Genomic DNA, 43123 nt, shown 5'->3' on the forward strand with positions numbered 1-43123 from the left:
GCCGACGTTCTTGTCGGAAGAGGGCCAGAGAACAAAAAACCCGCCTCGGCGGCGGGTCGTTGGCGCAAATCAGCACCATGCCCAAATCAATAGCATAGCTGCCCTCACGAGGTCAATGGCGGAGCGGTCGATTCGAGGAAAAAATTCCTGCATCGAGCGGCTCCCGCGCGCAATCGTCCGCTAAGCGCCCGATCCACGCGCCGCCATTCCGGATCGGAACACACGTTCGCGCGTTTGGTGCTTGATGCATGTCGCCAAAGCGCGGAACGCCACGCGCCTTGGACCAATGGGAGCAACAGCCATGAACGTCGCCAATCTGCAGCTCGAGGGCCTCCTGATGGCCGTCGCATCGATCAACCAGGTGCTGGTCCGCAAGGGCGTACTGACGGTCGAGGAGATCGACATCGCCTTGCGCAGGGCCGAGGCCAGCGAGACCGGCGAGGAACGTTCCGGAGGCATGTCGGCGTCGAGCCGCGACGCCGTCAACTTCCCGATCCGGCTGCTGGAACTGGCCAACCAATGCCAGCCGGAAACGGACATGCCGTCCTTCTCCAAGCTGGCACGCATGGTCGGTCAGATGAAGGAACCTTATAACGACCAGATGTGAAGCGCTTTCCGATGCGGGATCCTCACGCCCTGCCAAGCTTCGAAGCCAGCACATTGCCCGGTCCATGCACGGCGGCAAACGGCGATTGAACGGTTTCCATGATGTCCCTCCGGGTTTGCTGCGGTTTCGCCCCAAGGACGGGCAAAGCGCGGCGGTTCCGACATCAGGTTGGAAATGGTTTTGGCCGGAGGAATAGAAAGCGCTGGGTATTGCAGGACTTTGGAGCAACGCAGCGATCCTTCGCGCCCCTCTCTGTCCTGCCGGACATCTCCCCCACTTGGGGGGAGATTGGCCGTTGCCTCCGCTTTCGCTAATCAGCAGCGAGGAGGAGAGCGCGGCCGGCGAAACTGCCAATCTCCCCGCTTGTGGGGGAGATGTCCGGCAGGACAGAGGGGGGCGCTGTCCCGCCAGCGTCACCTTCCTTTACCCACCTTCGCCTCCGGGTGGCTGATCGGGGCCCGCACCGTGCCATACTCCATGCCCCAGCGGTCGGTCATGGCGCAGCGTATGTCCCACAGCTCCGGGAAGAAGCGGTGGCGGGCGCCGGCCTCAAGCAGTTCGACCGGGCGGCCTTTCAGCGATTTCGAGCCGAGCCCGATCGAGCGGTGGATGAGCTGGAGATGGTTGGCGCGGAACTTCTGGAACAGCTCGTCGAATTCGATCAGCGCCTCGGCCACGACATAGCTGTCGCCGTGATCGTAGCTGCTATCGTAGATGTCCTCGACGGTCAGCCCGCGTCCGTCGAGATAGGAGGCCTTGAAGGCCTGCCACAGGTCGGGCGGCATGCGCAGCAGGAGCTTGAAGCCCGGCGATTCCTGGCCGCTGCCATTGCCGAGTTGCAGCCGGATCTGCTGATACTCCTTGGGCGACATGGTTTCGAGCAGGTCGAGCTGCGCCGTCATCATGCGCATCAGCCGGTGCACACGCCCCATCAGCGTGACGATGCGATGGGTGTTCTGCCGTTCGAGGAAATCGACGACATCGACCAGCGTGTAGGCGATGAGCTTCATCCACAGCTCCTCGACCTGGTGCACGATCTGGAATTGCAACTCATCCGCGTTGACCATCTCGGCCAGGGGCTTCTGGCAGGCCAGCAGCCTGTCGCATTTGAGATAGACGCCGTAGTCGCGCATCTCGGGGGTTTCGATGCGGGCGTAATAGTCCGGCTTGTGCATGGTTTTTCTCCCTGCCCGGCCTGAGGGCTCAAGCATCTGTTCGATCCGAGCCAACAGGATAGCCGCTTTCGGCTTGAACATTGTTCCTTTCTGTTATCCAAATAGCGGTAAATGGAGGACAAAAGTCCGCCCTTGTATCAGCTTTGGAGAACGATTGGTGCCGGATGTCCTCGACCTCAAGATTGTGGAAGCGCTCGAACGCGATGCGCGCATTTCCTTTGCCGCGCTCGCCGACGAGGTCGGCCTGAGCAAGACGCCGTGCTGGAAGCGGGTCAAGGCGCTGGAGGATGCCGGCATTATCAGGGGCTACTCGACGCGCATCGACCCGGCAAAACTCGGCTTCGGCATCGAGGCCTTCATCCAGGTATCGATCGATTTCGAGGTCTCCGACGCCTTCGAGGCCGCGGTCAGGAAACACCCGCTGATCCGGCGCTGCCATGCCACCACGGGCGAGGCCGACTATCTCCTGCAGATCGTCACCGTCGACATGATGGCGCTGGACCGGATGCTGCGCGTGGAACTCAGCCGCCTGCCCGGCGTGCGCCGGACCATCACCTCGATGGCGATGCGCGAGATCAAGGGCGACATCTCGTTTGCCAATGCCGTGGGGCATGCGCGGAAGCGATAGCGGGCCGACGCTTCGGGGCGACAGGCTTTCAACGCCGAAGAGGAACCTTCCTCCCTCTGGACACGTTTTGCAACGAGGGTCGTCCGAAAATGGAGCTTCGGGTTGGCGGCGCGCTTGTTGAACATTATCGGCGCCGCCACCAGCGCCGGCGCCTATTCGCCGGGACAGGAACAGGCCCCCGCGGCCTTTCGCCGGCATGGGCTCGCAGAGGCGCTCGCGAGCCGAGACGGAACCATCATGGATCATGGCGATGTCGCATCGTTCCGATGGCGGCCGGATCCCTCGCGGCCGCGGGCCATGAACCTGGAGGCCGTGCGCGACGCCTGTGACGTGGTCGCAAGCCACGTGGCGACGGCGATCGCGGCGCAGGAAGACGTCCTCGTTCTAGGCGGCGATTGTACCGTGGAGCTGGGAACGGTCGCCGGAGCGAACGCGGCCGGCGCGCGGATCGGACTCCTCTACATGGACTTCGACGCCGACCTCAACACACCTGACACGAGCGACGGCGCCCTGGACTGGACTGGTGTCGCTCATCTGCTCGATATTCCCGGATGCGAGCCTTCGCCCGCCAGGCTTGGCCCGACCCATCCGATGCTCGTGCCTCGACAACTCCTCTACTTCGGCGTCGAGAACATCACTCCGCCCGAAGCCATCACGATGAGGGACTATGCGATTGAGGTGATATCGCGTGAGGAAGCTCTGGGCGATATCGAGGCGGCTTCGGCGCGTGCGGCCGATTGGGCGACGCGTTTTGACTGCGTGCTTATTCATTTCGATGCCGATGTACTCTCCTTTGTCGATTTTCCGATCGCTGAGAATGTGCGCCGCTGCGACGGTCTCAAACTGGAGCAAGCCGCCTTCGTGCTGAAGCGGTTGACCGCCCTGCCGCAATGGCGCGGCTTGACCATCACGGAGGTTAATCCGGCCCATGCGCCAGACGAGTCCGCCGCGTTCGCACGCCTGAACGACGTGCTTGCGGACGCCCTTGGATAAATTCGGGACGCATCTCGGCAGAGAGACAGGAACACACTTCTAAACGTGTCTCCTTCTGCCGCTCGGCATCGGCTTTCCGCTTCGGGCAGTCCTCGTAATTATGGTCGCGCCCGCCGCAGTAGGAGCAGCATTTTGCCGGCGTGTCGGGCTGGAGCATCGAGGCCATCCCCAAGAATGCGCCAGGGGTCTTCTGGTTGCAGCAACGCCTGCAAGAGCGGTTTGGATCTTCTGAAGCGTCTTGCCGCTGTCACGGAATTTTGCTTGGGTCCGCTGCGTTGATTTCCTTGCACCCGATCTCTTGCGCTTGATTCTGGGGACAGCTTCATTCGCGGACGGGAAAGTGTTAGACAGCGTTTGCTTCGTCTGATCCCGCTTCGTCTAATGGTAGGACAGCGCCCTTTGAAGGCGTGAATCGTGGTTCGAGCCCATGAGCGGGAACCAGTGGCGCGCGCTGGCGCCACTGCGGGATAGCGCCGATCTTTCCGCCTGCCGTCGCGATCAACCAGATTCAACGTCAGGTTTCAAAAACGCAACCACTCATTTACTTCGACGCGGTACCAGTCCGGCAGCTGCCGTCGGAGGTCGAATGTCGGAACATGTATTGCGCTTTGAATGCATCATGGAGCCAAACGGCAGATGGATGGTGTGGGATAAAAAGCTCGATCTGCCGGCCCAGTTTTCAGCGCTGGCGCTGATCGGCCTGTGTCACCACGAGGCCATTTCGCTCTGCGATCTCTTGAATGAGACCGACACCGTCGATGTACGGCAAAACCGGGCGTCGTGATCGCCATATCAGGCGACGCCGGCCCTAATAGCTGGCGCTCCGTAGCCGGCGCGGCCGGGATTTTCCTTGACAAACAACAGTGGTACCTTAGCTGACTAAATGATTCACAGTCGGCGAACCGGCATGGCCAAGAGAAAATCAAAACCGGAACTGTCCGGTATTTCCGCGGTCTCTCCGGCGGAAGCCTACGAGGCGGCCTACTTCGCCCGAAAATGCGGACTGACCCGGGACGAAGCGTTGAAGATCATGCGCGAAGCCCAGCGCTCGGCGGAGACGACGGTGTTTTCCAGCGCCAAGCGACAGAAATTAGCCTAGGCGGCGATTGCGCCATTCACTTTGGCGGCCGCGGGGCGATAGGGATCTCGATAGGCGAGCAATCGCAGCGCGTTGAAGACGACGAGCAGGGTCGAGCCTTCGTGCATGGCCACTGCCGGCCCGATGCCCAGGCCGAGGATCGTCGAAGGGATCAGTATGGCGACGACGCCAAGGCTTACGAACACGTTCTGGCGAATGATCGAGCGTGCACGCCGGCTCAGCCCCACCGCGAAGGGCAGGTGCGACAGGTCGTCCGCCATCAGCGCGACGTCGGCGGTCTCGAGGGCCACGTCCGAGCCGGCCGCGCCCATGGCGATGCCGACGGTCGCGCTCGCCATCGCCGGCGCGTCGTTGACGCCGTCGCCGACCATCGCGACCTGGCCTTCCGACCGCAGCTTCTTGACCGCCTTCACCTTGTCCTCCGGCATGAGGTCGCCCCAGGCTTCGTCGAGGCCGACATCCTTCGCGATCGCGTCGGCGACCTTCTGGTTGTCGCCAGAGAGCATGATCATGCGCTTGATGCCGGTCTCGTGAAGCGACACCAGCGCGTCCCGCGCCGCGGCGCGCGGCGTGTCCATAAGCCCAATCACGCCAAGATCACGCTCGCCCTGCCGAACCACCATCGTCGTGCGTCCGCCTTCCCGAAGCCGCGCGACGGCCCGGGTCATCGCTTCGCCGAGAGCTGGAATGCCGTCGGTTCCAAACATCTCGGCCTTGCCGATCCAGACCGTCTGTCCCTCGAGCGTCGCCGTGACGCCCTTGCCCGTGAGGCTACTGACATCGGACGCCGTGGCGACCTCCTTCCCGTTCAGCTTCTCCTTGCCGTCGCGCACGATCGCCTCGGCCAGCGGATGGTCGCTCAGGCTCTCCACCGCGACCGCCACCGTCAACAGTTTGCCCTCGTCGACGCCGTCGGCGGTGACGATGTCGGTGACGCGGGGTTGGCCTTGCGTCAGCGTGCCGGTCTTGTCGAACGCGATCGCCGTCAGGGAGCCGAGGTTCTCAAGCGGTCCGCCGCCCTTCACCAGGACGCCGCCGCGCGCCGCCCGGGCGACGCCCGACAGGACGGCACTCGGCGTGGCGATGGCCAGCGCGCAGGGGCTCGCGGCCACCAGCACCGCCATCGCGCGGTAGAAGCTGTCGCGGAAGGGCTCGTCCACCACGACCCAGGCGAACAGAAGGATGAAGGCAAGAGCGAGGACGGCAGGCACGAAGATGCGCTCGAACTTGTCGGTGAAGCGCTGCGTGGGCGATTTCTGAGCCTCCGCTTCGCTCACCATCTTGACCACCTTGGCGAGCGCGCTCTCGGTGGAGCGTCGCGTCACCTCGACCTCGATCGCACCTGCGCCGTTGATCGTTCCGGCAAAGACGCGCGAGGCGGTGTCCACCGAATCGGGCCGGGCGCGGGCTGCGGCGGCGTCCGCGACCGGGCGCTTGTCGACCGGAATGCTCTCGCCCGTGACGGGCGCCTGGTTGACGCTGGACACTCCCTTCACCAGAAAACCATCGGCAGGCAGCCGCTCGTTCGGGCGCACGACCACGATGTCGCCGAGAACGAGTTCCTCCACCGGGATCTCGCTGGTCTGACCGTCACGCCGCACGGTCGCGACCGGCGGCGCAAGCTCAGCCAGCGCCTCGATCGCCCGTTTGGCGCGGCCCATGGCATAATGTTCGAGCGCGTGGCCGAGGCTGAACAGGAACAGCAGCAGCGCGCCTTCGGCGAAAGCCCCCAGTGCCGCCGCGCCGGCCGCCGCGACCAGCATCAGCGTGTCGATCTCGAACTTCTTGAGCCGGAGGTTGTCGACAGCCTCGCGCAGCGTGAAGAAGCCGCCGAAGAAATAGGCGGCGATGTAGCAGGCCGTCGGCAGCCAGCCGGGGGCGCCCGCCGCCAGTTTCTCGATCGCGAAGCCGACCCCGAGCAGCGCGCCGCTCAATAGGGCGAAGATCAGTTCCGTGTTCGGCCCGAGGAACTGGCCATGCGCATGATCGTGGCCGTCGCCCGCTTTATGTTCTTCGCCCGGCCCATGGTCGTGGCCGGCATGTGCGTCACCGTCGTCATCGGGAGCGGATGCCGGCTCTCCGTTCCGCTCGACGCCGAGGGCGCGAAGCGCCTCGGCTATCCTATCCTCTGAAGCGGCTTCGCGATCGAACTCGACATGCACCGTGCCGGCGGAGTTCGCTTCCGCTTCGACCACGCCTGCCAGCGAGCCGATTTTCTCGGCGACCGTGCGCGCGCGGCGCTCGTGACCTATGCCGGAGACATTCCAGGTGACATGTCCGAACCGGGCCGTGATCCGCGCGCCGGCCGCCTGGGCGATCTCGCGGATTCGCTTGAGCGGGACAATCTCCTGATCGAAGTGAACGCAAAGCTTGGCAGGCTCATCCCCGTCTGCCGCCACGATATGGACCTTCTCGATCCCGTCTCGCACTTCAAGATCGGAAGTCAACCGCGCGACACATGCGTCGGCCTCGTCCGCGATCTGCGGCAGCAGCAGCGGGAGGTCCAGGCGTAGCTTGCTCGTCATTGTGAAACACTCCCAGCGGGTCAGGCGCCCTTATTTGGACGCCGCAACTTCGGCCTTCACGAGATCTTCCAATTGCTTACGCCCGAATGAGGGCAGCAGCTTTCCATTGACAAAAAAGGTCGGGGTGCCCGTGATGCCCACCGCCTTCACGTCTGCGACATCCTGGGCCAGGACCGCGTCTACCTCCGGGGTCACAGCGTCCTGCTTTGCCTTCGCGATGTCCAGTCCCACCTCCTGCGCGACTGCCCATGCGCTTTCCGGATCGGGGCTGCCGTCGGCCCCCCATTGCATCTCCGTCCGGCAAGGCGGACACTAGGTCGCCCAGAGGTTCAGCAACACGGCTTTGCCTCGGAAACTCTCCAGTGCGAGGGGGTTGCCGTTTTCCAGTCTCGAATTGCAAGTCCGTCAACGCTGCGGACGTCGTTGGCGCCTTTTCGTTCTGCTTCGTTGAAGATAACGGCATAGCTAGAAACACCGCTCCGACCACAGCATCGGCCAATGCCGCGAAGCCGATTGCAACGAAAGCCGGCCACTGGACTGGAATGGCAATTCTCGCTCCCTTCAAGCTGACATCCTTCGCCCGCGTCCCGTGTTGTTGGCGCGGATAATCATTCCACATTCAATCTGTAAAGGTTGAAGCTACCATAGGGTCAAGGGGTTAGTGACTTGTGGCTGTTGCAGGTGGAATCTCCCAGGGCAACATAGCCGTAGGTCTCGCCCGTGGTCACCTTGATCAGCGAAACGTCCAGCACCTTGTCCCTGAGAGAGGCGCCGCGCCACCCGACAATAGGCGGAGTAACCAGCAGGGCGCAAGTGTCCACGGATTGATCCTGTTGCCGGCCCTTGGTGGTCTTAGTCTAGCCCCGCGCCACGGTGGGTGATCGGGTCCAACCTCTTCGAAGGGTGGGCCAGATTTGTGAAGTGCCGAAGAAATAAAGGCCTCGCGTCGCCACATCGATCAGCGATCATCAAATGTGGCACCGGACGCTCATCGATAGGGCTTTCCGACCAGTTTCTTCGCTTATCGGGCTCGCTCCGCCGCTCGGCCTCATGTTCAATATTGAATCCAGAACCGCAGACTACGGCCGCGCAGACGGACTCATAGCTACAGGCCCGGAGGTTATACTCGACCGTTAACCCGCCAAGTAGAGGAATGCGCATAGCCCGGCGGATGATTGCAGATCTCTCATTGTTCGTAGTCGCTCCAGCTCTTCAAGAATTGCAATTGCGAACTACCCCGCTCGAAGACTGCGAGCATGCCGCAACATCCAGCGGACCTGATGGTCAAGCGCCAGCTGTTGAGCCCGAGCCTGGGTCTGCCCCGACTATGGAAGCGGCTCCCCCAGAGATGTGAGGAGCCGCAACGGAATCCGACTTGGCGCAACGTTACTTCTTGGACGCTCGGCCCTTGTCACGGTGGCCGTGCTGATCCAAGTCGCCAGGCTTGTGGCCAGGATGATCATGGTGCTCGCCGGCCACCTCCTTCTGGCCGGCCTTATCGCGGTGGCCGTGCTGATCGAGATCGCCGGGCGTGTGGCCAGGGTGATCGTGATGTTTGCCGGGCACCTCCTTCTTGCCGACTTCGTCACGGTGGCCGTGCTGATCACGATCTCCGGGCGAATGTCCAGGATGGTCGTGATGCTGGCCGGGCTTTTCCTGTGGCATTGTATTCTCCCTTGCTCAAGTTGTTCGGGAGGAATGCGCCGGCCGGGCCTTTGTTCCCGAAGGCTGGCATCGGAGGACGGTGCGACAAGGCGTTCCTCGAATATCGCACCAAGGCGCGTCAAATGACATGGCGGCCCGCGGCGGCGGTGTGTACAAGCTTGGCTATGATGTTCTCGATGACCGCGTGGGAGGTGCTGTCCCATATTCTCAACCTTGCTGTCGCCTATGTGCTTGCGCTCCCCATCGGCTGGAATCGGGAACGCGAGGAACGCAGCGCGGGCATCCGAACCTTTCCCCTTGTCGCCATGGCCGCATGCGGCTTCGTGCTGGTCGCGATCGGGGTCCTTGGGGCGACTTCACCCGGCCAGGCGCGAATCCTGGAGGGGCTGATCACCGGCGTGGGGTTCATCGGTGGCGGCGCCATCTTGAAACACGGAACCCAGGCCCTAGGCACAGCGACGGCGGCAAGCCTGTGGGCGACCGGTGCGCTAGGCGCGGCGGTAGGCTATGGCCTTTACGATATAGCCGTGATCCTGAGTGCGGTCACCTATGTGACGTTGCGCTATCTCGCGCCGCTCAAGGAAGTCGCCCGTGACGCCGAGACCAAGCCGGATCAGCCGGACGCTTCCTGAGCGGCCAACGCAGTTAACAGAGTTCTTCGCGTTAGGGCGAGCAAGCTGTTGGTGGATCAGCGCCGGAGCCGGCTAAGCAGCCGGCCGATTCTCGGCAGGATCAAAGGCGCAGCGATGAGGACGAGGGCGCCGATTGCCCACAGGACGACAATCGCCGGCTTCACGACTATTCGCAGCAAAGCTTTGGCTTGTCCCAGAACGCCCCCGACGTTGAGGCTGTCGACGACGGCAACCACTCCTTGCCCACTCCCGGCGGTGCCCGCCAACCAGCTGAGGACGGGGTCCACCAGAGCGTAACCTACCCAAGCGAGCAGCGACCAGACCGCCAGGACGCCGATCACGACGATCCAGGAGATCGGCTTCGACAGTCGTGATACGCTGGTCCTGCCAGCCTGGTGGCCTCGCCAACCTTGGAATTCATTTCCGCCGCGATTGTCGTGGCTTCGGTAGCCGTGGCGCTAATGTCCGCCCATACCTGCCTCCTTCATCGGATTTGACCAATTCTACGCGGAACTGCTTCTCCATCTTTTAAGCAACATTGTCGCAGTCGCCGCGCGGCAACTGCGTGGCGGCAGCGTTTCGTCCGCCTGCCGCCGATCGTTGCCGCGTGGCGGAGGTTAAGGTCGAATTGAATGCGGCCTCGGGCCCGCAAATGCCCCGTTCCCATCGACCGACTCGTTTCGCCACTGGCGGCCGTCGAGCCCGACGGCATTGGCAATCACATGTCAGTCGAAAAGTCGTCCAAGAAACGATCCGTGCCGGCGTCCCTGTCCGTGGTCTCCGCCGTGACCCGAGCCGTGCCCGCCGTGCCCTAGCCAGGTCCGATAGCGGCGAGCATCCGCCTTGCGCTCGGCCGTCGGCAAATCGACATCGGCAGGCAGCGGCTACCCGCAAAACGCCACGGGGAACACGCGCCGCATTGGGTGACGGCAAGACATCGTCTTTGCCGGTTTGCCGAAGGCCCCCTCGCAATACTTGATGTCCACTCGCTTGGGATCCCGCCTGCAAGGTCGACCTGATCGGCCTTGGAGCACGTTCATCGGCATTGCGATTATATTAGCTTAGGCGCATATTCAGTCAGCCGGTGAACTACCCAAACCGGTTAGGCTCGGCGCCAGTCCCCCCTCGATCCCCTCGACGCCGAGCCGCTGTGGATCGGCTGCCCCAGGAGGCGAACCATGCCCATGTATCTCTCACGGTTCAGCTATACGCCCGAGACCTGGGCGCGCATGATCGAAAACCCCGAGGATCGACGCGAGGCAGCCCGTAGCTACATCGAAGCGGCGGGCGGAAAGCTGCACGGGTTCTGGTACGCTTTCGGAGAGCACGATGGCTGGAATCTGTGGGAGGCGCCAGACAATGTTTCGATGGCATCTGTCGTGCTTGCCATTGGCGCGGGAGGAGCGCTCAGCTCGTACGAGACCACCGTTCTCCTGAGCGTCGAAGAGACGATGCAAGCCCTTGGCAAGGCGAAGTCGATCCGATATCGCCCGCCGGGAAAGCCCTGACGAACTTCTCAAGACGAGGCGTTCGCCCACGCACCTATCTTAGGCCAAAAAAACTCAGTATCGCCAGTACGATCACCACGGCCCCGACCAACCAAATAATATTGTTCATGACACGCTCCTCCTGAGTCACGTCGTCGATGGACGAGGACTGCAAGAACAGAACATAAGCCACAACTAAAAGTTCCATGATGGTGCTCGCCATCGACACGGAGGCGAAGAAAGCCCGCCTGCCGGAGCCGCCGGAACTGCGCAAAATCGGCGCGTGGCGGCGCATCCGGCCAGCGAATGCTACGCTTGCCGTCCGACCGGCAACCCCGTTCGAACGGTCGCACGCGCCACGATCGCCTCCAGCGGCTCCGGCCGGTGCAGCAAATACCCCTGGCCAAAGGCGACGCCCATCTCCTGGAGGATTTCCAGCGCATCCTGCCGTTCGACCTTTTCCGCCACCACGGAGCAGCCGAGGCTTCTGGCGATTCCCGATATGGCCGAGACGATTTCGCGATCGAAGCGGCTTTGCGCGATGTGTTCGATGAAGGAGCCGTCGATCTTGATCTGGTCGACGGGAAAACGCCTGAGATATTCGAACGAGCTCATCCCCGCCCCGAAATCGTCGAGGCTGACGCGGCAGTGCCGCTCGCGCGCCTTGCGCACGAACTCTTCGGCGGCACCGAAATTGGTGACGGCCGCCGTCTCGGTGATCTCGAAGCCGATGCCGAAATGCGGCGCGCCGGCCTCGTCGATGGCGGCGTCGACGAAATCCCAAAGCTGCGGGTCGCTCAGCGTCTGCGCCGACAGGTTGAAGCCGAGCGTCAGCGCCCCCGACTTCAGCGCCGGACCATACAGCGAGAGCGCCGTCCTGATGATCCAGCGATCGAGCCTGGACGCGATGCCGAATCGCTCCGCCGCCGGGATGAACTCGCCCGGCGGGATCAGTTTTCCGCTGCGCCCGACGAGCCGCGCCAGGACTTCGACACGGCGGCTCTCCTGCCAGGGCTTTCCGAGCCGGTGGATTTCCTGGCCGAACAGTTTCAGCCTGCCGTCCTCCATGGCATCGACGGTGTCGGCTGCCAGCCGCGCCGCATTGAGGCCGCCGGAACCGGACGCGCCCTCGGTGGAAAACATCGCAAAGCGATCGCGCCCGGCGGCCTTGGCCGCATAGCAGGCGTCGTCGGCGCAGGCGAGCGCGTCGGCCACCGTAGTGCCCTGGTCATGAACAAAGGCAATGCCGATGCTGGCCGCGAGCTTGCGCGACGTCGCCGTCGAGCCGAGGTCGGCGTCGCGGACCGCCGCGAGAACGGCGCCGGCGAGCCTCTCGGCTTGCTGGGCATCGCAATCGGGCACCAGCAGCGCGAACTCGTCGCCGCCGAGACGTGCCGCATGCGCCGCCGACGGCAGGCAGCCGACGATGCCCTCGGCGACGCTCTTCAGCGCGAGATCGCCGGCGGCGTGACCGGCGAAGTCGTTAAGCGCCTTGAAGTAGTCGAGATCGACATAGAAGACCGCGAGCGGAAACTGCCGCGCCGTCGCGATGTCGTCGGCCAGCAGCCGATCGAAGGCGGCGCGGTTCAAGAGGCCGGTCAGGGCGTCGTGATGGGCCGCATGGGCCAGTTCCTGCTCGCGCCGCTTCGCCTCGGTGATGTCGCGCACCGTGCCCAGGATCTGGCCTGACGATTGCGCGTCGGCGATGAACCGCACCAGGGATTCGATATGCCGGATCTCGCCGTCGCGCCGGATGATGCGGTATTGCACGGCGACGACGTCGCGTGTCTGCAGCGGCGCCATGTGGGCCAACTCGGCATCGTCCTTGTCGTCGGGATGCAGATAGCTGTGCCAGAGGTCGCGCGGCACCTCGTCGGTATCGGAGACAAAGCCGAAGATTTCCCTGGTGCGGGCATCCCAGTAGCTTTTGCGCGCGGCGAGATCGTAGTGCCAGATGCCGGTGCCGCTGGCCGCCAAAGCCAGGCGAAAGCGCGCATTGACTTGTTCGAGCTGAGCTTCCGCTTCCTTCTGCTTGGTGATGTCGGTCTGGACGCCCATCATGCGCAGGGGACGGCCGGTCGCATCGCGCTCGACCACACCGCCGCGATCGAGAACCCATACCCAGTGACCGGATTTGTGCTTCAGCCGGAGTTCGGTCTCGATGGTATCGGTCTGGCCGGAGAGATGGCGCTCGCCGCTGGCCACCGCCTGCTCGCGATCGTCGGGATGTGTCAGCCGCAGCCAGAGATCGCTTGTCATGGCAAGCTCGCCTTCGCCATAGCCGAGCATTTGCGACCACATCGCCGAGTAGAAACAGTCGCCGCTCCGCAAATCCCAGTCCCAGACGCCAAGATGCGCGCGTTCGAGCGCCAGCTCCCAGAACGCTCCATTGCGTGTCTTGTCGTCGGCCATGCCCTGGTTTCGCCCTCCGATCGGGCCACTGTGCAGCAAAATCAGAGAAGAAACCGTTACTGCAAACAGCGCCGCGGCGGCCGTGGCGCTTCGATCGGACCGCGGGATCACCTGTTCGCCGCCAGGCGAGCGGTCAATATTATCAATAATCATGATTTAGATTTCTGCTAATAGCGACAAGGCTCGCTCTGCGGCTAGAGTGGCCGCAGCGAACGGCGCGAGGACGACATAATGCTCAACGCGGCAGACTATGGCGGCAAGGAAGCCGAAATCGTGCGGGCGCTGGAGGAAGACATCATCTTCGGCAGGCTGGAGCCCGGCGCCCGGCTGGTCGAGGACGTCCTGCTCGCCCGCTTCCCGGTGTCGCGCCACACCATCCGCCAGGCGCTTTACCAGCTGGAAAAACTCGGCGTCGTCACTCGCGAGCGCAACAAGGGCGCGATGGTGCGGCGGCTGTCGCCGGACGAGGTACGCCAGATCTACGAAGTGCGCGAACTCCTGCAGCGACAGGCGGCGCTGATGATCCCGCTGCCGGCGAGCGACGCGCTAATCGAGGAGCTGATGGAGATCCACCGGGTCTACAGCACCCATGTCGACGCCCACTATCTGCGCGGCATCCATGAGGCCAACGACCGGTTCCACCTGACCATGTTGTCGGCCTGTGGCAACGATTATCTGGTGTCGTCGATCGATCACTACATGCGGCTCAGCCTGCCGGTGCGGGCGAATTCGCTTGCCGACCGCGAGGAGCTCGAAGTGTCGCGCCAGCACCACTGGCTCATGATCGAGGCGATGAAGCGCAGGGACAATTGGGTGCTGGCGCAGCTCTGCGTCGACCATCTGCAGCCGAGCAAGATCTTTTATCTGCGGGAGATCGATAAGACGGGCGACGCGGCGTAGGGAGCGCGGCCTTCGCGCGAGCATTCTCCCCCTTGAGGGAGGCGATGCCCGGCAGGACAGAGGGGCGCGCCTGCCCCTCGGCCTCTCCCATCTATCTCCTTACCCTACTGCAAATGCGGCTTCTTCAAGAAGCTGTTGCGGTCGGCGGATTTCACGCGCAGCCAGGTTTCGCGGCCGTCGCGCACCACCCGTAGCGGGATCTCCGCGCCGGCCGGATTCTGCCACAGCTTGCGATAGAAATCGGCCAGACCGTCGACTTCGCCATCCCTAACATCCGAGATGATGTCGCCCTGGCGCAGGCCGGCCTGGGCCGCCGGGCCGCCTTCGGCGACGCTCATGACCACGACCTCGCCATTGCTCTCGGCCGAGAAGGCGCCGAGCCAGGGGCGCGGCGGCTTGGCGACCTGGCCGCGCGTCAGGAGATCGTCGAGAATCGGCGGCAGAAGGTTGATCGGCACGACCATGTTGATATCGGCGACCTCGCCATTGCGGCTCATCTGCAGCAGCAGCGAGCCGATGCCGAGCAGGCTGCCATCCTGTCCGATGAGGGCAGCACCTCCCCAGGACGGATGCGCCGGCGCGGTGAAGATCGCCTCGTCCAGCAGATATTCCCAATAGCCGGCGAATTCCTGCTTGGTGACGATATGCGCCCTGACCGAGCGGCCGACGCCGTCGGCGAGCAGGACCGGATCGCCGATACCGGCCTTGGCCGCGTCGCCGAGAGCCACCGCGGGCAGGCCGAGCGGAGCCAGCGCCTGCACCAGGCCGAAGCCGGTTTCCTGGTCGTAGGCGAGCGCATGCGCAGGCACCACGCGACCGTCATGGCTGGTCAGCCAGACCTCTTCCGCTTCGGTGATGAGATAGCCGATGGTGAGCACCAGCCCATCGTCGCGGATGACCACGCCGCTGCCTTCCCGGCTGGTGCCCAGCGCATTGGCGGTGAAGGCATCTTCCGGAATTGAGGCGCGCACCGCCACGACGGAGCGCAAGATGGTATCGATAGGCATGCTTTTGTCCCGGCAATGATCATGAGGGCCGGCAGGGCCCGGTATCCTCTATAGGTATGGCGCGCATGGTCAGGCGCAAGGGCAGACTTCCCTTCTCTCCCTTGCGGGAGAAGGAGGAACCTGCAACGGCATCGACAATAGTTCAACGCAAGTTGAACTTTCTGCGGCCCGCGCTATTTGTATGCAAGTGCAGACCGACCTCCTGCTCCCATCGCGCATGCTGACTGTCCAACCCCTCCTCGCCAAAAAAAGGCCTCCCGAGATGACCGAATACACACCGCCGAAAGTATGGACCTGGAACAAGCCGAATGGCGGCGCCTTCGCCAGCATCAACCGGCCGATATCAGGCCCGACGCATGACAAGGAACTGCCGGTCGGCAAGCATCCGCTGCAGCTCTATTCCCTGGCGACGCCGAACGGCGTCAAGGTGACGATCATGCTGGAGGAGCTGCTGGCGCTCGGCCACGGCGGCGCCGAATACGACGCCTGGCTGATCCGCATCAACGACGGCGACCAGTTCGGCAGCGGCTTCGTCGAGGTCAATCCCAACTCCAAGATCCCGGCGCTGATGGACCGCGGCGGCAAGAAGCCGATCCGCGTCTTCGAATCCGGCTCGATCCTGGTCTATCTCGCCGAGAAATTCGGCGAATTCCTGCCGACCGAGCAGCCGGCACGCGCCGAGACCTTGTCATGGCTGTTCTGGCAGATGGGCTCGGCCCCCTATCTCGGCGGCGGCTTCGGCCATTTCTACGCCTATGCCCCGGAAAAGATCGAATATGCCATCGACCGATTCGCCATGGAGGTGAAGCGCCAGATGGACGTGCTCGACCGGCGGCTGGCCGAAAGCGAATATCTCGGCGGTACCGACTACACCATCGCCGACATGGCGGTGTGGCCCTGGTATGGCGGTCTGGCCAAGGGCCGCATGTACAATGACTCTGGCGAGTTCCTGTCGGTCCAGGAGTACAAACATGTCCAGCGCTGGGCCGACGCCATCGACGCGCGGCCGGCTGTGCAGCGCGGACGCATGGTCAACCGCGCCTTCGGCGAACCCGCGATGCAGCTGCACGAGCGCCACGACGCCAGCGATTTCGACACCAGGACGCAGGACAAGCTGGCGGCGGAGTGAGCGGCGAAGCTGCCGATCTCCCCCCTCGTGGGGGAGATCGGCAACTTCGTCAGCCCTGTCTCGACAGCGGCCATCCACAACCGGTCGATGTCGGCCAGATACATCTCGTCGATCTCGTCGAGATGCTTCCAGTACATACCGTCCTCGTAGAAATAGCCCAGATCCTGTTCGATCTCTTCGGCCTTCTCGGCCTTGTCGAGCTCGATGCCGGCAAGGATCTCCGCTTTCATCTCGGCAATCCTCGAATGGGAAAGGCCGCTCAATTCATCGACTGTCAGTCTCGGGAAGATCAGCCGGCTGCGCGGCAGGTTGGACAGGTTGATGCACAGGCAGTCGCGCCTGAGCGCCTGGACGAGCAGCCGCGCCGACTTGGCCTCGAGATTGCGCAGCGTCGGGTCGTCACGCAGCGGATCGGCGCGGCCAATGCCGTAGAAATGCGTGTTGCCGGGCTGGTCGTAGATCATGTCGCAGCCGAGGAACGCCAGCACGTCGGGCTTCTGGCTGTGGATCGTCCAGTAGGCCGCCGTCATCGCCATCGTGCCGCCGGCATAGACGAAGCCGCCGAAGGCGTTCTGCGCCGGCACATAATGCGCGGCGCTGAAGATCTGCGCCTGCCGCAGGACGTCGCCCCGGGGCAGCCGGTCCGGCGGAAAATCGCCGGCATGGACCAGGAAATCCCAGTCGGGCCGCACGCGCCAGGCGTTGTTGATGGCGACGATCTTGCTGAAGGCCTGCCTTGGCCAGGCCGCGCAGCGCACCACATCGGGCGCGCTGCCAAGCAAAAGGATCACGCGAGGCGATCCGGAATCGTTGACTGCCATGATATCTCCTCACAAGCGCGCAAAGTCTCGTGCGGACGCGAGCCAAGCCCCTGCCCGGCAGATTTGTCAACCTGCCGGCAAGCCTGACGGGTCGGATGTGCTTGCTTTGCGTATGCCTTGGCAATCAGCGGAAACGCCCATCGCTTCGTCATCCTGGGGCGGAGCAAGGAGCGAAGCGACGCGGCGCAGACCCCAGGATCCATGCCGTGACTTTGGAGCGCTGCTGCGGTGCTGAATTCTGCTCCGCCGCACTCTTCGGTCAAGGTCACGGCATGGATCCCAGGGTCTCCGCGACGGAGCTTCGCTCCTGCTCCGCCCAGGGCTAAGAGATGCCTCGATTCCTCAGAGTTGATGACGAAGTTGGGGAGGCTTCGGCCAATCGCGAATGTCTGTGGTGCCGGCAGGGGGTTGAGAGGCGGCGCCGAGATCGACAATTGGTGTCGGTACCGGAAGTGCAAAAAACTTGCCGTTTGCGGGCCGACTGAATCTCAACACCCCTAGCCCATAAGTATCAGAGAGATATATATTGATTGGCTAAAGTAACGGAACGTCCAATGCACGTTCCAAGAACCGAACAAGTCCACGCCCAACTGCCAGGATCAGGTCTAGACCATCAGGTCTATTGGTTAATGGGCTTCAAGACATTTCGATAGTTTGGGGCAAATGGGGCGCCGCTGCGGCCCGGCCCATGGATCGAACTGGTCGAGGCGGGGCCGGCGCCCCGCCAAAAATCAGGCGTGCAAAAGCGCGGCTCAGGCCGACATGGCCAGCGGGGCGGCGCTCTTGTTGGGGATCTGGATGTCGATCTCCAGCGTCGACATCGTCTGGCCGCGATCCATCGAGACCTGCAAATAATCCTGGTCGATCTGCACGTGCTTGGCGATGACCGCCATGATCTCCTCGCGCAGGATGGAAACCAGATCGGGCTGGCTGCGGCTGCGGCGCTCATAGGCGAGCAGCACCTGCAGCCGCTCGCGCGCCACCGGCGCGCTGCCGCGCCGCTTGAAGAGTTCGAGCAGGTTCATGCCGCCCTCCTTCCCAACAGCCGGTCGAGGAAGCCCTTGCGCTCGAACGGCACGACGACCGGCAAGTCCTCGCCTTCGAGCCTTTTGGCCGCGTCGATATAGGCGCGGGCGGCGGAATTCAGCGGTTCGCTGAGCGTCACCGGCGAACCGAGGTTGGAGGCCCTGAGCACGTCCTGGCTCTCGGGGATGATGCCCAAGAGAGGCGTCGACAGGATCTCCAGCACATCGTCGATGTTGAGCATTTCGCCGCGCGCCGCGCGCGCCGCGTCGTAGCGGGTGACCAGCACGTGCTTGATAATCTGCTCGCCCTGCTCGGCCTTCAAGGTGCGGGCGTCGAGCAGGCCGATGATGCGGTCGGAATCGCGCACCGAGCTGACTTCCGGGTTGGTGACGATGACCGCCTCGTCGGCAAAGCGCATGGCCAGCTGCGCGCCGCGCTCGATGCCGGCCGGGCTGTCGCAGAAGACATAGTCGAACACCGAGCGCAGCCGCTCGATCACCTCGCCGACGCCCTCCTCGGTCAGCGCATCCTTGTCGCGCGTCTGCGAGGCCGGCAGCAGGAACAGCGTCTCGACCCGCTTGTCGCGGATCAGCGCCTGCGAGAGTTTTGCCGAGCCCTGGATGACGTTGACCAGGTCGAACACCACGCGCCGCTCGGCGCCCATGATCAGGTCGAGATTCCTCAAGCCGACGTCGAAGTCGACAAGGGCCACCTTCTTGCCGGTCTTGGCGACCGCAGCACCCAGTGCCGCCGTCGAGGTCGTCTTGCCGACGCCCCCCTTGCCCGACGTGACCACCACTACCTTGCCCATGAAAAATGCCTCCTTTGTTGTTGTCTTGTCAGCCGAGCGTCGCGATGCGCAGCGTGTCGTTGTCGAGAAATGCCTGGACCGCCTTGCCGCGCACGGACGGTTCCATCTCCTCGGCGGTGCAGTACCAGCCGTCCACCGACAGCAATTCGGCTTCGTTCTTGCGGCAGAAGATGCGCGCCGCTGAATTGCCAAGCACGCCGGCCGAAGCGCGCCCGCGCAGCGTGCCGTAGACATGGATGGAACCGGAGGCGACGATCTCGGAGCCGGAGGCGACGGAGCCCAGCACGATGACATCGCCATGCGCGTGGAACACCGACTGGCCCGAGCGGATCGGCGTCTTGACCATCAGTGTGTCGCCGCCGAGCCTCGTCTCCTTGCCTTCGTCCGCCTTCGCCTCATCCGGCTTGCCCGCCGCAGCCTTGGCGCCGGCCAGCAGTCCGTCCGATGTCGCCTCCTTGGCGCCGATCAGCGCCGGCGGCAGGTGGTGTCCAAGCGCCGGACCGCCGTCGAACTCGATGGCGTAGATGCGGATGCCGCGATGGCCGAGCTCGACGACCAGCGTCTCGATCTGGCTCACTTCGGGCTTCAGCGTGTTGAGATCGAGCACCACCGGGCGGCCGGTGAAATAGCCCGGCGAGTTGCCGATCCAGCGGTCGAGGCTCTCCAGCCACTCCGAAAGCGGCGCCTCCGGCGTCAGCGTGAAGGCGACGAAGGAGCGGGCGCGAAAGCGGATGGATTTGGCCTCGAGGGGGGCGGCAAAGGTCACTGGCGGCGAATCCTTACTGAGTGGTTAAACGCTAGGCCAGGCATGGTTAACGAAAGGTTAACGGAGGGTGTTTTGTGGCCTCGCGAAATGGCGCGTTGCGACAAGAGCAAGCAGGCGCTCAGCACAAGAAGCGGTCGTTGCCGCGCAGATAGTCTGACGTCGACTTTCGGCCGTTGAACGAACCCATCTCAGACGTAAACTCGCTCCCTGCCCTCAACCAAAAGCCGACGATTTGTACCCAGCGTGATGCGGACCGCTTTGCGCTATCAGCAGCATTCGGCGCGGGTAGTCCGAATGGCTGGTTTCACGCTAGGCGTCATTGAACCATTTGGCCGATGGCCAGCAGCGCATCCCTTGCGGTTCGCCGCCTGGACGCCAGATGCCGCACCGCACCGCGGCTCCGTTCTGAGGTACGGTAGGGAGGCTGAGGGCTGGCCGCTACTTGATGTCCACCACCGTTTCTATTGCTGGCCGTCGTTGAAGCTGCGAAGATTGAAGCAGTCACCTGTTAGCTATACGCAGGAAGGCATCTTATGCCAATTGTTCGGGCGGAGCGGCGGCTCGCCGCGATCATGGCCGCCGATATCGTTGCCTATTCACGCCTGATCGAAACGCATGAGGCGCGTACGCTCAGCGCGATCAAGGCGCTTCGCTCGCAGGTCATAGACCCGCTGATCGCAGACCATAGGGGCCGTATTGTTAAACTGATGGGCGATGGCGCAATCGTGGAGTTTGGCTCCGTTGTCGAGGCCGTGGCCTGTGCTGTCGCCATGCAGGAAGGGACGGCCGCGCATCAGCGGGAGGTCCCGCCCGAGAGCCGCATCGCGTTCCGCATCGGCATCAACGTCGGTGACGTTGTCGTAGAGGACGGTGACCTGCTCGGCGATGGCGTGAACATCGCGGCACGGCTTGAGGCACTGGCGGAACCTGGGAGCATTTGCATCTCCGACGCTGCGCAGAAGCAGTTGGCCGGCAAGACTGATCTTGCTTTCGAGGATGCCGGCGAGCGCACGCTGAAGAACATCGCGCAGCCGGTTCGCGTCTGGCGATGGTCCGAGGCCCCGACGAACCCCGCAGCCTCGGGTGCGCTACTGCCCATGCCGGACAGACCGTCGATTGCAGTGCTTCCCTTCGACAATCTGAGCGGCCAGCCCGAGGAGACCTACTTCAGCGACGGCGTCACCGAAGACATCATCACCGGCCTTTCCCGCTTCCGTTCGCTCTTTGTCGTGGCGCGCAACTCGTCATTCGCCTTTCGCGGCAAGCCGACCAGCCTCGCCGAGATCGGACGACAGCTCGGGGTGGCGTACCTCCTTGAGGGGAGCATACGCAGGGCTGGCGAGCGCGTTCGTGTCACGGCCCAACTGCTGGAGGCTGATACCGGTATGCACATCTGGGCCGACCGTTACGATCGCGGTCTCGAAGACATATTCGCAGTGCAGGAGGAGGTTGCTCGGACAATCGTCTCCACTCTGGTCGGACGTATTCAAGATGCGAGCCTTCAGAAGTCGCTTCGGAGACCGCCTGCAAGCCTCGCAGCCTATGACTGTCTTCTACGCGGCTTGGCCCACTTCAGGGGCTTCGGCGAGGATGACAATCGGAAGGCATACGAAATGTTCGAGCGGGCCGTGGCGCTCGATCCGCAATATGCCTTGGCGCACGCCAATCTGGTTAACGCCTCTCTCGCACTGCATGGATCAGCCGCCACCCCGCCCGAAGTTCTTGATGCGGCATTCGCGACAGCTTCGCACGCGCTTGAATTGGACCCGCAGGAGAGTAGTTGTCATCGCGTGCTGGCGCTCATATGGCTATATCGTCGAGACTACGATGCCGCCGAATACCATTACCGCCGGGCCCTCGAACTCAACCCGAACGACGCCGACAGACTAATGGGATTGGGCTACCTGCTGGCCCTGCGTGGGAAACTCGAGGAAGCGCTGGGCTGGATGCAGGAGGCAATGCGCCTCAACCCATTCCAACCAATCTGGTATGGCGTTCGACTTGGGATCGCGCTGTACTCCCTCAAGCGCTACGCAGAGGCCGCGCAGGCACTCAAGCGAATACCAACCCCGGGCTATTGGTCGCGAGCGCGGCTCGCGGCCTGTTACGGCCAATTGGGACGCACTGCGGAGGCCGAAGCCCAGAAAGCAGCGATCCTGCTGCAGAAGCCAGACTTCACAATCGCTGAGTTCTTTCGCCGCGACGTTCTGCTTGAACGTGCAGAAGACCGGGAGCTTCTCCGCGAAGGGCTCATCAAAGCCGGATTGCCGGCGTGACTTGGTTCACGTTCCCGCAGCAGGTCTTGTCGAACTCTCTGGCGTCGTTCTGCCGACCGGCTTGAAGTACTCCCGCGAGCCTCGTTTCGCCGTCGGCAGCCAACCGATGCCGAATGCCTGCTTCACGAGGGTTTCGAGACGTTTCCGCGATTTGGCGGCAATACCGGATCGGGCCAGACCGGGACATCACACCACTCGAGCCGAATATCTGTTTGCGCGATTTGCTCCCCAAAAGTTGCCGTTCCGCATTCCACCCCATACCGGTCGCACTTACTTAGCAAGCCGACTGGCAGCTTTCAGGAAATCGGAAGTGGTGAGCGAACGGCCTGAATGCGGCGCGAAGCAGTCATGCGCGCTTTACCTGTGAGGGGTCTGCTGAGGGTTGATAAGCAGATTTTGCGGACCGCGAAATGGCGCGCCCTGCGAGAGGTGCGGGGGTTCGAAAGTCCGTGCCCCCGCAAGTGCCGCCACAACTCCGTGCCACAACGCTCCCGGCCTGTCCGCATTGGACCGGCATGTCGACGGGGCTGCCATCTGGTCATGCCGTTTGCCCTGGGATATCCGGCTGCAATCCGTCACATGAGTTACGCCGTGAAAACTTCGAGCCTGACAGGCGCCGTTTCCCCGACGATCCCGGTGCTCATATGCGCGCTCGCGATCTTCCTGTTGTCCGCGATGGATGTGGCGATGAAGGTCCTGGTTATCGCCGTAGGCGTCTACAACACTGTGCTGTGGCGCAGCATGCTGGCGACTTTGGTCGCGGGCGCGGGTTGGTCGGCGGGGCCGCGCTCGCTGCCGACCATTCCGGTGCTGGGGCTGCATGCGCTGCGCGCCGTGATCGTCGGCATCGTCATACTGTGTTTCTTCTGGGGTCTTGCGAGGCTGCCGCTGGCGGAGGCGATCGGGCTCAGCTTCATCGCGCCCTTGTTCGCCCTCTTCCTCGCCGCGCTGTTGCTGGGCGAACGCATCCGGCGGCAGGCGATCTGGGCGTCGATGGCCGGCATCGCCGGCGTTGCGATAATAATGGCCGGTCAGTTTGGACGGGCAAGCTATTCGCAAGACGCCGTGCTTGGCACGGCAGCCGTGCTCGTATCGACGGTGTTCTACGCCTACAATCTGGTGCTCGCCCGGCAACAGGCGCTGTTGGCCAAGCCAATCGAGATCATGTTCTTCCAGAACCTCGCCATTGCAATCATCCTCGGCCTCGCCGCGCCATGGCTCGCCGTGGCGCTGCCGACCAATCTCTGGCTTCCCCTGGCCGGGGTGACGGCGCTGTCGCTTATCGGCCAATTCCTGATGAGTTGGTCCTACGCCCGCGCCGAAGCGCAATATCTGATCCCGACGGAATATTCGGCCTTCATCTGGGCGGTAGCGCTGGGCTGGCTCATCTTCGACGAGGCGGTTACCTGGACCACGCTGACAGGGGCATGCCTGATCATCGCCGGCTGCCTGATCGCCATGCGTGCAAACCCGAAACTGGCCGAGCCAATCGAGGCGACAATCTGAGGAACGTCTCGCTGCGCCGGGCTGAGGCAGGTCCCGCAAAGGCGCCCTGCGGCTTGCGCGTAGGGTAATCGCATATGGAAGCACGAAGCCCCCTCTCCGTCTCGGCGAAGCCGAGACGGAGAGGGGGAAATCGTAAAACGCGACGGCCTCCCCACAAGGGACCTTTTTTGGGGAGGGTCAGGGGTGGATACATCATAGAGCGAAAGCCTTAGCGGCGGGCCTTCTCCTCATGCGCCAGATACTGGTGGACGAAGGCGATCGCCATGCTGCCCTCGCCGACGGCCGAGGCAACCCGCTTGACCGGGCTCAGCCGCACGTCGCCGCAGGCAAAGATTCCGGGCGCGCTGGTTTCGAGCAGATAGGGGTCGCGCTCCCGCGACCAGCCGCCGGCCTTCTTCACATCGTCGCCGGTCAGCACGTAGCCGCGTTGATCGCGCACGACATCGGCCGGCAGCCATTCGGTCTCCGCATTGGCGCCGATGAAGACGAACAGCCCTCCGCATTCGTGCCGGCTCGCCTCGCTGGTTGTCTTGTCGAGAATATCGATCGCCGTCAGGTGGGTGTCGCCATGCACCGCCTGGACTTCCGCGCGCAGCCGAACCTTGACGTTCGATTTCGCCCGAAGCTGCTCGATCAGATAGTGCGACATGCTGTCGGCAAGCGACGGGCCGCGCACCAGCAGCGTCACGTTGCGCGCATGGCCGGAAAAATGCAGCGCCGCCTGGCCGGCCGAATTGCCGGCGCCGATCAGATAGACGTCCTGCCCGTGGGTGGCGTTGGCCTCGCTGCGCGCCGCGCCGTAATAGACGCCCTTGCCGATCAGCCGGTCGAACCCGTCTATGCCGAGCCGGCGCCACGTCACGCCGGTCGCCAGGATGAGGCTGCGCGCCCGCACCACATCGGTGCCGTCGAGATGGAGATCATGCGTGGCCGTATCGATGCCGGCGACCGCGCGGGTGACCAGGATCTCGGCGCCCAGCCGCCGCGCCTGCTGCAGCGCGCGGCTGGCCAGCTCATCGCCGGAAATGCCGCCGGGAAAACCGAGATAGTTCTCGATGCGCGACGAAGTGCCGGCCTGTCCGCCCGGCGCCTCGCGCTCGACGACGATGGTGCGCAGCCCCTCCGACGCGCCATACACCGCAGCCGCCAGGCCGGCCGGCCCGCCGCCGACGATGGCGACATCATATTCGGTGCCGCGCGGGCGCGTCTGCAGGCCGAGGCGAATGGCAAGCTCGCGCACCGCCGGATTTTCCATGATCTCGCCATCCGCCAGCCGGGCGACGGGCCCATCGAACGCCGGCCGGCCTGAAGCGGACCAGAACGCCTCGGCATCCGCCGTATCGGGCAGCAGCCAGTTGAACGAGATCTGGTTGCGGGCCAGGAACCGGCGCAGCTCCCCGCACGCCGTGTCCCAGCGATGGCCGACCAGTGTGACGCGCGGCTTCTGCGGCTCGGCGGTGATGCTCTGCAGCCCGCCCATCCGCTCGCGCGCCAGCGCGCTGACCTTCTGCGCCACGTCCTTCGAGACCGCGGCGAGAGAATAATATTGCTGGAGTTCGAGGCGCATGACGCGCGACGGCTCGGCGGCGCGGTAGCCGCCCGGAAAACCCGAGCCCAGCGCGATCGGCACCTCGCCGAAGATCGTTCCCGGCAACCGCCAGCCCAGCGTCCGCTCGATGCCGTCGAAAGTCTTCACGACTTCGATCTTGCCGGCCAGAACCGCAAACAGCGCGGCCTCGCCGCCCTCGTGCACCGCGAACTCGCCGGCGCTGAGATGCAGGTCCGCCGCCGTCCGCGCCAGCCGCTCCAGCTCGCCCGCCGGCAACCCCGAAAACAACGGGATCGCTCCCACTTCATCAACTGTCAGCATGGCACCCCTCGCGGCAGGCAGTTAGCGGATTTTTGGGGTGCGGATCAATGGGAAATGGGAAGGGTTTTGTTTTGGTGGATGGAGGTAGGCCCTGACATGGCCGCGCGGCGAAAGGCAGGCTCTGCCTGCGAGTCGCTGCTCGAACGCTGATGGATTGGCAGGCCTCTTGACCCGGGCCGGCGAGAAGGCTCGGCAGCCTCAGCCGCCTGTATGAGGATCGCTGCTGTTCAGGCTGCACATGCGAATCAACCAGTTTCCGCCGGCCTGTCGCTCGAAGACGGTAAGTGATGTGCCCTCACCCGCTGCCTCGCCTTCCGAATAGACGGCCAAGCTCCACGCCAGGTCGCCGGAGCCGCTGGCCTTTACGATGGTGAGCTGCTTGTCAGCGCCGCCGCCATCCTGGGTCCAGACGCGATGCAGCGCCTCAATCGCGGCGCGGCCACGAGCCGGCGGCGCATAGGGCGAATGCAATTCCGCATCCTCGGCAAACAATGCCGCGCAACCAGCGGCATCGCCAGTCCGATAGGCGGCGACGTAGATGTTCCAGAGACCCTGCAAGTCATCGCGGATCGACATGGCGGTTCCTTTGGGGCGTCTGGATGACCCCTGTGCAATCGAAGTTACTGGCGAGCGTGGCCAGTTGAGCGAGCAACATATGTTCTGCGCGGTATAAAGTGAATGTGCGTCCGCTAGAGCAGCCCGGAACCCGGCCGAGCCGTTCCGAACCTGAACGACCACGAAAGCATCAGGAAGATCATCCGCGATATGCTGGGGGTGTCGGTGGCGGGGTTGCTATGGCTGGCTAAGTTGTGGTGATGGCTAGAGGTAGAGCGGTAAGCGGGCCGCGAGGATCGGCGCTAGCAGGCAGGCTGGTACTCCTAGGAGGGCACGGTCGGCATGCAGGCACCATTGACTCTTTCGACAATGTGACCTCAAACCTTCGATCTGGAATGAAGGGAGAACGGTGCTGACCATGGTCGTCGCGCAGTTCCAAGAGGCGTAAGAGCGCGAATGCACGGACCGGAAATTCTCGTTCGAACGCTGTCGTCGAGCACACGCCGTGACAAGTCTGGCAATCTCTGGCAATACCATTCGCGTAGTGATCACCATTCCAAGGTCGCCTGCTGGGGCGTGATCTTCGATCTTCTTTCATCGACGCCTTTGTTGCGTAGGCATGTCGAGGCCGGCGTCGTATGTTTCGGCATCAATCATGAGATGCGGGACTTCGTGCACGATCGAACGAAGAACCTCGATCTCGTCCTCTGCACGCCGAGCGGTGTTGCCACGGGCGACACGCTGGCGAGCATCGCCGCTGGATACGATATCGCATTGACCGATGCCGAACGTGCGGTCCTCGATGGACTGCCGACACTCGGGAGGGCGCCGGTCGGATCGGTGGTCATGGCCCTCGAAGCCAAGGCATGCATGACGGCCCATCAGCGCGCCCTCCCCCGGTTATACGACGAATTGAATTCCTCGCACCTCACGGTTCACGGCTCGAGCGACCAAGCGATCGCGGTCGGTTTCACTATGGTGAATATCGCCGATCATTATCTCAGTCCCGATCTCAACAAGAAGAACCGAGTGACTGACCCAGACTGGAGCCAGCACAAACAGCCACGTGACGCCCAGCTCGCAATCGACAAGATCAAGCAACTACCACGTCGATCAAAGGCCGGCGATGTCGGCTATGACGCGCTATCCATCGTAGTCGTCGATATGCCCAACGACGGATCGTTGGTTAAACTGATCAAAAGCCCTCCGGCGCCGCAGCATGGCGACATCTACTACTACGACACGATGATAGCGCGCCTATCTGGGATTTACGCGACCCGCTTCAAGGATTTGGCCTAACTTCTCCCGGATGCACTCGATCTGACACTCCCAGACGACGACGACTTTGAAGCCTTCTCGTCGGAGCTCAACTATTGCATAGGCGTCCCGCTGCCGGTTGGCGCGAAACTTGGACGTCCAGAACTTAGTGTTCGATTTTGGCACCGTTGCCCTATGGCAGCCGGTGTGATGGTGCCAGAAGCAGCCATTGACGAAAACGGCCCAGTGTCGGGAACCGTTCGCGAAGTCCGGGCTTCCAGGCAGGCGTTTGACGTTCTTGCGATAGTGCAGGCCCAGCTCGCGAAGGACGGTCGCGACTTGGGTCTCGATCTTCGTGCCCTTCTGCCTGATCCCAGCCATCCGTGCCGAGGTCGTCAAATCAAGCGACGGTACCTTCATTCTGCAGCGACGGCGAGTTCCATATCGTTCACGCTCTCGGGCGTTTCCATTCTGCAAAGATGACCGCGTAAGCGATCCTGGAAGCCATCCGCGAAACGCAAGACTGCGCGCTCGGTCCGAGAGAGAAACCCGCGCGTTGCACGGGCCGACAAGGGCTTGCCGTCATGACGAAGGAATTCGGTCAGGGCGGATCGTGTCTTCCACTGCGGGTAGGCGTTGATGGTGACCGCATATCTACGCACGCCGTCGAAGCGGGCCGCCTTTGGCCAGCGGCCATTGCTCGGAAGATCGTTGTCCCGGCCAGCGTCGTACACCCCCGGCTTGGCCAGACGGCTTCCCAGCCATTTGGCGACCGGCACCGAGACCGCGTTCCCGACCAGCGACCAGCGCAGCGAAGCTCGACCGACACCTTCTGCAGCCTTCGTCCAATTTTCGGGAAATCCCTGGAACCTCTCGGCATCGCGAATGTCGGGCGTGATCACATCGCCCGAGGGCAATAAGATTGCCGGTGGAGAGGCGATGCCAATGGTCGAACCATTCTTGAGCGTCGGGATCGCGTCGGGTGCCCAACCGAGGCCACGGACACCCTCGGTCCAATAAAAACCATGAGCCCGAGCATCTAGATCTGTTGCAGCCAATCTGGGCTCGGCTTCATCGGCGAGAATCACCGAAGCGGGGTCGACGTCTGTCGTCGTCGCAACGAACAGCACCCGCTCACGACGCTGCGGCAGAAAGGCGAGGCTGTTCACGACCCGATAAGCCCACCTATAGCCCCGCTCTTCGAACGCATCGATGAGGATACGCATGGCGCGGCCCTTATCAAGCTGGAGCATAAACGACACGTTTTCTAGGACGACCCAAGGCACGCGCCTCCCGTCCAGCAAACGAAATACCTCGCCGACGAGACCCGACCGTGCGCCACCGATGCCCTTTGTCAGGCCAGCCTGACTGAGATCCTGACAGGGGAAACCGCCCACCAAGAGATCGGCCTCGCAGGGCAGTGCTTTCAAATTACAGATGTCTCGCTCGCAGGGTACCTGGGGCATCTTGGCCGCCAGAACTGCACGCGCAGGCTCCCAGATTTCGCATAGCAAGCTGGTTTCGTGTCCCGACGCCGCGAGCCCGCGCTCCAACCCTCCGATGCCCGCGAACAATCCCACAACCTTCACGCTTTACCCTCCGATGCTGTCCGCATTCGCCATCGTAGCGCCGAATCGGCAACCTGCAAAGTTCCTATTTTGTTCTTTACAATAAATCTAGCCTGAATGCGAAGAACATACCGACCGCCCGTTCTTTTTGCGGAACGACGAGAATTACGCCTCGGCGATCATGGCGATTGATATCTTGAGCCTAGGGATGCGGACGGGGAGCTTGGCTCCTTGCCGTGCTGGCGGATCGGTCGGAAACCACTTCAGCCATTCTTCGTTCATGCCTGCGAAGTCATCCTCGTCGGCGAGGATGACGGTGGCACTGACAGCCTTGTCGAGCGTCGTTCCGGCGGCTTTCAGAATTGCCGCGATATTGCGCAGGGCCTGCGCTGTCTGCTCTTGTATCGTCTCGCCCACAATCATGCCCGTTGCCGCGTCGTAGGCGGCGGTCCCGGAGACAAACACCAGCCCCGCACATTTTACCGCGTGACTGTAAGCGGGTGGGGCTTTGGGGAGATCATCACCAGATACAATGGTCCGTGGCATGGCGATGCTCCTCCTTCTGGTGATTGTCTGCTTGCGCCTGATGTCGACAACAATCAAGTCGACCGGAGGGCGAACACCCTTGGCCGAATTGGCGACAGGCTCGAAAGCGACGGGCTCCCGCCTCAGCTGCGCCGGTGCGCCACGGTCTCTGCTACTCCCCCACAACCTCCGCATACACCCTCACCGCCCCGTCCTGCCCGCGTATCCGCCAGCTCTCCCCATCCCGTCCCTCGACATGGCACGGCCCGATCGGCACCTTGCCGCCGCCGTCGGGCAGGTCCAGCACGTAGACGGGGTTGCAGATGCCGGACAGGCGCTGGCGCAGCGCGGCGACCAGCGCCTGGCCTTCGGCAATGGTGGTGCGCCGGTGCGCCATGCCGCGCGCGAGGTCGCCATGGTGCAGGTAATAGGGTTTGACGCCCAGCCGATACATCAGCTCGCGGCACAGCTCCTCCAGCGCCTCGACCGTGTCGTTGACGCCTTTGAGCAGAACGCTCTGGTTGAGCAGCACGAAGCCGCCTTGCCGCAAGGTGCGGCAGGCCTGCTCGGTGGCGTCAGTGATCTCGCGCGGATGGTTGAAATGGGTGACGACGCTGACCATCAGCCTGCCTTGCAGGGAGCGGACCAGTCCGGCCGTGATGCGCGAGGGCAGCGCCACCGGCACGCGCGTGTGGATGCGCAGCAGCCGCACATGCGCGATAGCCTCGATGCGGGTGCGGATTTCGGCCAGCGCCTTGTCCGGCAGGGAGAGCGGATCGCCGCCGGTCAGGATCACCTCGCGAATTTCGGGATGCGCTGCGATATAGGCGAAGGCCGGCTCCAGCGCGCCCTGCGAATAACCCCGGCCGATCGAGGTCAGCGTCTCCTTGCGGAAGCAGAACCGGCAATAGACCGCGCATTGATAGGTCGGGAACAAAAGCACCCGGTCGGCATGGCGATGCGTCAGGCGCGGCACCGGGCTGAATTCATCGTCGGCGATCGGATCGTCGAGCTCGCCCTCCGCTTCCACCAGCTCCCGCGGCGACGGGATGACCTGCGCCCGGATCGGATCGGCCGGGTCGTTCCAGTCGATCAGGTCGAGATAGGTTTTTGGGATACGCACCTTGTGGCGCGCCGCCGCGGCTTGCGCCGCCGCGCGCTCGGCTGGTGAGAGCGGCAGCGCAGCGAGATCGCGAACATGCCGCACGCCCTGGCGGACATCGTCCTGCCACTGACGGATATCGTTCTGCCAAGCGGCGTCACGTTCGTGGTCGACCGCGTCAGGGGTGTTGAGTTCAGAAGTCATCGAAAGCTCCTTTGGGCTGCTCGATACAACATCGGAGCCGGGCCTTGAAGGCAATAAGCGTTGCTGGATGACGGGAAGGCGCGCGCGCAGCGCTGAAGCTGCCGATCTCCCCCCTCGTGGGGGAGATGTCCGGCAGGACAGAGGGGGGCGCGAAGGAACGCCAACCTGGTTCCATCCGCGACCGGGCTGGAGCGCTGCGCATCTTCTGAACGCGCAAGGGACGCTCTGAACCAATGCGGCAGAATAACCCCGAGGAAGCATAGCGATAAATTGAGAGAGGTCAGAGGGACAGCGCCCCCCTCTGCCCTGCCGGGCATCTCCCCCACAAGGGGGGAGATTGGCAGCTTCAGCGCCGTCCCTGCTATCGCCTATCTCCCAAACGCCAGCAGTATGTGCGATCGCCTACTTCAACAGCTTACAGCATGTTATTTATGCTGATAAAACAGGTTGCAACATGTAGTCTTGGAAATTCGGCCGGACCAGAAACCGCTTCCGTCGCTTGCCGGATTACCTCCGACCTTGCACACCCCACGAACCCATAGGCGCTTGAACGCAATGGTATTAATCTGCCATTAGGGAAGAGCTCCAGGGGACTTGGCAAGACATGGATTTCAACGCGGGCCATGGCTACCTGCTCATCGGCGGCCTCATCCTGATTGGCGCCGGGCTGCTGGTCCTGTCCTTGATCGTCAATCTTTGGGTGGCGCACAGCGTGCGCGACGATGTGCGCCATCGTGAAAAGCTGCTGGAATATTATCGCAACATCTTTTCCCAGCTCGGCGTCATCCTGATCGGCATCGGCATTTCCCTGTTCATCTTCTTTTTCCAGCAGAACTATCAGGACCAGCGCAGACGTGAGACGGAGCTACAGCAGGTTCTGGCCAAACTGGCGGCGCGCATTGCCCGCGGCAGCGCCGTCGCCGGATCGCTTGGCGAATTCGACGAACTGCTGGATCAAGGCGGCCCCTATGTCGGCCCGGAACTCGGCGGCAACAACGCCGCGGTCGGCGCCCAAGGCGCCGCGCTCGCCAAACAGGTCTCCCAGATCCTGCTGGTCGAGCGCGATGTCGATGTTCAGGGCTTCGATATTCTCAATCTGTCGCGCGATTTCGAATCGTCGTTCGTCGTCAATGAGCTCAACCCGACGCTGTGGTTCAACCTCGTGCGCGACGAGAGCGACATCAAATACGCCACAACGCAGATCGCGCTGGACTACAAGGACCTGCAGGACGCGATCGGCGGCGAGCCGGTCGAGGTCGCGGTCACCAATCCCGAAAAGCAGCGCAGGATCAAGCAGGAGGCGCTCGACATCTTCTATGACGCCGACTTGCTGCGCTGGCGCAGCAGGCGGTTTCTCGCCCGCGCCTGCTGGCTGTTCAGCCAGAGGCGCGGCTTCGTCAAGCTGGCGCCGGTCGAGGCGATCGAAGCCGACGCCAGATCGCATCAGGAATGGATCGATCGGGCAAAACCCGTCCTGACGCAGATGACGTCAGGCAGCGGCGATTGCTTCAAATTGCTCCAGTTCGGCCCGGCATCCTGAACCGGCCGCCCAGAGCATTTTGCAGCCAAGTGGATCACTTGGCGTCGCACAAATGCGGCCAAGACAAACAGATAGAGCGGGATGCACCGTTCAATCCAATATGCACCCCGCTCTATCTGTGGTTAATCGCCGACGCGCGCGAGCGTGCCGAGATGGTTGCCGTCGAGAAATTCCACCGTCATGGCCGACGCCTTGCCGTCTGGGCCGAGAACGAAGCTCACGCCGGACGGCGCGTCCGGCGTCTCGGCGTCCGGATAGGTCAGGAACATGTCGCGGTCGAAATGCTCCAGCGAATAGGACCGTGCGCCGCCCGGCCCGACCTTGAGCACAAGGCCGTCTCCTTCACCCGACACAACCGCATCACCGATGAAGTCATTGAAATAACGGCCCGTATAGACGCTGGCCGGCCTGGCAGCGCTTGCGGGAGACGGCGGCGCGGCATAGGTGGCCTTGGCCGCCGCGACCGCCGGGCCGAACAGGCTCGCATAGGCATCGTCCCATGCCTTGACCCAGTCCTTCTCGACCTTTCCGTCGAAGACCATATCGGCGAAGCTCTCGGACAGCCCTTCCGGCACGCCCGTCGGAAAGGCGTTGGCGACAATCACGATGCCAAGCTTCTCCTCGGGAAAGAGCGTCACCAGCGTGCGGGCGCCGACGCTGAAGGCGCCGGCATGGCCCCAGCTCAGGCCGTGCCGGCCGAATTCGACATTCCAGCCAAGGCCGTAGAAGGACTCGCTGCCTGAGACCGGGTTCCTGCCCCGCGTCATCAAGGGCACATGCGTCTCAGCCAGCGCGTCGGCGGCTATCAGCGGCTTGCCGTCATAGAGGCCGTTGCCGAGCACCAGGCGCACCCATTGCGAGAGATCGCGTGCCGTGGAGCTGACACCGCCCGCCGGCGCCTGCGCATCCGCATCGCGCTTGATCTTCGCGGCCCAGACGCCATCGGCCTTGACGTGCAGTTCGGCGCGGTTGGCGTGCTTGAGGAAGTCCGCGTAACGCGAGCTGGTCGAGGCCATTCCCAGCGGACGGTAAAGCTTCTCCTCGGCGATTTCCTCCCAGGGCTTGCCTGTCGGCTTCGCCGCCGCCGTCGCGCCTTCGGTCAGGCCGAAATTGCTGTAGGAATAGCCGGCGCGAAAGCTCGACAATGGCGGCACGAAGCGAAGCCGGCGCAGGATCTCCGAGCGGTCGTAGCCAATGCTCTCGAGGTCGTCGCCGGCGGTGCCGGGAAGTCCGCTGCGGTGCGAGAACAGGTCGCGGACCGTCAGTTCGCTGGTCGGATAGGGACCGGCGAGCCGAAAGGCCGGATCAAGATCGGCGATCTTCGCGTCCCACGAAACGATGCCCTCGCTGACCAGCGCCGCCACGATCGTGGCCGAGACCGGCTTGGACAGCGAGGCTATCTGGAACACAGTGTCGGCGTCGACCGTCTCCGGCTTGCCGGCCTCGCGATGCCCGAACCCCTTGAGGAAGACCACCTTGTCGTCATGGACGACGCCGATGGCGAGACCAGGCACCCCGCCATCCGCGACGACGCCTTCGGCGAGCGCTTCGAGCTTCGAAAGCGCGGCGGCCATGCGATCGGGCGCGATGTCGTCGGCCGACGCCGCATAAGGCCAAAGCCCCACGACGGCGGTGAAGGCCCAAATCCGCCAAGGGCGGAGAGTCCGGTTCAGTCGCATGATCGAGCCCCTCGGATCGCCTGCATGCACACGGCCATGCCCGGGCCTGACGCAGGGGAACCTAGCCTGACAACCGGCTTGCGATCCGTCAATGGATGCCATGGCCAACGCGTTGTGGCCGATGCATCAACTCACCCCGAACACATGCGTCAGCATGGCCATGGTGACAGCCGCCTGGAGCGTAATCGAGGCCGTGCGCGGCCAGTTGTAGCGGATCAGCTCGTCGATCGTCTCGTCGTTCTTGCCGGTCTTTTCGAGGACGCCATGCCGCGGGATTTCGAGCAGAACCGTCACCAGCAGCCCGGCAATGCCGAGCGCGATGTTGGCGGCCGTCATCCACGCCGGCACCACCGGTCCGTAAAAGGCCAGCGCGATCGGCAGCAGGAAGCTGGCGAAGCCGGGCAGGATGATCGGCAGCGGGATGCGGCTCGAATAGAAGCGGTGGTAGCGCACATAGTCCGGCGCGCCGACCTTGGCGAAGAGCGGATAGACGACGATCTGGATGAGCCAGATCTGGCCCAGCCCCCAGAACGAGATCACCGCCCAGGTCAGGAGATAGAGTTCAGCTTGCATGGCAAAATTCCATTCGAAGAAATTGTCAGAGCGTGCGTTTGTATGCGGTGACCAGGATGTCCTCGCTGGCGGAATCGATATTGAGGATGTCCGAGGCCCACAAATCATATTGCGGGCAGCGCCCGAAGCTGAGCGCCCGATAGAGGGCGACGGCATGCTTCATGAACTCCGCGGTGTGCAGGCCGATGGTCCCATGACCCTCCCGGCGCGCGCGCTCGATGCAATATTCGATCAGGCTGCGGCCAAAGCCACGCCCGCGTGCTGACGGATGCACGGCGAGCGTGCGGATGCCTGCCCAGCCCGCCGGCAGTCCGAGCCCTTCGTCACCAGCCTTCGGATAGTAGACGACGCTGCCGACGACCTTGCCGGCGCTTTCAAGCACCATGATGTCGCCGCGGCCCTTGTGCTGGTCGAGATCGGCGGAGAGGGCGATATATCTAGAGAGCGCCCGGTCCGGGATCGCGCCCCGATAGGTCTCGAACGCTGTCGCGATGATGACCGAAAGGTCCGGAAGTTCCTTGCCGGTTGCCGGCCTGATGACGGTGGTGTTCTTCTCAAGCATGCGTAGGTCAAGCATGTCTAGGTTCCTCGTCTGTGTTTTCAGTTCTGGGTAAGCCTCGGCTTGATGAGCTCGAAGAGCCGCCAGGCGTTGATCGGCAGCAGCGTCAGCTCCATCAGGATGAGCGGCAGGCTGCCGATCAGCGTGCCATAGGCCAAGAAGGCCAGGCAGCTCATGAGCGCCGCAACGCGCAGCCAGAGCATTTCCTTCATCGAATAGGTGAGCACGGTGAACAGGCTTCCGAGGAAGCCGATCGCTTCGATCCACATGTCGCATCTCTTGTGTTGTTCGGGGTCGCACGCCGCCGGGCCAAGCGGTCCTGCATCGGACGTTGGCGCTCCTATCGGCGTTTGTTGTTCCTGAATCCAGTGACATGATTTCAGCGATATGCTGAACTAAATTGATCTATCCGCCATGGGCGCTCGGCCGAGCGGCGAACCCCAAGGCGTCGCCCTGGCCGGCCGCGACATTCAAGTCGCGGCCAGCGGCACAGGCTCGGACGCGTTCGTCCGTTAATGATCCATCGATCGGTTGGAGCGTTTCCGGGCCAGCGCGGTCCGTCTCAGCCTGGCTGGCCGAACGCCTCCGCCAGCACTTGCGGCGGCAGCTTTTGCGCCAGCGCGCCGGCGAGTTTGGTCTCGAGATCGCGCAGCAGCAGGAGCGCCTCGCCCTACCCCCGCAACCCTGGCGCTTCCTGCCCGGTGCGCTCGACATACTCCGTATAGCCGCCGCCATAGGTGTGGATGCCTTGGGGCGTCAGCTCCAGCACGCGGTTCGACAGCGCCGCCAGAAAATGCCGGTCGTGCGAGACGAACAGCATGGTGCCTTCGTACTGCGACAGCGCCGTGATCAGCATCTCCTTGGTGGCGATGTCGAGATGGTTGGTCGGCTCATCCAGCACCAGGAGGTTGGGCGGATCGAACAGCATCAGCGCCATCACCAGCCTGGCCTTCTCGCCGCCTGACAGCACCCGGCATTTCTTCTCGATCTCGTCGCCGGAAAAGCCGAAGCAGCCGGCGAGCGCCCGAAGCGGCGCCTGGCCTGCCTGCGGAAAGGCATCCTCCAGCGTCTGGAACACGGTGCGCTCGCCCTCCAGCACTTCCATGGCATGCTGGGCGAAATAGCCCATCTTGACGCTCGGGCCGCGCGCCACCGTGCCATTGTCGGGTTCGGAAGCGCCGGCCACCAGCTTCAACAGCGTCGACTTGCCGGCGCCGTTGACGCCCATGATGCACCAGCGCTCGCGCCGGCGCACCTGGAAGTCCAGCCCGGCATAGATGGTGCGGCTGCCATAGCCCTTGTGCACATTCTTCAGCGTCACCACGTCCTCGCCGCAACGCGGCGCCGGCTGGAACTCGAAATTCACGATCTGGCGGCGCTTCGGCGGCTCGACGCGGTCGATCTTGTCCAGCTTCTTCACCCGGCTCTGCACCTGGGCGGCATGCGAGGCCCGCGCCTTGAAACGCTCGATGAAGGCGATCTCCTTGGCCAGCATCGCCTGCTGGCGCTCGAACTGTGCCTGCAGCTGCTTGTCGGCGATCGCCCGCTGCTGCTGGTAGAACTCGTAGTTGCCGGAATAGGCAGTCAGCGAACCGGCGTCGATCTCCACCACCTTGTTGACGATGCGGTTCATGAACTCGCGGTCGTGCGAGGTCATCAGCAGCGCGCCCTCATAGCCTTTCAGGAACTGCTCCAGCCAGATCAGACTTTCGAGATCGAGATGGTTGCTCGGCTCGTCGAGCAGCATGACGTCGGGCCGCATCAACAGGATGCGCGCCAGTGCCACCCGCATCTTCCAGCCGCCGGAGAGTTTTCCCACGTCTCCGTCCATCATCTCCTGCGAAAAACCGAGGCCGTCGAGCACTTCGCGGGCACGGCCGTCCAGAGCATAGCCGTCGAGCTCCTCGAAGCGGTGCTGCGCCTCGCCATATCTGGCGATGATGTCGTCCATCTCATCGGCCTGGTCGGGGTCGCCCATGGCGTGCTCGAGCTCACGCATCTCGGCCGCCACCGCGCTCACCGGCCCGGCGCCGTTCATCACTTCGGCCACCGCGCTCAGGCCCGCCATGTCGCCGACATCCTGGCTGAAATAACCGATGGTGACGCCGCGATCGACCGACACCTGGCCCTCGTCGGGCTGCTCCTGCCCATTGATCATGCGAAACAGCGTCGTCTTGCCGGCGCCGTTGGGGCCGACCAGCCCGACCTTCTCGCCCTTCTGCAAGGCGGCGGTGGCCTCGATGAAGACGATCTGCCTGCCGTTCTGCTTGCTGATGCTTTCCAGTCGAATCATGCTTTTCCAGGAATGTTGAGGGATTTTCCCGGAGCCCATACGCGATCGGCCGCGCCAGAGGAAGCGCGCGGATCATGAGCGTCTGCGCCAAATCGCCCGAACCTGAAAGGTCAGCCGCCAGTCAGCGCCTTCGTCGTCACCAGATTGACGCCGGCATCGGCGAAGGCGGCATTGTGCCGGGCGATGATCCGCGGCGCGGTCTCGCTGGCGCTGTCCATTGTGCTATGAGCATCGGAAACCACGGTAACGCCCAAGCCCACCGCGAAGGCGCCCTTGACCGTCGCGGCCACGCAAAAATCGCTCTGCGCGCCGATGAGAACGACCTCGCCGGCGCCCTGCCCGGCCACCCATTCGCCAAGTGCCGCATTGCTGAAGGCGTCGCCCACGCTCTTGGCAAAGGTCGGCTCGTCGCCGGCCTGGCCAAGCGCCGGCCACACCGGCCAACCCGGCTCGCCCGGCGCCAGCGGATCGCCCGCCGGCCCGTCATGCCTGACGAACGCAACCTTGCGCCCGCCGCGCCGTGCCCAGTCGATCAACGCGCGGGCCCGCGCGGCAATGCCTGGCGCATCATGGATCGGCGGCTCGGCGACGCCGTCGAACATGCCGGTCTGCAGGTCGATGACGATGAGCGGCGCGGTGGCTGCAGGGCTGGTCTCTGACATGGTCGCGAACATAGCGTGGGTGGAAAGCGGGTCAAGGATACGCGGCGCCGTCGACGCTGCCGATCTCCCTCCTTGTGGGGGAGATGTCCGGCAGGACAGAGGGGGGCGTGAAGGATCGCCGACCTATCGGTTCGCTTGTGACTAACGGAACAATCTGCGCAAGAGCAAAATCTTTGCCGCGGGACAGCGCCCCCCTCTGCCCTGCCGGGCATCTCCCCCACGAGGAGGGAGATTGCGCGCTCAGTCGGCAGCAACACCTCATTCAATCCCACCCGTCACGGCATAGGCTCCAGCGGCGCGCCCGTCATCCAGCCGCACGACAGCCGTGAGGATCGAGCCGTATGACCCGCGCCAGACACTGTGGATTCTCCGATGCTCGGCGGCTGGAACAAGCGCCCGACCGCTGAAACGCGCGCCGGTTCGCCGCAGGTCGATGGTCTCGCCATTGACATGGACTTTGACGCTCGCGACTCTGGCCTCAGCCGGATCGCCGTGCAGGTCGAGCGTGATGGCAGGCTTTCGGCGGTCACGGCCGTCAATGGCGCTTCCGGCCCAATCGGCCCCGCAGGCTGATCTCGGGCGGCCAGAACCGGATCATCGCTTTCCTGGGCAACAGGCATGTGGCGTCCGCCCGCCCATGGTTGACATTAGGCGGAAGCCAGACATTATCCGGTCGGGATATTTTGGAGAGTTTGAGCATGAAAAAGATTTATGAGAAGCCGACACTTGTCAAAAAGGGCAGGCTCTCGGCGGTCACGGCCGACAACAGCGCTTCGGGTCCCGTCAACGGCGCCGGAGCCTGATCTGGCCCCGCCAGGATCATCCGGCATTTTGGAGGGTTCGGCATGAGAAAAAGCTATGAGAAGCCGACGCTTGTCAAGAAGGACAGGCTTTCGGCGATCACCGCCAATGGCTCGCTTTCAAGCCCCATAGACGGCTGATCAGAGGATCAGGATCAGATCGTCCAGCACGAGCTGCCAGTGATGCTTCGTCGAGAGGCGAACGCGCGTTACTGATTTGAGCATCGGCGCATAATGCACCGGCGTGAGCGCCGACAGCACGATTTCGTCGCCGGCAATTTGTTGTTTGCCAAGCCAGCTTTCGATCACCGCCGTCTCTCCTTCGGACATCAACCATGCCGCGGTCAGCATCGCCGAGTGAAACCCGAAAGGGCGTTCGCGGCCGAATTCGGCCGGATGGCCGCTGCTGGTGTAGGCGATATGGGCTCCCGATATATTGCCGTTGACGTAGCCCTCGCTGTCCTTGACGTGGTCGCGCGACATGGCGTTGAGATTGCGCCAGTCGAGCCCTGAATGGCCAGAGGCTACCTTGCGCAGGCCGAGCGTGGTCACGTCGTCGAAGCCGATCGTGTGCAGCGCCGCATCGGGCGCGATGGAGCCGGGTGAGAGCAGGCCGAGATCGGTGGGGTAGGATGACAATACAAGGCGCCGGTCGAGCCCGCCACCGGATATCACCACTTCGTCGGCCCGATCCGCGAGATCGAAGCGGAAGGGAACGCCTGGCGCCAGCATCCGGCTTTCGAGAATCTGGCCACTGCCCGTCACCGACAGTGTAGTCTCAATCCCCGCCGACATTCTGCCTGTCAACCTGCGCCCGGGCACGAGACCGACCGGCTTCGGCAGGCTCTCGCCAACCAGGCCGACCAGCGATGCCGGCGCATCCGAAAGCCGCAACGACTGGTCCTGATTGGCGCTGCTGGCGCGCCAGCCCGGCGGGACCGAGACCGAAAACCGGTAGGTGCCGGGCGAGCGGATCGCGGCCCGGCGCCGGGTCGCCGACATCTTGAAGTTGGCGAAGCCGCCACCGTTGCTTCGCGCCGCCGCCATGAAGGCGCCCTGCCCGTCGAACAGCCGCACCACGATGCCGGCCATCGGCCGGTCGGCGAGCCCATATTTTCCGTCGCCATCGACATCCATGTAGACGAAGGACGAGTAGTTGAGCGTCGTGGTGGTACTCGGTCGCCAATCGGCGCGCACTGCATAGTCGTTCGCCGGATTGGCCCAGCGCCGCGCCTTTCGCCGAAGACGGGCTTGCCGCATCAGCCAGTAAAGAAACGCCAAGGCGGCGGCGAGGACGACCGCGGACGCGATCGTGATTTCGACCAGGCCGAAATCACCCATGGCGGCCAGACCCCGACAGCAATGCAGTGAATTCATTCGAGGGCGAGATGTCGATCATTGGAAACCTTTGGCTGGCGCTTTGCCGCAGCCTAGCTTGCGCGCTGGCCGCTGGACAGATGGCGCTGGATGAAGGCGCCGACACGGCGTGGTCGATGTTGCCCATCCTCCTCGGCTTGCTCGGGAGATCTCTGGGGCAATCCTTGCCAATTGGCAAACATGTGCTATATATTTGCCAGAAAGTGAGGTGCGTTATGCAGCTTCAGCCTATTGTCGTCACGCCTGCCGCGGTTGGCGCAACTGCCATTACCGAGGAGGAGGCCGGCGCCCTGGCGCGCACCACGGTCAATTTGTTCAAGGCCTGGTCTCTCACCGATGGCGAGGCCTGCATCCTTCTTGGCGGCATGTCGCCCCGCACCTGGGCACGCTGGAAGGAAGGGCTCATCGGCAGGATCGACCGCGATCTCAGGATGAGGATGGCGCACCTGATGGGCATCCACAAAGGCCTGCGCTATTTGTTCAGCGAGCCGTCGCGCGGCTATGCCTGGATCCGCAAGCCCAACGCCGCCTTGGGCGGCCAATCGGCGCTTGATCTCATGCTGCGCGGGGAAATGTCCGATCTTTCGGCAATGCGTGAATGGATCGATGCGGAACGCGGTGCATGGTGAGTGGACTTGCGATTCGTCGCCACGTTCTCTGGCAGCAGACCTTTCGCATCATCCGCTCCATCTACCCGCCGATCGATCTCTTCGAGGACATCGCCGATCCGCGCGACTGGGAGGCGCTTGCCGCGGTCGAGGAAAAGACCAATCCGCGCATCCGGCTTGAGATCGGCGACCTCGGCAAGGTTCCTGCCGCCAGACGGGTTTCCGGCCCGGGCGCCAGCCTGGTGATGGCGCCCTTCGTGCATTGCTCGACCCTGCGGCCGGGCCGCTTCTCGGACGGCAGCTACGGGATCTACTATGCCGGCGACAGCGAAGACGTCGCGCTGGCCGAAACCATCCATCACCACCAGAAATTCATGCTCGCGACGAAGGAGGAGCCGGGCTGGACCGCCGACTTCCGCGTGGTGATCGGCAGCGTCGACCGCGACCTCGACGATGTCGACGCGGTGCCCGGCGTGCTGGACCCGGACGACTACAGCGCCTCGCAAACGGAAGGACGCGGCCTGCGGGCGGCTGGAAGCGACGGTCTTAGCTGGGCCAGCGTGCGCCTGACTGGCGGACGCTGCATCGGCATCTTCTGGCCGGACGTCATCACCATCCCCATCCAGGGCCGCCACTACAGCTACCACTGGAACGGCGCCGGCGTGGATTTCGTGCGCCAGCTCGATACGGGGCGGGTGCTGGCGGTGAGTTAGTGAATGGTGAATGGTGAATGGTAGGTAGTGAGTAGTGAGTAGTGACATCCAGTGCCGCAACGACCACAGCCTATTCACTATTCACTATTCACTATTCACTATTCACTATTCACTATTCACTATTCACTATTCACTATTCACTATTCACTATTCACTATTCACCTCTTCAACTCCACCCACACCGGCGCATGGTCGCTGGCGCCGTCCTGTCCGCGCACGTCGCGGTCGATGCCGGCAGCAGTGAGGCGGCGCGCCAGCTTCTTCGACAGCAATATGTGATCCAGCCGCATGCCGGCGTCGCGTGGCCAGCGATTGCGGCGGTAATCCCAGAATGTGTAGAGCGTTTCCTTCGGGTATTTCTTGCGCAGCGCATCAAGCCAGCCCTGGTTGAGCAGACGCTGGAACGAAGCCCGGCTTTCCGGCTGCACCAGCGCGTTGTCATCGTAGGAGCGGGTCGGGTAGATGTCGCGCGGCTCGGGCACGATGTTATAGTCGCCGACCAGTGCCACCGGCAGGCCGGTGTCGAACAGCTCCGCGGCATGCGCTTCCAGCCTGTCGTGCCAGGCCAGCTTGTACTGGAATTTCGGTCCAGGCTGCGGATTGCCGTTCGGCGCATAGAGGCAGGCGATGACAATGCCGTTGACCGCAGCTTCGATGTAACGGCTTTGCTTGTCGGTGTCGTCGCCGGGCAGCGCATCGCGGGTCAGAATGGGTTCCGAACCGCGCGCGAGAATGGCGACGCCGTTCCAGGTCGGCTCGCCCTTCCACACCGCGCCATAGCCGGCATCCGCGAGTGCCGTACGCGGAAACTGCATGTCCCTCGCCTTGAGCTCCTGCAGGCAGACGACATCAGGTTTGGCCACAGTCAGCCACGCCAGCAGGTTTTGCAGCCTCACGTTGATGTTATTGATGTTGAAGGTGGCGATCTTCATCAGGCGCTTCAGCCGACGATCCTTCCCGTCCACGCCTTCACCGCCTCAGTGAGCGACTTCAGGTGATCGGCGGTGGAGAAGCCCGAAATGCTCTTGCGCGGCTTGAGGTCGTGGTCGCCGTCCTCCAGCCAGAGGATCTCGATGCTCTCCGAAAGATCGTAGGTCGCGACCTCGTCCGGCGTCCCGAACTCGTCGCGTGTGCCCTGGCAGATCAACGTTGGCGTCTTCAGCCCTGCCAGATGCTTGGTGCGCAACTGCGTCGGCTTGGCCGGCGGGTGGAAGGGATAGCCCAGACAGAGCAAGCCTGAGATTTCGCCCTTGGAAAACATCTCGTCGGCGATCATCGAGGCGACACGCCCGCCCATCGACTTGCCGCCGATGACGAGCGGTCCCGTCACGCCCTTCGCCCTGAGATCGGCGATCGCCTTGACATATTCCGGGTTCACCGTTTCGGCGCGCGGCGGCGGCTTGCGGTGACCGTAGCGGCGAGCGGCCATGTAGTGGAATTCGAAGCGCGCGACGCGAAAGCCTGCGTCAGCAAGTGCCTTCGCCGTCGCGGCCATCGAAGCCGAGTCCATCGGCGCGCCGGCGCCGTGGGCGAGCAGGATGGTGATGGCGGCGGTGTGGGGGCCGTCGAAGAGGAAGGTCGTCATGAGGCGCCCCACTTATGGAGGCTGCGTTCCGTCCCACCCCCCTCTGGCCTGCCGGCCATCTCCCCCGCAAGGGGGGAGATCGGCAGCTTCTGCGCGCCGCCCGGCTTCCAACATTGGCGATTGGCGAAAGCGATGGCGGCATCCGATCTCCCCCTTGCGGGGGAGATGGCCGGCAGGCCAGAGGGGGG

45 protein-coding genes, 1 tRNA gene and 2 pseudogenes are annotated in these 43123 nt (G+C 63.4%); 20 read left to right on the forward strand and 28 right to left on the reverse strand.

Annotation, left to right across the window (positions count from 1 at the left end; genetic code table 11):
* Positions 1-301: 301 nt before the first annotated feature.
* Positions 302-607, forward strand: a complete 306-nt coding sequence (locus tag MESS4_RS24005; RefSeq protein ID WP_006336640.1) for a hypothetical protein — start codon at positions 302-304, stop codon at positions 605-607.
* A 174-nt stretch (positions 608-781) separates the two neighbouring features.
* A pseudogene (locus tag MESS4_RS34740) lies at positions 782-1005 on the forward strand (hypothetical protein); the annotation flags it as partial.
* A 15-nt stretch (positions 1006-1020) separates the two neighbouring features.
* Here MESS4_RS34740 and MESS4_RS24010 read toward each other — a convergent pair.
* Positions 1021-1782, reverse strand: a complete 762-nt coding sequence (locus MESS4_RS24010) for a tryptophan 2,3-dioxygenase family protein (protein WP_006336641.1) — start codon at positions 1780-1782, stop codon at positions 1021-1023.
* Positions 1783-1939: 157 nt separating this feature from the next.
* Between MESS4_RS24010 and MESS4_RS24015 the strand changes: the two genes are divergently transcribed.
* From MESS4_RS24015 to MESS4_RS24035, 5 genes are all read left to right on the forward strand, one after another.
* Positions 1940-2410, forward strand: coding sequence for an Lrp/AsnC family transcriptional regulator (locus MESS4_RS24015; protein WP_036241994.1), 471 nt, complete (start codon positions 1940-1942; stop codon positions 2408-2410).
* A 114-nt stretch (positions 2411-2524) separates the two neighbouring features.
* On the forward strand, positions 2525-3403 hold the full coding sequence (locus MESS4_RS24020) for an arginase family protein (RefSeq protein ID WP_157385655.1): 879 nt from the start codon (positions 2525-2527) through the stop codon (positions 3401-3403).
* 367 nt (positions 3404-3770) lie between these two features.
* Positions 3771-3844 (forward strand) — tRNA-Gln (locus MESS4_RS24025).
* Complete coding sequence (locus MESS4_RS34745; RefSeq protein ID WP_244441200.1) at positions 3831-4187, forward strand: hypothetical protein; 357 nt, start codon at positions 3831-3833, stop codon at positions 4185-4187. The genes MESS4_RS24025 and MESS4_RS34745 overlap by 14 nt, the downstream gene beginning before the upstream one ends.
* A gap of 123 nt (positions 4188-4310) precedes the next feature.
* On the forward strand, positions 4311-4502 hold the full coding sequence (locus tag MESS4_RS24035) for a hypothetical protein (protein WP_006336646.1): 192 nt from the start codon (positions 4311-4313) through the stop codon (positions 4500-4502).
* On the opposite strand, the gene MESS4_RS24040 is transcribed toward MESS4_RS24035, so the two are convergent.
* From MESS4_RS24040 to MESS4_RS33700, 5 genes and pseudogenes are all read right to left on the reverse strand, one after another.
* Positions 4499-7027: a heavy metal translocating P-type ATPase gene (locus MESS4_RS24040; protein ID WP_006336647.1), complete on the reverse strand. Its 2529-nt coding sequence runs from the start codon at positions 7025-7027 to the stop codon at positions 4499-4501. The two genes, MESS4_RS24035 and MESS4_RS24040, sit on opposite strands and share 4 nt — an antisense overlap.
* Positions 7028-7057: 30 nt before the next feature.
* Positions 7058-7318, reverse strand: coding sequence for a DsbA family protein (locus MESS4_RS24045; RefSeq protein ID WP_006336648.1), 261 nt, complete (start codon positions 7316-7318; stop codon positions 7058-7060).
* Positions 7319-7342: 24 nt separating this feature from the next.
* Positions 7343-7408 (reverse strand): annotated as a pseudogene (locus MESS4_RS34760) (TlpA family protein disulfide reductase); the annotation flags it as partial.
* A 269-nt stretch (positions 7409-7677) separates the two neighbouring features.
* Positions 7678-7848, reverse strand: a complete 171-nt coding sequence (locus MESS4_RS33695) for a hypothetical protein (protein ID WP_006336657.1) — start codon at positions 7846-7848, stop codon at positions 7678-7680.
* A gap of 565 nt (positions 7849-8413) precedes the next feature.
* Complete coding sequence (locus MESS4_RS33700) at positions 8414-8692, reverse strand: hypothetical protein (protein ID WP_157385656.1); 279 nt, start codon at positions 8690-8692, stop codon at positions 8414-8416.
* Positions 8693-8859: 167 nt separating this feature from the next.
* On the opposite strand from MESS4_RS33700, the gene MESS4_RS24055 reads away from it, so the two are divergent.
* Positions 8860-9324: an MgtC/SapB family protein gene (locus MESS4_RS24055; protein WP_051070912.1), complete on the forward strand. Its 465-nt coding sequence runs from the start codon at positions 8860-8862 to the stop codon at positions 9322-9324.
* A gap of 56 nt (positions 9325-9380) precedes the next feature.
* On the opposite strand, the gene MESS4_RS24060 is transcribed toward MESS4_RS24055, so the two are convergent.
* Positions 9381-9665, reverse strand: a complete 285-nt coding sequence (locus tag MESS4_RS24060) for a hypothetical protein (RefSeq protein ID WP_006336664.1) — start codon at positions 9663-9665, stop codon at positions 9381-9383.
* Positions 9666-10502: 837 nt separating this feature from the next.
* On the opposite strand from MESS4_RS24060, the gene MESS4_RS24065 reads away from it, so the two are divergent.
* Positions 10503-10832, forward strand: a complete 330-nt coding sequence (locus MESS4_RS24065; RefSeq protein ID WP_006336667.1) for a GYD domain-containing protein — start codon at positions 10503-10505, stop codon at positions 10830-10832.
* 34 nt (positions 10833-10866) lie between these two features.
* On the opposite strand, the gene MESS4_RS24070 is transcribed toward MESS4_RS24065, so the two are convergent.
* Both MESS4_RS24070 and MESS4_RS24075 read right to left on the reverse strand, forming a co-directional pair.
* A complete protein-coding gene (locus MESS4_RS24070) occupies positions 10867-11106 on the reverse strand; it encodes a hypothetical protein (protein WP_036241988.1) in 240 nt (79 codons plus the stop codon).
* 14 nt (positions 11107-11120) lie between these two features.
* Complete coding sequence (locus MESS4_RS24075; protein ID WP_036241999.1) at positions 11121-13223, reverse strand: EAL domain-containing protein; 2103 nt, start codon at positions 13221-13223, stop codon at positions 11121-11123.
* A 231-nt stretch (positions 13224-13454) separates the two neighbouring features.
* Between MESS4_RS24075 and MESS4_RS24080 the strand changes: the two genes are divergently transcribed.
* Positions 13455-14123, forward strand: a complete 669-nt coding sequence (locus MESS4_RS24080; protein ID WP_006336672.1) for a GntR family transcriptional regulator — start codon at positions 13455-13457, stop codon at positions 14121-14123.
* Between the two features lie 104 nt (positions 14124-14227).
* Here the strand turns inward: MESS4_RS24080 and MESS4_RS24085 are convergent, their stop codons facing one another.
* A complete protein-coding gene (locus tag MESS4_RS24085; RefSeq protein ID WP_006336678.1) occupies positions 14228-15130 on the reverse strand; it encodes a S1C family serine protease in 903 nt (300 codons plus the stop codon).
* Between the two features lie 262 nt (positions 15131-15392).
* Here MESS4_RS24085 and yghU point away from each other — a divergent pair, with 262 nt between their 5' ends.
* Positions 15393-16259, forward strand: a complete 867-nt coding sequence (gene yghU / locus MESS4_RS24090) for a glutathione-dependent disulfide-bond oxidoreductase (protein ID WP_036242000.1) — start codon at positions 15393-15395, stop codon at positions 16257-16259.
* A 1573-nt stretch (positions 16260-17832) separates the two neighbouring features.
* Here yghU and minE read toward each other — a convergent pair.
* From minE to minC, 3 genes are read right to left on the reverse strand one after another with little or no spacing between them, the layout of a single operon-like run.
* Entirely contained in the window at positions 17833-18105 is a 273-nt protein-coding gene (minE, locus tag MESS4_RS24100; RefSeq protein WP_006336681.1) for a cell division topological specificity factor MinE, read from the reverse strand.
* Positions 18102-18917, reverse strand: coding sequence for a septum site-determining protein MinD (gene minD / locus MESS4_RS24105; RefSeq protein ID WP_006336682.1), 816 nt, complete (start codon positions 18915-18917; stop codon positions 18102-18104). The genes minE and minD overlap by 4 nt, the downstream gene beginning before the upstream one ends.
* Before the next feature lie 28 nt (positions 18918-18945).
* Positions 18946-19683, reverse strand: a complete 738-nt coding sequence (gene minC / locus MESS4_RS24110) for a septum site-determining protein MinC (protein WP_006336683.1) — start codon at positions 19681-19683, stop codon at positions 18946-18948.
* Positions 19684-20216: 533 nt separating this feature from the next.
* On the opposite strand from minC, the gene MESS4_RS24115 reads away from it, so the two are divergent.
* Both MESS4_RS24115 and MESS4_RS24120 read left to right on the forward strand, forming a co-directional pair.
* Positions 20217-21959 (forward strand): adenylate/guanylate cyclase domain-containing protein, encoded by a 1743-nt coding sequence (locus MESS4_RS24115; protein WP_006336685.1) that lies wholly within the window; start codon positions 20217-20219, stop codon positions 21957-21959.
* Between the two features lie 579 nt (positions 21960-22538).
* Positions 22539-23465 (forward strand): DMT family transporter, encoded by a 927-nt coding sequence (locus MESS4_RS24120; RefSeq protein WP_036241990.1) that lies wholly within the window; start codon positions 22539-22541, stop codon positions 23463-23465.
* 208 nt (positions 23466-23673) lie between these two features.
* Here the strand turns inward: MESS4_RS24120 and MESS4_RS24125 are convergent, their stop codons facing one another.
* Complete coding sequence (locus MESS4_RS24125) at positions 23674-25335, reverse strand: FAD-dependent oxidoreductase (RefSeq protein ID WP_036241991.1); 1662 nt, start codon at positions 25333-25335, stop codon at positions 23674-23676.
* A gap of 198 nt (positions 25336-25533) precedes the next feature.
* Entirely contained in the window at positions 25534-25911 is a 378-nt protein-coding gene (locus MESS4_RS24130) for a nuclear transport factor 2 family protein (protein ID WP_006336688.1), read from the reverse strand.
* Positions 25912-26346: 435 nt separating this feature from the next.
* On the opposite strand from MESS4_RS24130, the gene MESS4_RS24135 reads away from it, so the two are divergent.
* Positions 26347-27189, forward strand: coding sequence for a hypothetical protein (locus MESS4_RS24135; protein ID WP_006336689.1), 843 nt, complete (start codon positions 26347-26349; stop codon positions 27187-27189).
* Here MESS4_RS24135 and MESS4_RS24140 read toward each other — a convergent pair.
* From MESS4_RS24140 to MESS4_RS24155, 4 genes are all read right to left on the reverse strand, one after another.
* Entirely contained in the window at positions 27148-27567 is a 420-nt protein-coding gene (locus tag MESS4_RS24140; RefSeq protein WP_036241992.1) for a very short patch repair endonuclease, read from the reverse strand. The genes MESS4_RS24135 and MESS4_RS24140 overlap by 42 nt on opposite strands.
* Positions 27564-28736, reverse strand: coding sequence for a DNA (cytosine-5-)-methyltransferase (gene dcm, locus MESS4_RS24145; protein ID WP_006336692.1), 1173 nt, complete (start codon positions 28734-28736; stop codon positions 27564-27566). The genes MESS4_RS24140 and dcm overlap by 4 nt, the downstream gene beginning before the upstream one ends.
* 144 nt (positions 28737-28880) lie before the next feature.
* Positions 28881-29261, reverse strand: a complete 381-nt coding sequence (locus MESS4_RS24150) for a RidA family protein (protein WP_036242001.1) — start codon at positions 29259-29261, stop codon at positions 28881-28883.
* 151 nt (positions 29262-29412) lie between these two features.
* Positions 29413-30546 (reverse strand): KamA family radical SAM protein, encoded by a 1134-nt coding sequence (locus MESS4_RS24155; protein WP_006336694.1) that lies wholly within the window; start codon positions 30544-30546, stop codon positions 29413-29415.
* A gap of 604 nt (positions 30547-31150) precedes the next feature.
* On the opposite strand from MESS4_RS24155, the gene MESS4_RS24160 reads away from it, so the two are divergent.
* Positions 31151-32086, forward strand: coding sequence for a hypothetical protein (locus MESS4_RS24160; RefSeq protein ID WP_006336696.1), 936 nt, complete (start codon positions 31151-31153; stop codon positions 32084-32086).
* A gap of 122 nt (positions 32087-32208) precedes the next feature.
* Here the strand turns inward: MESS4_RS24160 and MESS4_RS24165 are convergent, their stop codons facing one another.
* The 6 genes from MESS4_RS24165 to MESS4_RS24190 all read right to left on the reverse strand — a co-directional run bounded on the left by MESS4_RS24165 (position 32209) and on the right by MESS4_RS24190 (position 37852).
* Complete coding sequence (locus tag MESS4_RS24165; RefSeq protein WP_006336697.1) at positions 32209-33765, reverse strand: serine hydrolase; 1557 nt, start codon at positions 33763-33765, stop codon at positions 32209-32211.
* A 126-nt stretch (positions 33766-33891) separates the two neighbouring features.
* Positions 33892-34338: a hypothetical protein gene (locus MESS4_RS24170; RefSeq protein ID WP_006336698.1), complete on the reverse strand. Its 447-nt coding sequence runs from the start codon at positions 34336-34338 to the stop codon at positions 33892-33894.
* A gap of 25 nt (positions 34339-34363) precedes the next feature.
* Positions 34364-34915, reverse strand: a complete 552-nt coding sequence (locus MESS4_RS24175; protein ID WP_006336699.1) for a GNAT family N-acetyltransferase — start codon at positions 34913-34915, stop codon at positions 34364-34366.
* Positions 34916-34938: 23 nt separating this feature from the next.
* Positions 34939-35166 carry a YgjV family protein gene (locus MESS4_RS24180; protein ID WP_006336700.1) on the reverse strand — a complete coding sequence of 76 codons (228 nt, stop codon included), beginning with the start codon at positions 35164-35166 and terminating at the stop codon, positions 34939-34941.
* 401 nt (positions 35167-35567) lie between these two features.
* Positions 35568-37190, reverse strand: coding sequence for an ABC-F family ATP-binding cassette domain-containing protein (locus tag MESS4_RS24185; RefSeq protein WP_006336701.1), 1623 nt, complete (start codon positions 37188-37190; stop codon positions 35568-35570).
* A gap of 110 nt (positions 37191-37300) precedes the next feature.
* Positions 37301-37852, reverse strand: coding sequence for an isochorismatase family protein (locus MESS4_RS24190; RefSeq protein ID WP_036242002.1), 552 nt, complete (start codon positions 37850-37852; stop codon positions 37301-37303).
* 372 nt (positions 37853-38224) lie between these two features.
* On the opposite strand from MESS4_RS24190, the gene MESS4_RS33710 reads away from it, so the two are divergent.
* The 3 genes from MESS4_RS33710 to MESS4_RS32620 all read left to right on the forward strand — a co-directional run bounded on the left by MESS4_RS33710 (position 38225) and on the right by MESS4_RS32620 (position 38793).
* The gene (locus MESS4_RS33710) at positions 38225-38425 is read left to right on the forward strand and encodes a hypothetical protein (RefSeq protein ID WP_006336703.1); all 201 of its coding nucleotides are present in this window, start codon (positions 38225-38227) and stop codon (positions 38423-38425) included.
* A 125-nt stretch (positions 38426-38550) separates the two neighbouring features.
* Complete coding sequence (locus tag MESS4_RS32615; protein WP_006336705.1) at positions 38551-38655, forward strand: lasso RiPP family leader peptide-containing protein; 105 nt, start codon at positions 38551-38553, stop codon at positions 38653-38655.
* 42 nt (positions 38656-38697) lie between these two features.
* On the forward strand, positions 38698-38793 hold the full coding sequence (locus tag MESS4_RS32620; protein ID WP_081609839.1) for a hypothetical protein: 96 nt from the start codon (positions 38698-38700) through the stop codon (positions 38791-38793).
* Here MESS4_RS32620 and MESS4_RS24200 read toward each other — a convergent pair whose 3' ends face one another.
* Positions 38794-39993: a hypothetical protein gene (locus MESS4_RS24200; protein ID WP_006336707.1), complete on the reverse strand. Its 1200-nt coding sequence runs from the start codon at positions 39991-39993 to the stop codon at positions 38794-38796. It abuts the gene before it with no gap.
* 251 nt (positions 39994-40244) lie between these two features.
* Between MESS4_RS24200 and MESS4_RS24205 the strand changes: the two genes are divergently transcribed.
* Together MESS4_RS24205 and MESS4_RS24210 are read left to right on the forward strand one after the other, a co-directional pair.
* Positions 40245-40658 (forward strand): MbcA/ParS/Xre antitoxin family protein, encoded by a 414-nt coding sequence (locus MESS4_RS24205; RefSeq protein ID WP_006336708.1) that lies wholly within the window; start codon positions 40245-40247, stop codon positions 40656-40658.
* Positions 40652-41350, forward strand: coding sequence for an RES family NAD+ phosphorylase (locus MESS4_RS24210; RefSeq protein ID WP_036241993.1), 699 nt, complete (start codon positions 40652-40654; stop codon positions 41348-41350). Before MESS4_RS24205 ends, MESS4_RS24210 begins: the two co-directional genes overlap by 7 nt.
* 158 nt (positions 41351-41508) lie before the next feature.
* Here the strand turns inward: MESS4_RS24210 and MESS4_RS24215 are convergent, their stop codons facing one another.
* Entirely contained in the window at positions 41509-42282 is a 774-nt protein-coding gene (locus MESS4_RS24215) for an exodeoxyribonuclease III (protein ID WP_006336711.1), read from the reverse strand.
* An 8-nt stretch (positions 42283-42290) separates the two neighbouring features.
* On the reverse strand, positions 42291-42935 hold the full coding sequence (locus MESS4_RS24220; RefSeq protein WP_006336713.1) for an alpha/beta family hydrolase: 645 nt from the start codon (positions 42933-42935) through the stop codon (positions 42291-42293).
* Between the last annotated feature and the right edge of the window lie 188 nt (positions 42936-43123).

This window comes from Mesorhizobium sp. STM 4661 (genome assembly GCF_000359125.1).
Taxonomy (GTDB): domain Bacteria; phylum Pseudomonadota; class Alphaproteobacteria; order Rhizobiales; family Rhizobiaceae; genus Mesorhizobium.

Excerpts from the sequence above, each read along its gene's own strand:
- MESS4_RS24005 (WP_006336640.1), top strand. The coding sequence starts at position 302 with ATGAACGTCGCCAATCTGCAGCTCGAGGGCCTCCTGATGGCCGTCGCA.
- MESS4_RS24010 (WP_006336641.1), bottom strand. The coding sequence starts at position 1,782 with ATGCACAAGCCGGACTATTACGCCCGCATCGAAACCCCCGAGATGCGC.
- MESS4_RS34745 (WP_244441200.1), top strand. The coding sequence starts at position 3,831 with ATGAGCGGGAACCAGTGGCGCGCGCTGGCGCCACTGCGGGATAGCGCC.
- MESS4_RS24035 (WP_006336646.1), top strand. The coding sequence starts at position 4,311 with ATGGCCAAGAGAAAATCAAAACCGGAACTGTCCGGTATTTCCGCGGTC.
- MESS4_RS24040 (WP_006336647.1), bottom strand. The coding sequence starts at position 7,027 with ATGACGAGCAAGCTACGCCTGGACCTCCCGCTGCTGCTGCCGCAGATC.
- MESS4_RS24045 (WP_006336648.1), bottom strand. The coding sequence starts at position 7,318 with ATGCAATGGGGGGCCGACGGCAGCCCCGATCCGGAAAGCGCATGGGCA.
- MESS4_RS33700 (WP_157385656.1), bottom strand. The coding sequence starts at position 8,692 with ATGCCACAGGAAAAGCCCGGCCAGCATCACGACCATCCTGGACATTCG.
- MESS4_RS24055 (WP_051070912.1), top strand. The coding sequence starts at position 8,860 with ATGTTCTCGATGACCGCGTGGGAGGTGCTGTCCCATATTCTCAACCTT.
- MESS4_RS24065 (WP_006336667.1), top strand. The coding sequence starts at position 10,503 with ATGCCCATGTATCTCTCACGGTTCAGCTATACGCCCGAGACCTGGGCG.
- MESS4_RS24070 (WP_036241988.1), bottom strand. The coding sequence starts at position 11,106 with ATGCGCCGCCACGCGCCGATTTTGCGCAGTTCCGGCGGCTCCGGCAGG.
- MESS4_RS24075 (WP_036241999.1), bottom strand. The coding sequence starts at position 13,223 with ATGGCCGACGACAAGACACGCAATGGAGCGTTCTGGGAGCTGGCGCTC.
- MESS4_RS24080 (WP_006336672.1), top strand. The coding sequence starts at position 13,455 with ATGCTCAACGCGGCAGACTATGGCGGCAAGGAAGCCGAAATCGTGCGG.
- MESS4_RS24085 (WP_006336678.1), bottom strand. The coding sequence starts at position 15,130 with ATGCCTATCGATACCATCTTGCGCTCCGTCGTGGCGGTGCGCGCCTCA.
- yghU (WP_036242000.1), top strand. The coding sequence starts at position 15,393 with ATGACCGAATACACACCGCCGAAAGTATGGACCTGGAACAAGCCGAAT.
- minE (WP_006336681.1), bottom strand. The coding sequence starts at position 18,105 with ATGAACCTGCTCGAACTCTTCAAGCGGCGCGGCAGCGCGCCGGTGGCG.
- minD (WP_006336682.1), bottom strand. The coding sequence starts at position 18,917 with ATGGGCAAGGTAGTGGTGGTCACGTCGGGCAAGGGGGGCGTCGGCAAG.
- MESS4_RS24115 (WP_006336685.1), top strand. The coding sequence starts at position 20,217 with ATGCCAATTGTTCGGGCGGAGCGGCGGCTCGCCGCGATCATGGCCGCC.
- MESS4_RS24120 (WP_036241990.1), top strand. The coding sequence starts at position 22,539 with ATGAGTTACGCCGTGAAAACTTCGAGCCTGACAGGCGCCGTTTCCCCG.
- MESS4_RS24125 (WP_036241991.1), bottom strand. The coding sequence starts at position 25,335 with ATGCTGACAGTTGATGAAGTGGGAGCGATCCCGTTGTTTTCGGGGTTG.
- MESS4_RS24130 (WP_006336688.1), bottom strand. The coding sequence starts at position 25,911 with ATGTCGATCCGCGATGACTTGCAGGGTCTCTGGAACATCTACGTCGCC.
- MESS4_RS24135 (WP_006336689.1), top strand. The coding sequence starts at position 26,347 with ATGCACGGACCGGAAATTCTCGTTCGAACGCTGTCGTCGAGCACACGC.
- MESS4_RS24140 (WP_036241992.1), bottom strand. The coding sequence starts at position 27,567 with ATGAAGGTACCGTCGCTTGATTTGACGACCTCGGCACGGATGGCTGGG.
- MESS4_RS24150 (WP_036242001.1), bottom strand. The coding sequence starts at position 29,261 with ATGCCACGGACCATTGTATCTGGTGATGATCTCCCCAAAGCCCCACCC.
- MESS4_RS24155 (WP_006336694.1), bottom strand. The coding sequence starts at position 30,546 with ATGACTTCTGAACTCAACACCCCTGACGCGGTCGACCACGAACGTGAC.
- MESS4_RS24160 (WP_006336696.1), top strand. The coding sequence starts at position 31,151 with ATGGATTTCAACGCGGGCCATGGCTACCTGCTCATCGGCGGCCTCATC.
- MESS4_RS24165 (WP_006336697.1), bottom strand. The coding sequence starts at position 33,765 with ATGCGACTGAACCGGACTCTCCGCCCTTGGCGGATTTGGGCCTTCACC.
- MESS4_RS24170 (WP_006336698.1), bottom strand. The coding sequence starts at position 34,338 with ATGCAAGCTGAACTCTATCTCCTGACCTGGGCGGTGATCTCGTTCTGG.
- MESS4_RS24175 (WP_006336699.1), bottom strand. The coding sequence starts at position 34,915 with ATGCTTGACCTACGCATGCTTGAGAAGAACACCACCGTCATCAGGCCG.
- MESS4_RS24180 (WP_006336700.1), bottom strand. The coding sequence starts at position 35,166 with ATGTGGATCGAAGCGATCGGCTTCCTCGGAAGCCTGTTCACCGTGCTC.
- MESS4_RS24185 (WP_006336701.1), bottom strand. The coding sequence starts at position 37,190 with ATGATTCGACTGGAAAGCATCAGCAAGCAGAACGGCAGGCAGATCGTC.
- MESS4_RS24190 (WP_036242002.1), bottom strand. The coding sequence starts at position 37,852 with ATGTCAGAGACCAGCCCTGCAGCCACCGCGCCGCTCATCGTCATCGAC.
- MESS4_RS33710 (WP_006336703.1), top strand. The coding sequence starts at position 38,225 with ATGCTCGGCGGCTGGAACAAGCGCCCGACCGCTGAAACGCGCGCCGGT.
- MESS4_RS32615 (WP_006336705.1), top strand. The coding sequence starts at position 38,551 with ATGAAAAAGATTTATGAGAAGCCGACACTTGTCAAAAAGGGCAGGCTC.
- MESS4_RS32620 (WP_081609839.1), top strand. The coding sequence starts at position 38,698 with ATGAGAAAAAGCTATGAGAAGCCGACGCTTGTCAAGAAGGACAGGCTT.
- MESS4_RS24200 (WP_006336707.1), bottom strand. The coding sequence starts at position 39,993 with ATGGGTGATTTCGGCCTGGTCGAAATCACGATCGCGTCCGCGGTCGTC.
- MESS4_RS24205 (WP_006336708.1), top strand. The coding sequence starts at position 40,245 with ATGCAGCTTCAGCCTATTGTCGTCACGCCTGCCGCGGTTGGCGCAACT.
- MESS4_RS24210 (WP_036241993.1), top strand. The coding sequence starts at position 40,652 with ATGGTGAGTGGACTTGCGATTCGTCGCCACGTTCTCTGGCAGCAGACC.
- MESS4_RS24215 (WP_006336711.1), bottom strand. The coding sequence starts at position 42,282 with ATGAAGATCGCCACCTTCAACATCAATAACATCAACGTGAGGCTGCAA.
- MESS4_RS24220 (WP_006336713.1), bottom strand. The coding sequence starts at position 42,935 with ATGACGACCTTCCTCTTCGACGGCCCCCACACCGCCGCCATCACCATC.